This is a genomic window from Bacillus cereus group sp. BfR-BA-01453 (assembly GCF_022662915.1).
Classification (GTDB): Bacteria; Bacillota; Bacilli; order Bacillales; family Bacillaceae_G; genus Bacillus_A; species Bacillus_A paranthracis.
In genome coordinates, this window is the sequence record NZ_JAKUEN010000014.1 from 57,672 (window position 1) to 107,967 (window position 50,296).

A 50,296-nucleotide genomic window follows, 5' to 3' on the forward strand; every position below is an offset into this window, starting at 1 on the left:
CTAGATAATCCAACGTTGCAAGAAATTGCGACAAAATATAATAAATCAACTGCGCAAATTATTTTACGCTGGGATTTACAAAACGAAGTTGTAACAATTCCTAAATCAATTAAAGAACATCGTATTATTGAAAATGTAAACATCTTCGACTTTGAATTAAGTGCTGATGATATGAAAGCAATTCAAGCTTTAAATGAAGATCGTCGCGTTGGTCCAGATCCAGATAACTTTAACTTCTAATAGAAAAACCACTGCCATATGCAGTGGTTTTTCATTAAAGAAAACTGAAAATTTAAACTATATTTCATTCAGTTGACACTTCATCATCCAAGGTGTAAGATTTTGAATTATCAAAGAAACACAAAAATTAATAAAGTTTATTCGTTTACTCATTGTATCAAGAGAGGTGGAGGGACTGGCCCTTTGAAACCTCGGCAGCAGGTTCATTTTTGAATACTGTGCCACTTCCTGCAAGCTTTATAGCTTGAAAGATAGAATGAGGGACTTCGTTTATATACGGGTGCATAACTTGTACGTAAAAATCCCTCTTTCTCAATATGAAAAGAGGGATTTTTTATTTTTCATTTCCCTCATCATCATCCAAACTTAATTATTTAGGAGGAAAATCAAATGAAAAAAAAGTTTGTACCCGGTATTGCATCAGTTGTAGGAGTAAGTATTTTATTAACTGGTTGCGGTAGTTATAAAAACGAAGCAAGCGGAGCAAATGCAAAAGACGAGGCGCCTAGTAAACAGGTTTTAAACTTATCTTCACCTACTGAAATACGAACAATGGATACAGCTCGTGCTACAGATACTGATTCTGGTCAAGTAATGAGAAACGTATTTGAAGGTTTGTATAATCTTGGTGAAGGTAACAAACCTGTCCCTGGTGTTGCAAAATCTCATGAAGTAAGTGGTGATAAAACGAAATACACATTCCACCTGCGAGATTCAAAATGGTCAAACGGTACTCCTGTTACAGCGAAAGATTTTGTCTTCGCTTGGCAAAGAGCTGTTGATCCAGCAACAGCCTCTGAATATGCATTTCTATTCTTTGATATTAAAAATGCAACAAAAATTAACAACAAAGAACTTCCAGCCGACCAACTTGGTGTAAAAGCAATTGATGACCATACGTTTGAGGTAGAATTAGAACGTCCTGTTCCGTACTTTATTAGCTTAACAGCGTTCCCAACTTTTCTACCAATTAACGAGGAATTCTTTAAACAACAAGGTGATAAGTACGCTTTAGAAGACAATGCAATCTTGTACAACGGAGCTTTTACACTAAGCGATTGGAAGCACGAGCAAAGCTTTAAATTCAAGAAAAATCCTACCTATTGGGATAAAGATACTGTCAAACTGGAAGAAATCAATTTTAACGTCGTAAAAGAAAAATCTACAGAAGTAAATTTATTCGAATCAAAACAATTAGACCGTATAAAACTAACATCTGACTTCGTTGATAAATATAAAAAAGATGCCAACTTTAAAGAACGTCCGAACGTAGGGGTACAGTTTCTACGTATGAATCAACAAAATAAAGTACTTCAAAACGTTTCTGCACGCCAAGCAATCGATCAAACAATCGATCGAAAATCCTTTGTAAATACACTATTAAATGATGGCTCTACACCAACCTTTGGTCTCGTTCCAAAAAACTTTGCAAAAGGGCCTGATGGAAAGGACTTCCGTACTATAAACGGGGATTTAACCAAAGTTGATACAAAATCTGCACAAGAGTTATGGAAAAAGGCAAAACAAGAGCTTGGTTCTGAAAAGATTACATTAGAATTATTAACAAGTGATGCTGACCTTGATAAGAAAACGGGTGAGTTCTTAAAAGGACAACTAGAAAAGAATTTAGATGGATTAACAGTAAATGTGAAACCACAACCACGTAAACAACAAGTTTCACTTTTATTAAAAGGTGACTATGAAATCGGTATTGATGGCTGGAGCCCTGACTTTGCTGATCCAATTACATTCCTTGAATTGTTTACAACGAATAATCCATACAACTTAGATCATTACTCTAATAAGGAGTTCGATGAAACAATTGAAAAGGTTAAAACGACTTTAGCTGGTGATGAAAAAGCTCGATGGGAAGCATTACTAGCATCTGAGAAAATATTATTTAAAGACTCTGTTATCGCTCCCCTTTACCAAAAAGGTGAATCTTATTTAGAACGTTCTTATGTGAAAGGAATTGTGCAAGTAGACTTTGCAGGCCAATTAAACTTCAAATGGGCACAAATTGAAAAATAAAAGACAACCTGAATTGAAGTTTTTCTATCTAAACCAATTATTTTATTGAAAAAGTGTATTAAAAGCGGATTCTCAATAAGAGGAAATCCGCTTTTTTAATATATTATTTTAAAAAATTAATGCTCAACTTTTTATTATTGACATATAGTTCTCTCCAGTGTTAATATTCTAAATAATCAAAGAAACGAAATATTTCACCATCATAATATAACGTCTACTACGTCGAAGCATATAATGATAAATTATAGTTCAACATGTATATACATATAGAACACCTGATTACCTACATGTACATATTTATAATAGGTTTTCTCTTCTTCTATAGATACACTTCAAAACATGGACATTATGACGTTACGAACAACACATTTAGGGAGGAACGAACAATGAAGAAAAAAGTTGTACCTGTTGTTGCATCTGTTTTAGGGGCAAGTCTATTACTAACTGCTTGCGGGGGAAATAAAGATAACGCAAGCGGAGCGAAAGCAAATGATAAAGCACCTGATAAACAGGCAATTAACTTATCATTTGCTTCAGAAATTCCAACAATGGATGTTGCAAAAGCAACGGATGGGGAATCCATGAACGTAATGCGTAATGTTTTTGAAGGGTTATATGCAATGGGAGAAGATAATAAACCGATTCCTGGTGTCGCTGAGTCGGTTGACGTTAGTCCCGATAAAACGAAATATACATTCCATCTGCGTGATTCAAAATGGTCAAACGGTACTCCTGTTACAGCAAAAGACTTTGTCTTCGCTTGGCAACGTGCTGTAAACCCTGATACAGCAGCTGAATATGCATTCTTATTCTTCGATATAAAGAATGCGAAACAAATAAACCAAAAACAATTGCCGATTGATCAACTAGGGGTCAAAGCTATTGATGACAAAACATTAGAAGTACAACTAGATCGTCCTGTTCCCTACTTCTTAAGTTTAACGACATTCTCAACATTCTTACCAATTAATGAAGAGTACTTAAAGTCTCAAGGCGATAAATACGGTTTAGAAACAAATCATTTAATTTACAACGGCGCCTTCACATTAGATAACTGGAAACACGAGCAAAGCTTCCAACTGAAGAAGAATCCTAACTATTGGGATGCTAAAACGGTGAAATTAGAAGAAATCAACTTCAATGTCGTTAAAGACAAGTCTACAGAAGTTAATTTATATGATTCAGGACAAATTGATCGCGTTGCTTTAACTGCGGAGTTTGTTGATAAATATAAGGGCGATCCAAACTTCAAAGAACGCGCTGAAGTTGGCATTCAATTTTTACGACTCAATCAAAAAAATGAAACATTAAAAAATCAACATGCACGCCTTGCTATTAACGGAGCAATGAATAAGAAAGCATATGTAGAAACAATTTTAAATAACGGCGCTGTTGCAGCTGAAGGAATGGTTCCTGCGAAATTCGCAAAAAGTCCTGATGGCAACGACTTCCGTAAAGAAAATGGAAATCTAGTGAAAGATGATGTGAAAACAGCGAAAGAAAACTGGAAAAAAGCGAAGCAAGAACTTGGTACTGACAAAGTAACAATTGAACTCCTAACAAGTGATAATGCTTTAGCTAAAAAGACTGGTGAATATTTAAAAGGTGAACTAGAAAAGAACTTAGATGGATTAACAGTGAATTTAAAACCACAACCACGTAAACAACAGTTAAAACTACTGTTAAGTGGTGACTATGAAATCGGTATTGATGGCTGGGGCCCTGACTTCGCTGATCCAATTACATTCTTAGATTTATTTACAACAGATAGTGCTTACAACTTCGATAAATACTCTAACAAAGAGTACGATGAGCTAATTCATAAAGTAAAAACAGATTTAGCTGGTGATGAAAAAGCTCGCTGGGAAGCAATGAAGCAAGCTGAAAAAATTCTATTACAAGACGGTGCTGTTGCTCCTTTATACCAACAAGGTCGCTCTTACTTACAACGCTCTTTCATTAAAGGACTTGTAACAACTGACTTCGGTGGTGAATTTAACTACAAGTGGACAGAAGTTGCAAAATAATAAGTGCTAATAAAAAGGTATCCCACCGAGGATACCTTTTTATTTTATGCTTCTTTAACTACAGAGCTTCTTCTTCCCTTTACCATTCCTTTTATAGCTAAAGTCATCATTGCTACTGATTGTGTAACCAATACAATAATTAATAACGAAATAATATTTCTCTCTAAATTAACTCCTCCAAATATTATTGTATAATAGCCATTCGCTGCATATGTTGCAGGAAATAATCCGCCGATTGTTTGATATGTTTTAGAAAGCATCTCATGTGGTACGATTACTCCCGAACTTACAAGTTGTAACGATAGTGAGATAATATTAAAAATCATACCTGCGTTTCCAAACACAGTTAGAAACATTTGTGTTAATGAAAGAAATGCGAAGAAAACTATCGCTTGAAATATCCATACACTCCATACCGTTTCGTGCATTTCGATTTGGAACCCTTTCATTAAACCAATTGTAATACATGCAAGTAAAATTGATACTGTACCGTTTATGATTTGTCTTGATAAGAAATTACTCCAACCGCCCTTTACTTCTTTTGCAACTTTTGATAGTTCCATACTCATAATCATTGCTCCTACAAATGAAGCTAATACGATCATTAGCGGTACCATATTCACTGAAAATCCTTTTGCATCATTTACTTTATGAACTGTAAAACCAATTGAATCTTCAGTTAACCCTCTTATCACTTCTACATTCTCAGTTCCTACAGCTTGTAGCTTTCCAACAATCGCTTGTTTCTTATAATTTGCTACCTCTTTATTTACATTATCTCGAATTTGTTTTGCAGCTCCTTCCATCATTTGCTTTGCCATCATGGCATTCGCTTGATTAATGTGGAAGTTTAAATTTGATTTTCCTGTTTCATTTATATCTTTTGAAAAAGAAGCAGGAATTTCAATAATCATATCGTACACATGGTCATTCATTTCTTTGTTTGCTTTTTCTACAGACCGTTCTGCTTTCACTTGAAATGGTAAATTTCTCTGTAAGCCTTCTGCTATTTTACTACCTATATTGACATCTTCATTCACAATAGCGATACGCATTTGATCTGCTCTTCCATTCACTCCATCATACGCTGTTAACCACACGCAAAAGAAAATAAGTTGGAATGATAATGCCACTACCATTCCTACATACGTACCAGGTCGTTTTAAAAATTGTTTTAATGATTCCATCTTCTCACTCTCCTATCCAGCAAGCAAGTACATGCTTGCATTTTATTTTAAATAAATACTAGGGTCTTAATGCCCTAGCATATAAAACAATATTATTTTCAATAAATTTCTCATCATCAACTTCTGTCAGGCGATCTGCAAAACGTAATTTAGATAAGAAATATCCAAAATTGATCCAGATAAAGTTCATTACTTGCGCTTCAATATTCGTATCAATAATGTTTCCTTTTTCCTGCATTTTTGCAAAATAGATACTTAATTCTTCTTTTAGTCCTTGTGGTATTTTAGCAATTTCCCCGTCTAATTCAGGAAATTCTCCAGCCTCACGTATACCAATAGCAATAATATCTTTTACCCCATCTAAAAAATTATGATAATGCCTTGCTAAATTTTTTAAATCCGTTTCTAATTCCCACACAATTTCTGTTTGTAAAAACTGTTTTAAATGCGGTACATATGAAAATTCAGCAACCGCCGCTTCAATAACACCCTTCTTACTTTTAAAATTGCGGAATATCGTTACTTCATTAACACCAGCACGCATTGCAATTTCTTTCGTTGTCGCTGCTGTATATCCTTTTTCTTTCACTAGTTCAATCGCTGCTTGAATAATTTTTTCTGCTGTCTTTGAGCGCGCCATAAAATCCTCTCTTCCTCATGCAAGTGATCACTTACATTTAGATTATATAACTTTTCTAACAATTGTCAACAATCCTCTTCCCCTTCTTTTTGCATTGAACTAAAACTCATCATAAATATAAACAAAAACATTAAATATGTTCTCCATGTCAAAGAAGGTGTATGCCCTGACCAAAGATAGCTAACTAAATAATTAATTCCCATAATACAAGACGCTATTACTAAACTAATACTTATTAGTTTTACATATTTGAGCATATCTTTTCTCCTTGCTTTTTATTTTTCTAATTCTTCAAATTGTAGATTCACTGGTTCTTCTAAAAGTGTTTCATAAAAGTTCTCTGCCAAATCTGTTGTAGGAATTTTTTCATCTACTTCATCAAATCGAATACTATCTAGCCACACACAACCTTCTCCTGATAATAAAACACCAAATGCAATACCAAGCGCTCCTTCTTTTATATCTAATACAACCGAGTACGATTGCCAATTATTCGTATTTTTAATGGGACGATTTTGCATATTATCCATAGCAAGCGGTTCTGTCTCTTTTCCGTCTACTCGCATCCACAATCCTGCCCAATCTCTTACATTTTCACTCTTAACAAATGCTGTAAAACGTAATCTCTTCCCTACATATTTATCTGCTCGGAACATTTGCATTAATGTTGAAAATCCTCCGTGCGTAACATTCTCTTTTGCTTTTATGTATGCAGATACTTTCCCTTGATGGACAACTTCATAATCTAAACCCATCTCATATTCAGCAGGATGACTTCCACTTAAGATCCATCCTTTCGGTATACCTTTTTGCATTGAAACACCCTCTCTTTCTATATAAAATGACTGGAAGTACTTTCGATATTTCTTTGGTGGCAATTGAAACATTCTTTTAAAAGCCCTCGTAAATGCCTCCTGTGAGGAAAAACCATATTGCATTGCAATATCAATAACAGCTATTTCAGTTGATACTAAAGCCTGTGCAGCATGAGTTAATCTTCTCTTTCGAATGTAATCCGTTACACTCATCCCAACATATCTTTGAAAGATACGATGAAAATGGTACATCGATACTGCACTGTGAGATGCCACTCTTTCTGTTGTAAGCTCCTCATGTAAGTGATTCTCTATATATTCAATTGATTTTTTTATTATCTCTTTATACTCTTCATGCATTTTAGTACCTCCCTCACAACTTCAATTTACCATATACATACAAATCTTTTTTGATTTAAATTGCGGATTAGCCCTTGTGACTACAGAATAATAATTTATTTTCAACACATACATAATTACATGTTTTTGGGAAAAACTTGTATAGAACGAATTTACATAAGGAGGAATTTATAATGAGAATTCTACTATCAGTTTTATTAGCTCTTATGCTAGTACCTGCATTAACAGGATGTAAAGCTCCTGCAAAAGAAGATACAACTTCGAATAAGAAAACAACTGAAGAAGCAAAAAATGAAGCTCCTGCAGATTTAAAACTTAATTTTAATGAATTTAGTTTAGATGCAGACTATCAAGATACGAAGAAAGACTACGAAGCTGATTATAAAAATGTAGCAGCTGATAAGAAAATGGAAGCAAAAATTGAAGATCATAAAGCAGATGTAAAATTAACAGGAGACGAGGCTATTACAAAATTAAGCCCACTTCTACAAGAATTAAAATTTGATAAAGATACTGCTGACCAAGAAGTAATCGATCAAGTAGTGAACGTGTTCAAACTTGATAAAGACTATCAAAAATTCGAGTTAGAAGTTGTCTTCTCTGATGGAACGAAAAAAGAATATAAAAGAGAAATAAAATAAAGAAGTAGGCAGTTGCCTACTTCTTTATTTTTGCATATCTTAAATCTGGTTTAGAGCCAACATAATATTGAAGTCCAGATACCGTTTGTTTTTGTAAATAGGAATCCGACGGGAATATAATTGGAATTAATGGTGAATCTGTAAACATAATATCTTCCGCTTTATGCAATAAGTCAAAACGCTTATCTTCATTTTGTTCAACTTCTGCTTCCTTCACTAAAGCATCAAATTCTTTATTATGCCATTTTGCATAATTGTTTGGACCATCACCTGCATATAAATCTAATTTAGTAATTGGATCTAATAGAGAACCGCCCCATCCCATATAAGCTAATTGGAAATCACTTTGCTTATATGTGTCGATGTAACTCTTCCACTCTTTATTTTCTAATTTAATATCTACGCCAAGATTTTTCTTAAACATTTCTTGCATTGCTTCTGCTACTTTTTTATGTTGTGTATCTGTAGTGAACTTTAATGTTACTTCAGGTAATGTAGACCAGCCTTGTTCTTTCATGCCTTCTTCTAATAATTTTTTCGCTTCTGCTGGATCAAATTTAACGTAACCACCTTTTTCTTTACGGAAATCACGCCCACTTTGTGTTTTTGCTCCTTCTGGAACGAATGCATTTGCTTCTTGTGCATTGTTTTTATACAGTTTTTCAACAATAAACTTACGATCAACTGCTAACGAGAATGCTTTACGTACTTTCGCATTTGTGAACGGCTCTTTTTCTACGTTAAACGAATAAATATAAGATGAAAATCCTGAAACACGCTTGTATTCTTTATTTCCTTTTTCTTTCTCAATCATCTCTTGTGGTAAACCACTTAGTACGTCTAATTCTTTTGATTTGTATAATTGGTACGCTGTTTTAGAATCTGGAATAATACGAAACTCAATTTCTTTTAATGTTACCTTTTTATCATAGTATTCTTTATTTTTTTGTACTGTAATAGCCTGATTATGCTTCCATTCTTTTAATGTGAATGGTCCGTTCGTAATTAACTCTTTTGGATCTGTTTTTAATTTATTATTATCATCAATTGATTTTTTAGATAATGGAATGAATAATGAGCTTGCTAACTTTTGTTTAATAGAAGACACTGGGTGCTCAAGTGTTACCTTTAATGTTTGAGGATCAATGACTTGAATGCCAACTTGTCCTTCTTCACCTTTTCCAGTATTGTATGCCTCTGCCCCTTTAATAAAATACATTTCTGTCGCATTCATAGAACCCGTTTTCGGATTTAATAATCGCTTCCATGCAAATTCAAAATCATTTGCTGTAATAGCAGAACCATCTGACCATTTAATATCTTTCTTTAAATGAATTGTATACTCAGTTCCATCAGCATTTACTTCTTCTTTCTCTGCTAATTCATTTTGATATTTCCCATCACTATCTTGCGTATATAAGCTTGAGAATAAATGTCCAATTACATAACCTGAAGTACTATCTGTCGCGATAGCGGAATCAAGTGTATATGGATCGCTACCAATATTCGTTACTAATCGATCTCCTTCTCCCTTACCAGCACTCGCCTTTTGCGTCTCTTTCTTACCGCAAGCGACAGAAGTAATTGCTAAAACAGTCATAATGACAAACAGTAAAAACTTCTTCATCCTACATTCTCCTTTAACCTGAAATTTTTGGTGTTGATGCCAATAGTGTTTTTGTATAAGAATGTTGTGGATTACGGAATACTTCGTCCGTATTTCCAAATTCAACAAGTTCTCCTTTGTATAAGACAGCTACTTTTTCACATAAATAGTGAACCATCGGTAAATCATGCGCGATGAATAAATATGTATAACCTTGTTCTTTTTGGATTTTTTGCAGCAGATGTACAATTTGAATTTGCAATGAAACATCTAAGGCTGAAATTGGTTCATCAAGAATTAATACTTCTGGCTCACACAATAACGCTCTTGCAATAGCAATTCGTTGACGTTGTCCTCCGCTAAATTCGTGCGGATAGCGATCGATATATCGTCTATCTAATCCCACACGTTCTAGCGCATCACCTGCTACTTTATCCTTTAATCCTTTATCACCTAAACCGAATGAAATATAACCTTCCGTTACGCTATCGCGTACTTTCCAGCGCGGATTTAATGCTGCTGTGGAATCTTGAAAAATAAACTGTACTTTCTGTAAGAAATCACGTTTATGAGCTGCCTTCAACTTGTGAACGACTTGACCGTTATAATCAATTTCACCAGACGTTGGACTCTCAATCCCAGCTATGAGCTTACCAAGTGTTGTTTTTCCTGAACCACTTTCTCCAATAATGCCAAGCGTTGTTCCTTTCGGGATCGCAAGTGATATGTCTTTTAACGCTGCGATTTCTTTATTTTTACTTCCATACGTTTTCGTTACTTGGTTTACAGTAATTAAATCTGTCGTCATGAGGCATTCACCTTCTCTTTTGATTTCGCCTTATTATGCTCCAGAACATGTTGCCAGCAATGTGAACTATGCTCCTTGGAATATGTTGTTCTCTCTGGGAAACGATGAATACATTCTTTTATCGCTACTGGACAACGATTGACAAATGGGCACCCAAAGCTATTTAATGTTTCAATTGATGGTGTTGTTCCCTCAATTGCCCGAAGTACCTTTTCAGAATCATCTATATTGGGAATTGCTTGTAATAAGCTTTTTGTGTATGGATGTTTAGGGGAGCCTATCACTTCCTCTATCGTTCCTTTTTCAACAACACGTCCTCCATACATGACAACTACTCGATCCGCTACTTCACGTACAAGTGCTAAATCGTGCGTAATTAGTAAAATACTCGTATTTTGCTTTTCCTTTCTTTCCTTTAATAACTCCATAATTTGCTTTTGAATTGTTACATCTAACGCTGTCGTAGGTTCATCCGCAATAACGAGTTTTGGGTGGCAGGCAAATGCGATCGCTAAACAAATACGTTGCCTCATGCCTCCGCTTAATTGATGTGGGTACTGTTCAAAGCGTTTCTCTGCTTCATGTATCCCTAAATCATTTAATAAGTTAATCGCAATTTCTTTTGCTTCTTTTTTCGATTTCTTTTCGTGTTGCAAAATCACCTCTGTAATTTGCCTTCCCACCTTCATCGTCGGATTTAAAGATGAAAGTGGGTCTTGAAAGATAAAAGCAATATCTTTCCCACGAATTTGATTCCATTCTGATTCTTGTAGATTCGTTAATTTCTCTGATTCAAAAGATATATTTCCATCATCAATATGAATTGATTCTTGATTTAAGCCGATAATAGATTGTGCTGTAACACTTTTCCCTGAGCCACTTTCTCCTACAAGTGCAACAATTTCACCTTCGTTAATAGAAAAGGAAACATGCTTCACAATTGCTTGTTTACTATTCTCTTTTTCAACGGCTAACGTTACGTTTTCTAAAGATAAGAGCTGTCCCATGTTTTTTCTCCTTTCGATTCTGTTTTACGATTTTTGGATCAATTGCATCTTGTAAACCATCACCAATCGCATTAAATGCGAACATAATGAGCGCAATCATGATTGCTGGGAAGAATAGCTGCCACCATTCCCCGCTTAGTAATGTCCCAAGTGCATCATTCGTCATCGTCCCCCAGCTTGCTGCCGGTGATTGCACTCCTAGTCCGATAAAGCTTAAAAATGATTCTGAGAAAATAGCTGCTGGAATTGTAAATGATAAATTTACGATAATAATGCCTGTTAAGTTCGGAATTAAATGCCCATATATAATTTTCATATGTGATGTACCTAATCGCTCCGCTGCAATAACAAACTCTCTTTGTTTTAAAGATAAAACTTGCGCCCTAACGAGACGTGCCATACCAATCCATCCTGTTAATGCAAGGGCGATGATAATGGTAAAAAGACCTGGTTTCATAACAATTAATAGTAAAATGACAATTAATAAATATGGGATGCCGTATAACACTTCGATTCCTCGTATAATCCACTCATCAATTAATGTCCCAAGGCGATTGCGCCCTCTCACATATCCACTAAATCCTCCGATTAGCACACCAAGTCCTATATCAAGAGCAGCTGCCACTAATCCAACTGTTAATGAAATTTTCCCGCCAGCCCAAGTACGCGCCCAAATATCTCTTCCCAAATCATCTGTTCCGAACCAATGCTCACTACTAGGTGGTAAATTTGTCGCCTCTTTTACTTGTTCACTCGCAGTAAATGGCGTTAAACTTTCACCAACAAGTGAAAAAACAATAATGAGTAATAACGTCACTGATCCTAAAACTGCGATTGGATTCGATACAAACTTACGAAACACTTCTTTCTTTCGGCTAATCTTTTGCTGATCTTTATTTATTGTTAATTCTTTTTTCTCTTCATTTGTTAATAACTGGTCATTAATTTCATAAGCCCCCATCTAAACATCTCCCTCCTTACGTAATAGAACGAATACGTGGATCAACAATACGATGAATAATATCTGTAATAAAGATACATACAATTAAAAGTGCACTATAAAAAATGGTTGTTCCCATAATCACTGGATAATCTCGATTAAAAATACTATCTACAAAATATTTTCCGAGACCAGGAATTGAAAAAATCTTTTCAATAACGAAAGTCCCTGTTAAAAGTCCAGCCATTAACGGCCCAACAAATGTAAGCACTGGAACAATTGCATTTCGAAGAGCATGTCTTATAATAATTTTCTTAATCGGTATACCTTTCGCTCTCGCTAACTTAATATAATCACTCTGCAAAACTTCAATCATATTAGAGCGAACAAATCTTGTAATCACTGCGATTGGTCCTAACGCTAATGCAAAGGATGGCAATACTGTATGTTCAAATGTACCCCAAGAGGCTACTGGTAAGAGCTCGAATTGAATAGCGAATATTTGTATAAATAGTGGTGCTAAAATAAAACTTGGAATAGAAATACCGAGGATGGCAAGTAAACTTACACCGTAATCAATTACCTTCCCATGATAGAGAGCAGCAAATGTACCTGCAGCAATTCCGACTAGCAATGAAATAATAAGTGCTTGTAAACCAATAATTGCTGATGGACCAAAGCCAGTTGTTATGATTTCTGATACACCTTGCCCGGTTGATTGAACAGATTCACCAAAATCAAAATGAACTACGCCGTCTAAATAAGCAACATATTGATTCCATAACGGTTCATCAAGGTGATACTTCGCTCTCATATTTTGCACAACTTCCTCCGGAAAGATCTTTGCATCTGATGAAAATGGATCTCCCGGAATAATATGCATAATTAGAAATGTCACTGTCGTAATAACCCATAGTGTGAACACCATAACCGATAATTTTTTAATTACATACACTCCAATAACCCCCTAAACACATATATTTACTTAGTTTTATGAACGTACTTTTTCCATTACTCCCTTTCTCTTTTTAGAATACAAAAAGCCTTGATCTTAAAAAATAAGATCAAGGCTTAATAAACAAAGGCCTATCACTTATCTTTCAAGACTTGCTTGCTGGAATTAGCACGGTGTTCCTATTACAGAACCCGCTGCTGAGGTGTCATAGGGCCAGTCCCTCTACCTCTCTGGATAAGTAAATTGCTATATTATTATTTGGTTCAAATTGTATATTTCGAATTATAATTCTGAAAAAATGAAAAGTCAATCAAATTGGATATATTTAGAAAAATCAGTTTTTAATAGTGTATTTATCTAAATTACAGTTTTTCGCCTATAATAAAAAAAACAATATGAAAGGAGTTATATGATGGATCCCTTACTTCTAGCAACTATAGGATTACCATTAACAATCGTTATACTTGTTATCATTGGATTTTATAAGCTTTTCATTAAAAAGAAAAGCATTACCTCTTTTTACACCCCCTTTGATAATATTACCGGGCAAACTATTTCCGAATTTCACGAAGAACAGAAGATATTAGTATCCGAGGATGAAGATGGAGATGGCAAGAAGAAAAAATAACCTTGCATAGGCAAGGTTATTTTTTCGTTTCTGCTTGAAAACGTTTATAGTATGTCGATGCTGTTGCAAAATTAATTTCTATATCACGAATCAACGATGAATCTTCTTCTTTAGCTAACTTCTGTAATTTTTTCATTGCTTGTTCCGATTCATTCAAGAAACCGACATATACCTCATGTTCTTGCTCTTTCGACTTCGGAACACGAATTTCTTTTCGTATATGATCAATATCTTCTAACATGCTCGTTGTTACCTTTTGCACATCTTCTTTATATGTAGCAGTCGTTATTTCCTTACCGCCCTTTTCTTTTGCCACTTCAAATAACTGCAGTGCATTATTAATTTCTTTATTCATTTTCAAATCGTATTTTTCATGTACTGCACGGTATTCTTTCATTTCTTCTGTTTGTTCTGTAGATTGCTCTACCTTTTCTTTCGGTTCTTTCGTATCCTTATTTCCATTACATCCTGCTAGAAGGATCATACTTCCCATTACAGCAATACCCAAAACCTTCTTCATCTCTTCTTCTCCTTTTATCTACAGCTACTACTCATTATAGTTTCTTTTATCTCCACTTGTTATTATACCGAGAACATCCTACTTTTTACACTTAAGACGACATCATAATATATATACCAACATGTTTGTCACAGTATCGTCACTTTATACAAATAACTTTTGCACTGCTTTACTACAGCACCTTACAAAACTATATGAGGTATTTCAAAGAAATGAAAAAAGAACTGATTCAAATATTCCCTTTGAATCAGTTCTTTTTTGTTAAGCCTCTAAATTTTGTCTTGCTTGCAGTTCAAACTGCTTTTCACTTCTTCTAGCCATAAATAAATAGCATAGTACCGCACCAATTTCACAAAGAGCTATTACAACACCCATCGGTAATGCCGTGTTACTTCCACCTATACCTACTAGCGGTGCAACAAGCGCTCCTGAAATGAACTGTAATAAGCCTAATAAAGCTGATGCTGTTCCTGCAGCTTGTTTTTGATTTCTCATCGCTAATGAGAACCCAGTTGTTGAGACAACCCCAACACTTGATACGACAAGGAATAACGAGCATAAAACACCAATTAACCCTATCCCTAGTAAGATTGTCAGTAATAAAGATAAACCACCAACAGCTGCAATAATGATACCAGAGACAAATAATGTCTTCTCATTCACTTTCCCTGCTAAACGACCCGTTACCTGACTAGCAATAATAATACCGATACCGTTAATCGCAAAGAATAAACTAAATTGCTGTGGTGATGCCCCGTATATATTTTGCAATACAAATGGCGATCCCGAAATGTAAGCAAACATTGCCGCTGTTACTAATCCTTGTGACAATGCATATCCCATAAACAAACGATCCTTTAATAGTTTTCCGTACGTCGCTAACGTCCCTGACAAACCGCCTGTTTCTCTTTCTTCAGGAGGTAATGTTTCACGTAATACGAAAGTAGCTGATATTAACATAAATACACTTATTGCCCCGAGAACGATAAAGACACCGCGCCACGTTGTGAACTGTAATAATTGTCCCCCTATAATCGGTGCCAAAATAGGTGCTGCTCCGTTTACTAACATAAGCAATGAGAAGAATTTCGTCATTTCAGAACCTGAATACATGTCACGTACCATTGCACGTGATATAACAATCCCGGCTGATCCTGAAGCTCCTTGTAGGAAGCGTAATAACACTAAAGTCCAAATAGATGGCGCAACAGCACAAAGTAAAGAAGAAGCAACATAAATAATGAGAGCAATAATAAGAGGTTTGCGTCTTCCATAAATATCACTAATTGAGCCAACAAATAATTGTCCTACTGAAAGCCCAAGCAAACAAGCTGTTAATGTAAGCTGTGCTAGAGATGCACCCGTTTGCAAGTCATCCGTTAACTTCGGTAACGAAGGCAAATACATATCAATAGATAACGGCCCAATTGCCGTAAGTGTTCCTAATACAAGAATCATCCATAACCTGTTCATCTTTACAGGCTTATATATTTCCTGATTAACTTCATTCACTTTTTTCGTTCACCCTTTCCTATACATACTAAATCGTAACAATTATAGTTACAACATAAACATACGTCAAGTATAGCGCATTTTCCTGTTTAATTCTGTAAAAAAAGCGATAGAATTTCTATCGCTTTACTTGTTCAAATTACTATTTTTAAATTTGGATACGGAAGACATCGCCTCTCCTGTATCTAAATATGTGATTTGAATTGGATCTCCCACTTCTGTAAACATAGCATATGGGAATTTCTTCACAGGTATCATAAATACTTTTTGTTCATTCTCTAACAGTACGTACACGATTGTATTTTCACCTGATTTTTCTTTATATACACGTTGTACAACGCCTTCTTTTTGCGCCTCTTTTCCATTTGAAGTCGGTCTAAATGAATCTCCACTTCCACTCAGCGCATTTTTATAATTCTCAAGCGCTTCTTTTTGCGTCGAACCTGTTGCAAATATTTTCGCATTAGAAGCATAGATAACAGTATGGGCACGTACTAACCCTCCATCATCAATAACAGGTACAATCCAAGAAGGTTTACCGTACACGTTATAAATAACCGGCATTGTTCCATGCCACTTTTCTCTCTTAAAGGAATTATCCACGACTTCCGAAGCAGCCGAACCATCCATAATTCCCTTTACTTCTTTTCCATTATAGTAATACAACTTACCTGTACGCGCATCAATGAGTGAGTAACCTAACGCAGAATCTACTCCTTCTTTCGGAGAAGTGAAATCAGTAAAGTAATATAGTGTTCCATCCTTACCGAAAATCGGTGTAACTCCTTCTTTCGTTCCCCACTCAGTCGGGATCTTCATATCAGTTTGCGAGAATTTTGTATTCCAAAATCCGTGAATATATTTACCGAAGTACGTATTTAACGTAGATGCAGTCTCGTGATTTAATACGCCATCAACAAATTTAGGTGCCTTTCCTTTATCGTATCTTTTCACTTCGCCTGTTTGTGCATCTACTACTACAACGCCCTCTACCTCAAATCCAGATCTTCCTGAAATAAATTCACCGTACGTCATTGTATAATACGGTTTCCCTTTATCATCCACTTCAAATTTAGGTTTTCCTTTAAAGATTAAATTTGGTTCTGCTTGCCTTACCACACGCTCTAAATTATTTCCGAAAAACATGCTTGGCACGTATTTCATTTTATAACCAAGGTGCAGCTTTGCTTCTGCATCAGGATTCGTACCTGACATCGTGACGTACCCTGGAATTGTCTCAGCTTTACGTGCTTTAAAAAATCCTGAAACTTCAATCGGTGCTACATATAAAGCCTCGCCATTTACCATTTGTGGCGTTAATTCTCCTAGCTCAAAATAAGCTACTTTCGGAATATCCCCAAATACTTTTTTCATCTTATTCTCCGCTGTCTTTGGCGGCACTGTAAATGGCTGATCATTTTCAGTAAATGGCTCTGAAATATCTTTCTCTACCTTTACAACAGAATCATATTTCTTTTGCGAGATTACTATATCGTGCAAATAACCAAAGTAGCCGTAACTTGCAAGTAAAACAAGCATTAGAAGTCCTTTTAACGTACCTTCTAATTTACCTATTTGATCTTGGGAAAATAAAACAAGCCCAATTAAAATCGCTACTGCAACAGAATAATGAGTAAGAATTGAATCTGCTCGATCATCAATTAGCCAAAAATATTCATAGATTGCAATACCTATCCAAAATAAAACTGGAATAACTAAAATAGATGATTTCTTACCCTTTACAACCTTCTCATCCCCTTTCTTATCCACTGCTCGAAGTTTACTACCGCTTCTTCTTGTCCATGGAATCAAAAACAAAGTGAGAATAGCTAAAATTAAAAATTTCATCAAAGGCAATGTCCCCTTTTCTTTTGTCTTCCTCTTTAGTATAACAAATAAAGGTTATTCAGGTAAAAATGGGAATTGTTATATTTTTTTACTACTTAATACAACTCCGCTCACTACATATAAGATAGATGCAATATAAAAAATCGTGCCGATCGTAAAGAAATCTACTAAATATCCTGTTGCAATAATTGCTACTGCTCCTCCAATCGATGTCCACACATGATATTTTCCAATCTCATAACCAGCATTTTCTTGTACAACTTTTCGTGCTAACGAAGTCTTCTCCGTATTACGCTGCACAGCCCCTAAAATACCCATTAAAATTTGAAGAATGTATACATGCCATACTTCTGTTGCAATAGGAAAACAAAGCATTAATATTGCCATAGACCAGGCGTATATAATTAGTAACTTTCTATCACCTACTCTATCAGAGATTCTTCCAACTAACGGATATACTAGAGCTGAAGTTAAAGCAAATAAGCCATATGCCCAGCCAAACTGTGAGAAGCTATTTCCAACATTCCGAAGCAATAGAATGTAAAAAGGAAATACCATACTTCCTGCCATCATAATGATGCTTTGTGAAGCTACAAATCTTCTATATGTCATTTCGTATACTCCCTATAAAATAAATTCACAAATCTCTCTTTTGGATCCACTTCTTTTTTCTTCTGAAGAAACTCTTCTATACGAGGATATGCTCTCTTTAACTGCTCTTTCGTTGGATAAGAATAATACGGTAAATAATAACTACCGTTATGCTTTAACGTAACATCAATCATCTTCTGAATAACATCCTCTGTTTTCTTTATCTCATTTTCAGAACGCCCTTGATTAATTAAAAGAACCAGTGCAAACATATCATCTTTCGCATAGGATAAAACTGCATTTTCATTCTTTTCCACGTAACGAATCGTAATATTGAGCAAATTAAACTCTTCTTCATTTAATACGTTACGTAAATCATCTATGTATTCCGTGAAAGAATCTATAGGCACAAAATATTCTTGTAACACTTCTGTCCTATTCGGATTTTCATATTCCATAAAGGCACTATCTGACCTCATAACATTATTTCGCGTCTCATACTTTCCATCTGTACGTTCGAAATAACTTCTTTGTATATCCCAAAACGTATTTTTTCCCCAATCACTATAGCGTGATAATCCAAGTAAAAATTTAGGCGCTGCTATAATAGTTTCTTCTTTTAATTCACTATACTCCTCCCTCATATTTTGGTTTTGTGCCAATGTATAATCTGTCACATACATTTCTCTTAAAAATGAATTTGGAGCAACAGAAATACGAGCTAAGTGCATACGAACATTTTCATCTTTTTTCACTTTCTCTTTGAAATAAGACGTGTATTCTTTATAATCTAGCATTTTCGTGTGCGTTTCATATAATTCATCATTTGTTAACTTTAAGGTCACATCTAAAATGACACCAAATAACCCGTAACCGCCAATGACATAAGGAAATAAATCTGCATTCTCTTCTCTACTTACATTACGCACCGTACCATCCGCCATTAGCAATCTAAACGACTCTACTGTATCAATCAATGCTTCATGACGAATATCACGACCATGTACATTTACACTTAATGAACCGCCAACCGTAAAAATATTTTGAGATTGCATAACTTGAACTGCAAGACCATATGGATTTATTTTCTTCTGAATATCATTCCACGTGACACCACTTTGAACTGTAATGCGCTTCTTCTCTGGATCAAATTCTAATATTTTATTATACCCTTTCATATCAAGCATCGTACCATGTGGATAATACGTCTGCCCGCCCTGACTATGTTGCATACCAGCAATAGAAATCTTCTCTCCAGAAACATTCGCATCTTGCACTAATTTTATTAACGATTGCTCATCAGTAGCACTTTCAACACGTTTTATTTTTGTCGGAAGCAATTTACCTACATCACTCATAATAGGATGATCGAGTTGTTTTTTATATGTATGTACAGACGTTGCAAGCAACACTGTATATGCTACAATGACCACCGCTATCTTTCCTTTTTTCAAATGACACTCTCCTCTTCTACATCTTTTCCTCTTTATATTGTACCTATTTTCCTATGAAGAAAGAATACAAAAAAGAGGGACCTTATTTTAGGTCCCTCCTTATCAAAACTGTTACTTTGCTGCTGGCAATTGTATTGGGTCAAACTTTTCATACGACGTATATTTTGCGTTCGTAATAATGTGTGCTTTATCCTTGCCATTACTACTCATAATCATGTCTATCTTTGCTGATTCATATTTAAAATCTTTTGTAATGATATATTCTGCATCCACTTCTTCTATCTTCGCATTTTGTGCTTGTAACATTTTCTTCTGCGTTTCATCCATGCTAGTTAACATACTTTCTGTTTCTTGCCCTTTTAATGTAAATTTCAGTTTATATTTATCTCCGCTTTTCTCCAGCTTCATTTTATCTAAAACTACTTCCGGTACTTCTAATTTATCTATAATATCTTGAGTCGCTTTCATTCCACCAGCGTTTAATTGCTCCTCTGGTACGGTTATAACTTCTCCTGTATTAGGGTTTTTTACCTCACCAGCAACTTTACCATCCACAGTATACACTACAACATCTGTACCGGAAATATTCATTTCAGAGCGAGAATTCTTTGTCTTTGGCTCTAATTGCATCTTAGCCTTTAATATATCCATCTCCGTTCCCTCAGCTTTTACCCCTACACCATATGTCATCGTTACATGTTCTTCATTTTTAAAAGCTTCATTCGTTTTCTTGAAAACATCTTTCGCCGTTAATTCCTTTTCTTTTTGAACGGATTCTTTTTTCGGCTCATCCGTCTTTGCTGTTTTCTCATTACTACACCCTACCCCTAGACTGATTGCAAGTACTAAACTTGAAACAAAAATAATTTTTTTCATACTGTTGCCCCCTTTCCCAAAATAATATCACCTCTTTTCCTATGAAATCTATATAATTTTTAATCTATACTCGCTATATAGCGACATGTTTAATAAAGATTTTAAATATGATGTAAATAACGACAACTCATTTCAGGAGGACATTATGAAGGCGATCATTTGCACACAGTATGGACCACCTAACGTTCTTCAGCTTCAAAATATAGAGAAACCTATACCTAAAAAGAACGAAGTATTAGTTAAAATTCACGCAACAAGTGTATCGACTGGAGATTGTAAAATACGCGGATTTAATAGCCCTCTATTATTTTGGATTCCTATGCGACTTATATTAGGACTTAGAAAACCGAGAAACCCTATACTTGGCGTAGAATTAGCAGGAGAGATAGAGGATATTGGGACAGATGTAACTCAATTTAAAAAAGGGGATCAAATTTTTGCATTAACAGAACTCAATCTTGGTGGTTATGCCGAATACACATGCGTGCATGAAAGTGGATTAATAACATTAAAACCTACCAATGTAACGTATGAAGAAGCGGCAGTTATTCCTTTTGGTGGAACTTCAGCGTTGCATTTTCTGAGAAAAGGCCGGATAAAAAAGGGGCAACAAGTTCTCATATATGGTGCCTCTGGATCAGTAGGAACAGCTGCCATACAACTCGCTAAATATTTTGGTACGACCGTTACGGCTGTTTGTAGTAATTCAAATTTTGAACTCGTTCAATCTTTAGGGGCTGATAAAGTAATTGATTATACGAAAGAAGATTTTACTAAGGGGTGCGAGCGCTACGATATTATATTTGATGCAGTTGGGAAGTATAAAAAATCCCTTTGTACAAATACATTAACACCCAATGGAAAATATGTATCTGTGAATGGAATGATGGCAAAGGTAAGTAAAGAGGATATGATTCTACTAAAAAAACTAACTGAAACAGAACATTTAAAACCTGTTATTGATAGAACTTACCGATTAGAAGAAATTGCTGAAGCTCATATGTATGTGGAAAAAGGGCATAAAAAAGGAAACGTTTCGATTACCTTAAAATAAAATATATAAGGATTAAAAAAGAAGGTATCTCACCAGAGTGAGATACCTTCTTTTTACCTTTTGAATCCACCTTCTGAATGAATAACTTGCCCCGTAATCCACTCTGCTTCTTCACTTACTAAAAACTTAATGAGTCTTGCTGCATCCTTTGGTTCACCAATTCTTCCAAAAGGAAACATCGGTTTTAATCCTTGCTTTATCTCTTCAGTCATCCAGCCTGTATCGGTTGGACCTGGGTTAATTGCATTCACTGTTATTCCTAAATGAGCTACTTCTGCTGACAACGTACTAGTTAGAGCATCAATAGCTCCCTTCGTTGTTGCATACGCTAGTTCTCCCGCCATAGGCCCTTGGAATTGTCCCGACGTCATATTCACAATTCTACCACCAGATTTCTTATCAAATCCTCTGGCAAATTGACTACTTAACAATGTAGTCGCACGAACGTTTACCATGTAATGCTTATCCAGTTCTTCAGCAGTCAAATTAGAGAAATCATTATTCGTAGAATATGCTGCATTATTAATTAATATATGGGGGTAGCCTAGTTGTTCAGTAACTTTATTTATAAGCTCTTTCGGTGCATCATTCTGAGTTAAATCTAACTCCATACTCGATACTTTCACACCATTTTTTAGTAACTCTTCTTGTAATTGTATTTGTTCACTTTGATCAACGCCCCAAGGCATCTCTTTATCGTAAGCTGTCCAATATGTAAAAAATATATCGTATCCTGCTTCAGCTAATTCTTTACAAGTTGCTGCACCTATACCATCTAGACGACTTACACCTGTAACAACTGCTACTTTATGTTTTAATTGATTCATCATATACTCCTCCAATTTTAAAGGACGCATATTTTATATAAGAGATATGAATTTCCCCACATACGTATCTATCCTTACAAAGGGGATGCACAAGCCAAATATGCAATCCTTGCATGATTTACAGATAGCTAAATAACCCCTCACTTATGAGAGAAAAATTCATCTATCTAATTTCTAATCATTACAAGTTCATCCACATATTGAGTCCTTGTCTCCTTTCCATATACCTCTATTTCTATCTTAACAATATGATGTAATATTTTAAATGATAAAAAATAAAAACCAATATTCCATTCCAAACTTCTATCAAATTTATTATATTATAATATTTAAATAATGGAAATAATTAGAAAAAACACTGGTAAATATTGACTAGCCTTCTTATAATAAAACGTGGGGCTAATGTGAGAGTTTAGTTTTATACAAATAGGGGGAAGAAACATGTCAAAAAAATTACTTTCTTTATTTTCTGCAATAATCGTAGCAGCTTTTGTAATAACCGGCTGTGGTCAAAGCGATACGACAAATAAAGAACAAAAAGAGAATGCAACAAAAGAAAGCAAAACAGAAAAAACGGATACGACGAAAGAAAATAAACCTGAAGATAAAAAATCCGAAAACAAGAAAACTGAAGATAAAAAGACGGAAAATACCGCTACTAGCTCCAGCGATTATTCTAAACTTATTTCCTACATGGAAAAAGAAACAGGTGGTAAAACAAAAGTTCTTTTTGAAAATAAGGAACCACAAGTCCATAAAGCTGAAGATGTTTCAGTATCGATGAACAGCTATACATTAGTTGAATTAAATGGATTCCATACGGACTTTAACATTCCATTTAACCGTCAAACAGAGGGCGGAGTTATTCTTGTGAACTATAGCGTAAAAAATAGTTCAGCTAAAGATATTTATTATATGCCAGCATTGGACATGTCATTTACCGGTGCTCAGAAAGTATATAGTAACTATAAAGACTTAATTCCAAAAGAAGATCAGCTACCAACTAAGCTTGCTCCAACGAATGATTACTTAGTAAAAGCAGGAGAAACTATTTCTGGTTATATCGCGTATCCATTCGGAAAAGATGATCTAGAAAAAATTTCAAGTCTCTCAACAGTCTCAGTCACAGTCCCAACTGCACAAGCTAATAAAGGAAAATTCGATGCTCCAATCGGAAGCCCTGGAAGCTTTTCATTAAGTTTAAATAAACAAGGTGCTGAGAAGGTTGCAACAGATAAAACTTTCTACCAAGATAAAGCTACGGCTAATAACATGGGCGATAAAAAAATGTTAAAAGAGAAATCAAGTATTAATAGCAGCCAAGAATTAGGTGCTGTTCATGTTACATTAGACGGATACCAATTTACTCAATTCACACCAAATTCCGTCGAAGCTCCACGCTTTGCAAATTTCAAAAATGGTATTGTTCTATTAACAGTGAAATTCAAGCTTGATAACAAAGATACTCAAGACGTTTCACTATCTCCTATAAGCTCTACATTGAGAGTGAATGATGGTACACAATATACGATTAATGAAGGTATGCTACTAAATTACGACTATAACGCTGCAGTCAAAACGGGAACATCTGGAGAGTTACTGCAAGTATTTATTTTAGATCAAGAGCAGTATGAGAAGATTTGGAAAGACAAAAGCTTTGAGATTGAGTTAGGACCTATGAGAAATAAAGAAGCTAAAGATATTTCACAAGGTAAAAAAGCTAAATTTACATTACCTAAATAAATTACTAAATATATAATAGAAAAGGCATATAACATATGATTGTTATATGCCTTTTCTATTTGTATCAAGAACAAAACTTTCATTTAAGTGTATACATTTATGATTACCTATTCGTTGTATAAGTATAGGGAGGAAAAATGATGGGAAAAGAAAATATATTGACCTCCTATCTTATCAATTTAGGGGAGGAAGTGTTCAAACTATTACTAGCGAAAGGGGCTATAAAAGAAGACGCAGAAGACATCATCCAAAATACTTTCTATAAAGTATATACGTTGCTAGATGACCTAACAGAGAATAACATACGTCCATGGTTTTTTAGGGTTGCATTAAACGAATACATTGACTTGAAGAGAAAAAAAGAGCAGCAAAACATCTATTTAACTGAAGAGATTTATTCAAAACTACAATATACAGACCGAGAATTAGATGCTGTTTTAAATAAAGATGAGATTTTCTATCTATTAAGAGATATAAAACTAGAATATAAAGAAGCCTTCTTTTTAAAATATTATTATGATTTTTCATATGAAGAAATCGCCCTAATACTAGATATTCAAGTGAACAGTGTTAAACAAAAATTACATCGTGCACGTAAAACAATTCATTCTACAGTAGGAGGAAAAACTTAATGGATACTTCTTTAAAAGATGCATTAAAAAAAGCTAAAAGGAAACAGTTACTTAAAATTATTATTACTTCTATTATGGTTGTAATCATGCTGATTCCTATAATGTACAAGGTTGGCAATTACTTCGCAGCGAAAAGTTCTACGAAGCTGCACGAACATCTCTTTTTACATAACGCAATTGCAGAACCGAATGTGCAAATTGATTCTCAAGTAACGAGTAATTCATCCATGTTTGGCGGCAATATTATATCAAATCGTTCTAAAAACATTAATGGTTACGTAGTCCCGTGGAATACATTAACAAGCTCCTATGGTTGGATCCGCATCAATATCGATTCCAATGAATTAACACCTGGTTTTTATTGGTCCAATAAAGAGTTCTATGAGTACGATAAACAAACAAAGAAAAAATTTGCAACATTTTATAATCCCGCTATTAAGGAATATTTTGATGGTGTCCAAAATGAATTAGGGGAAGTTTCACAAATGAACAACTATGTTGCCGAAGTTGCTATCTCTTTCAATCAGCCTTACACACTACAAGAAATTAAAGAAAAAATTCCAGATAACTTAAACATTGTATGGTTATATATGACCTCACCAATTGGAGATGAAAGCAAAGGACCTGCTGGTATGCCCGTTTATGGATTTAATCCAGACAAGTCCCCTGAAGAAGCGTACAAAGGGTTCGTTGATTCACTTAACCAATACGATGACGCTGGAGATGACGAAACTATCCAGAAGTTTTTAAAATCAAACAAGGGCAAGCCATTTGATCAAGTGAAAATCTTAGGGGTTATGCTAACTGGGAAAACGGAAAACTTTAAGGTATTAGAAAACCAAGACTTTATTCGCGGTGCTTCTGTAGGCGTTACTGCACCAATTGTTCCTTATATAAAACCAGAGAAATAATAAGGAACCCCAGATGAACTTAAAGAACATACATGAACCTGTTTACTACGGGAGCTATCCGCTACAATAGATAGCTCCCATCTCTCATTTATTGCTTAATTTTCAAAAATAAACTTCACAATATTTTATGTGCAATTTTATAAATAAAAAATCATAAATTTGTTCACATTATATCCATTGTGAATTTTTTCACAATGGATATATAATAAACTTGTAAATACAATATTGGAGGGATTTCAATGGTTATCAATTTTTTAAGAACTGATAAACGTGCTACTTTCATATTATTATTTTTACGACTTTACATAGGGTATACATGGCTCGCTGCTGGAATAGGCAAAGTCTTTGGACAATCTTTTGACGCAAGTGGTTTTCTAAAGGGCGCTATTGCTCAAGCATCAGGTGACCATCCTGCAGTGCAAAGTTGGTGGGCAGATTTTCTTCAACATTTTGTCCTTCCAAACGCAGACCTATTTAGCTTTTTAGTTCAATGGGGAGAAATTTTAGTAGGTCTAGGTTTGATTTTAGGCGGATTAACAAAAACAGCTGCATTTTTCGGAATCATAATGAATCTTTCATTTTTATTAAGCGGAACTGTTAGTGTAAATCCAAACCTGCTTATTTTGACTATGTTCATTTTAGTTGCAGGACAGAACGCTGGACATATTGGATTAGATGGCTATGTTTTCCCAAAAATTTTCCGTAAAAACAACCACGGAACATATAAATTAAGTAAAACTGCGTAGTAACGGTTTACTCTTAAAATATAAATAAGAAAAAGAGCCTGCGTATAGGCTCTTTTTTGTTTACTCCAAATTTAAACTCTTAACGAGCCACGAAAACCTCTGGCAGCATAATAAGAATCTGCCCCATTGTGATACACGAAAACATGCCCGAAGCGATAATCGCAAAATAGCGCACCACCGAGTTCTCTAATATCTGAAGGTGTTTGTACCCAGCTTGATGATTTCATATCAAAATCTCCAAGTTTTTGCAATTCCCGATATTGTTCTTCTGTTAATAGTTCAATACCCATAGCATTTGCAACATCAATAACATTATTTTCTGGCTTATGTTTTTTTCTTGATTCTAACGCTTTCAGATCATAACAGAGACTTCTGCGGCCTTTAGGACTCTCCTTTGAACAATCATAGAAAGTATATTCGTCCTTCTCTTCATCATAACCAACAACATCCGGCTCACCGCCTGTTACTTCCATTTCATTAAGTGACCACAATTTTTCATTATTAGTAGCCAGCTTCGCTTCAACTTTAGCCCATTCAAGGCCTTCATGGCGGTTCATGTTTTTCTCAAAACGGGCTTGTAATACTTTTAATAGTTCTTCACGTCGTTCTACAGATAACTCATTTTTATTCTCTGTCATATTCGTCCTCCGAATTAAGCTTCCTTATAACCACTTAAATCTTCTCAATAATGGTTTACTTGCAGTTTACAACAATCTGGCCCGATTGCACAACGAATAATCCCTGTGCGGATATCCATTATATAGTACTAAAACCCTCCATACTTTCTCCAAGAATATAATGTGAAAACCACATCAAATTCTGCTTCATAATAGCTACATTCATTCCTGGCTGATCAGGACTATATGCCATTCCTTTAAATATCATTAATTCTGTATCAACTTCCATATCCCTTAATCCTTGATGTAGCTCATATGCATTTGTAACTGGAATTCTTGCATCCTTTTCGCCATGTTGGATTAAGGTAGGCGTACAAGCTGATTTAATATACGTCATTGGTGATGTTTTCGTATATATATCTGGATCATTCCATGGAGTATTTCCTAAATGCATCCTAATGAAGTAAGGGATATCTGTATTTACGTAATGAGTACTCCAGTTCGTAATTCCGCCCCCAACTGAAATTGCCTTAAATCTGCTACTAAATGTAGAACAGAAAGCTGATATATATCCTCCGTTACTCCATCCCATAACTCCTACTCTATCTTTATCTACAATCCCTTTTTCAACTAGTTCATCCACTCCAGATATAACATCATCGTAATCAGCAAGTCCTTGTTTTCTGTAGTTCGCTTTTAAAAATTCATTACCATAACCAGAACTTCCTCTATAGTTTGGCTCTAAAACGATAAAGCCTTTTTCAACAAACTGTTCAATCGGATATTTCTCATTGAAGCAGTCTGAAAATATCGGAAAGGATGCCCAAGCCGGACCTCCGTGAATTACTACTAATAAAGGATATTTTTTATTTGTATCAAACTCTACTGGTGTTGATAAAACACCCTCTATTTTAAGACCATCACTACTTTGCCATGAGATGATTTCCCTGTTGCTTTTAAGCTTGTCTTCGAAAAAGCTATTTTCATTCGTTATTTTTTTATCATCCAAATAGATTTCAAAGGTTTCATTTGTTATAGCCTTATTATAGGTTATATGATTGCCATCCCTTGTTATAGAGGCATCCATTATAAAGCCATCTATGTTGTCACTTAATGCTTCCACAGTGCCATCTTCAGCTAGTAATCCAATACGATAATTCGTTTTATCCTGCCATCTAATTAAAATACCTTTAGCTGTCCACTGTAATGGCATAACCGTACTATCAAAATTTGTTAAAGGTTGAATTACCTCTCTCGTATTCATATCATATATCTCTAATGTACTATCTTGTATATGGTTTCTATAGTAATCCTTCTCTCTTATGCTTGCTGAGTAACATATTTTGCTGCCCTCAGGAGAAAAGCAAACGCTCCCGCCCAACAACTTATCTACATTCATCTTTTGCAGTTCCTCAGCTTCAACATCTAATATATATAGATCACCATTCATATAATCGTTTAGGCTTGGTGTAGCCATACATACAACTTTTTTCCCATCATTTGAAATATCAAAGTCATGGATATAAAACTCCTTACCATCAGTTAATTGATAAACACCGTTAATCTCTCGTTCCTCTTTATCATTTTGTATCACTTTTTCTATTTCAATGTAGCATAAACAATTATTTTGATGTTCCTTACCTACATGTTGAAAATCTCCATATAGCTCCTTACGTTTCTTTATTTCCTCACATTCTTTTGACTGTGTAATATAATAAAAACCTTTACCAGTATGATCCCATTTGAATGTACTGATCCCTTCTTCCTCATCAGTAATTTGCACCCCACCATAACCATCTAATGACTTAACGAAGATTTGATTTTTCCCATTACCACCAGGACTAAGGTATGCAATATCCCTAGAATTTGGAGACCATAACGGGCATGTATTATCTATCTCCCCATTTGTTAATGGATAATTTTTCCCTTTACCTTTTTCATATATCCATACATGATTTCTATATGTATTGTCTTTCCAGTTAGCTGTCCTCTTAACAAATGCTACGTTTTTGCCATCATCACTTATGTTTGTACTTGATACGGCCGGTAATGAAATAATCTCTTCTATACTTAAATATGTTTTTTCACTCACTTTCATCAATATGCCCCCTTGTAATGTCCATAAATCTCTCGTCTCTTTTTGTCATAATAAAGTAAATTGTTCACGTATACTTAAAATAGTAACGGAAAATTCAGATAAATAAAAGTGCATCTGATAAAGTAAAACTTTAATCTATAGGGTTCTATCCACTCAAATTAAAGATTATGTGTTTTTCATCTAAATGGGAAAAATAAACGCATTTTGATTCATACATTCGTTTAAAGTGAACTTCCATCAGTGGGAGTCTTATAGCCTACGAATTGTGGAATGAAAAATGGACTAAGAATTTAATCTTAGTCCATTTATTATTTTATATCCATTTTGTATGGAATGTACCTTCTTTATCTACTCGTTTATACGTATGCGCTCCAAAATAATCGCGCTGCGCTTGCAACAAGTTTGCAGGTAGTTTGGCAGTACGATAGCTGTCATAATAAGAAATTGCTGCTGAAAATGCAGGTATCGGAATGCCCTGTTGTACCGCCATTGAGATAATTTGGCGTAATCCACCTTGATATGACTCTACAATTTCTTTAAAGTATGGATCAAGTAAAAGGTTCGGTAGGTCAATGTTAGTCTCATAAGCCTCTTTAATGTTCTGTAAAAAGGCAGCACGGATAATACATCCGCCTCTCCAAAGCATAGAAATGCTGCCAAAATCAAGGTTCCAATCATATTCCTCAGAAGCTGCCTTCAATTGCGTGAATCCTTGTGCATAAGAACAAATTTTACTCATATATAAAGCTTGACGCACCGCTTCAATTAATTCGGCTTTTTCAACTCCAATTGCTGTTTTATCTTTAGGGCCAGATAAAACTTTACTTGCGTTCACACGCTCTTCTTTTAAAGCAGAAATGCAACGTGCAAATACAGATTCCGTGATAATAGGCAGAGAGATACCTAAATCAAGTGCGCTTTGACTTGTCCATTTCCCTGTACCCTTTTGTCCTGCAGTATCAAGAATAACATCCACTAATGGCTTACCAGTTTCTTCATCTTTCTTCTTGAAAATATCGGCTGTAATCTCAATTAGATAGCTGTTCAGTTCACCTTTATTCCATTCAGCAAATATTTCATGGAACTCTTCTGCAGTCAAATCTAGTGTTTGTTTCAAGAAGAAATATGCTTCACAAATTAATTGCATATCTCCATACTCAATACCATTGTGAACCATCTTTACATAGTGTCCTGCCCCATTCGGTCCGATATAAGAACAGCAAGGCTCGTTATTCACTTTTGCAGAGATGTTTTCAAGCATATCCTTTACTTTTTCGTATGCATCCTTCTGTCCGCCGGGCATAATAGATGGTCCCTTCAATGCACCCTCTTCGCCGCCTGACACACCTGCCCCGATGAAATTGATTCCTTCTTCGGCAAGACGTTTGTTTCGGCGAATTGTATCGACAAAGTATGTATTACCACCGTCAATTAAAATATCACCTTTATCGAGGTGAGGGACTAGAGAATCAATCGCTTTATCTGTAATTTCTCCCGCATTAACCATTAATAAAATCTTTCTAGGTGATTCGAGTGAGTTAACAAACTCTTCAACTATATGAGTACCAACTAAGTTTTTACCACGGTTTTCCTCAATGGTTTCATCAACTTTTTCCTTTGAAATATCATATAGGGCAACAGAATACCCTTTACTCTCAAAGTTAAGTGCGAGGCTTTTTCCCATAACGCCCACACCAACAACTCCAATTTGTAACTTTTCCATATTCTATCGTTCCTTTCCATGTATGTTACTCTGTATTATAGTATATATACCTAAAATAACATTTTAATCAAATAATCCAACTTTTTCATTTCAATAGGCTCTGCCAGTATTCGTGCAAAAGGTTAAAGGGACACGGCACATCACTATCAAGTTAAAAAATAAAGAGAAATTTTCATCCTTATTAATCAATCATGAAAAATCACATTAAACAGCTTCCGTATCCCTTTTACTGTTTAGAAAGATCTATACAAATAAACTTAATAATAAAGTAAACCCTAATCCGGCTACAGAAACGATAGTCTCAAGTAAAGTCCATGTTGCAAATGTTTCTTTCATGCTTAAACCAAAGTACTCTTTGAACATCCAGAAACCAGCATCGTTCACGTGTGAAGCAATTAAACTACCAGCCCCTGTTGCAAGGACAACTAAAGCAAGGTTAACATCAGATTGACCTAACATCGGAATCACTAAACCGACAGTTGTTAATGCAGCAACCGTAGCAGACCCCAATGAAATACGTAAGATGGCAGCGATAATCCATGCGAGCAAGATCGGTGATAATGAAGTTCCTTTGAATAATTCGGCTACATAGTTACCAACGCCGCCATCAATTAATACTTGTTTGAAAGCGCCGCCTCCACCAATAATTAAGAGCATCATCCCAATATTCGAGATCGCTGTTGTACAAGATTCCATCACGTTTTTGATTGGAATATTTCTTGCCAATCCCATTGTATAGATCGCAACTAGTAAGGATATCAACATGGCAGTATCCGCATTCCCAATAAACTCGATCGTTGCTAGTAAACTATTATCTTTGAATCCCATTGTTTTTTGCAACAAAGTAATAATTGTAGCGACTGCCATTAAAAGAACAGGCAGTAAAGCGGTAAAAACACTGATTCCAAAACCAGGGGTTTCTTCAAGTTTAAATACTTTCTGCTCACCTAATGATTGTATATTACCGGTTTTTGTGAACGCCTCAGGTACTAGTTTTTTTGCAAGTTTAGTAAATACAGGTCCAGCTAACACAACTGTTGGAACCGCTATCATAAAACCGTAAAGTAATACTTCACCGATGTTTGCATGCAATTCACCAGCGATAGCAGTTGGTCCTGGGTGTGGTGGTAAAAATCCGTGTGTTACAGATAAAGCAGCTGCCATCGAAATACCGAGATATAAGATAGAAACTTTTAATTCTCTTGAAATTGCAAATACAATCGGAATTAATAATACTAATCCTACTTCAAAAAATAATGCAATCCCGATAATAAATGAGGCAGTCACAACAGCCCATTGAATGTTCTTTTCACCAAATTTTTTCACAAGGGTCATGGCAATGCGTTGTGCCCCCCCAGAATCTGAAAGCAACTTACCTAACATCGCACCAAGTCCAAAAACGAGTGCTAAGTGCCCAAGTGTTCCACCTAATCCCGCTTCAATGGTTTTAAAAATCTTTTCTGGTGGCATTCTAAGTGCTAACGCAACCCCGACGGATACAATGATTAATGAAATAAAGGTATTTAATTTAAAGCGCATAATCAGTAAAAGTAATGCTAAAATCCCAATTGCTACAATGACTAATGGCATCGTAGTTCCCCCCTAATCTTAGCTGTATTTGTATTGATCCCGCTATTCGTGGGCAGTAAGGCCCCCACCACCTCGAGATTTAGATAGAAGCGAGGCATGGGAGATTACTGATGAAAGTTTTACTTTATTAAATTTCTTTGATAATTTGCAATTCGTGTATAATCGTCTTCTAGCGCCCTTGATAGGTTAATAAATATAGGCAGTAATTGTCTGTATTCTTTTGTTGCTTCTTCTTTCGGTGTATGTTTGTAGGTACTGCCAACCATTTCGGAAACGATTTCAAAAGAATCAATTTTTCCTGTGGCATAGAGACCTAATATACATGCACCTAGACAAGAGCTTTCGTAGCTCTTTGGAACAACGACTTCAGATGCGAAAATATCGGACATCATCTGTCGCCAAACGTCAGACCTTGCGAAGCCGCCTGTTGCTTGAATACGAGTTACAGGACCATCCATACATTCTGTTAATGCTAAAAATACAGTGTATAAATTATATATAACACCTTCTAAAGCTGCACGAATCATATGTTCCTTCTTATGTGACATCGTTAAACCGAAGAAGGAGCCACGTACATCTGGATTCCATAATGGTGCACGTTCCCCTGCGAGGTACGGATGGAATAATAATCCGTCTGCACCAGGTCTCACGCGTTCTGCTATTTTAGTTAATACATCGTATGGATCAATTCCTAGTCTTTTCGCAGTTTCTACTTCTGATGAAGCAAGTTCATCACGAATCCAGCGAAGGACCATCCCTCCATTGTTTACCGGTCCACCAATTACCCAATGTTTTTCGGTTAAGGCATAACAAAATATTCTTCCTTTTTTATCTGTTTGTGGTTTATCAATGATGGTCCGAATAGCACCACTTGTTCCAATTGTGACAGCAATCTCCCCTTTCCGAATTGCGTTCACACCTAGATTAGAAAGCACCCCATCACTGGCACCAATGACAAACGACGTTTGGGAATCGATACCAATCTTTTGGGCTAAATCTGGATTGCAGTTGCTGAATATTTTGGTGGTTGGTACGAGTTTAGATAATTGAGCTGATGTTATACCAGCAATTTTTAAAGCTTCCTCATCCCAATCTAGCGTTTTTAAGTTCATCATACCCATGCACGAGGCGATGGAATGATCAACAACATATTGATCAAAGAATTTTTTGAAGATATATTCTTTGATTCCAATATATTTTTTCGTTCTAATAGCAATTTCCGGATGGTCATTCACAATCCATGTAATTTTACTTAATGGTGACATTGGGTGAATAGGTGTTCCTGTTCGTCTATAAACTGCATGGCCATTCAGTTCATCTTTGATTTTATGTGCCCATGCTTCACTGCGATTATCTGCCCAAGTGATACAAGGTGTCAGCGGCTGATCATTTTCATCCATGGCAATGACACTATGCATAGCACTGCTAAATGAAATAAACGATGGGTTTTTATCTGAATGCTGTTTCGTTATATTTGATATTGCTTGTAAAACTGCTTGAAAAATCTCTTCTGGATCTTGTTCCGCTGTGGATATATCCGGTGTGCGAAGTGGATAACCAATATTCTCAGTTTGAATGACTTCGCCTTTTTCAGTAAATAAAACTGCTTTCGTACTTGTTGTACCGATATCTATACCTAACATATAGCTACTCATGTCCTTGCTCAACTCCTTTAGATAACATTTGTTGTGACATCCAGAGGTCTTCGACTTTCCCTTGAACATCATCAAAGTTTTGATGTAAGGCCTTAATCATGAGGGCTCGATCTTTTGATTCGATTGCTTTTATATAAAGCTCATGATTTTTAATAATCCGTTCAAAGTCTTCGTACTTTTCCTTGAAACGAGTACGCATTGATAAAAGGATTAAGCTTTCCATAACAGGCTTTAAATTATTCCAAATCATCAGGATGTAGGAATGCTCAATGGTTCGAATAATCGTTTCATGGAATAAGAGATCTTGATAAGAAAATTCATCAGAATCATGATACTTAATGGCGATTTTCATCATTTCCATTATTTTATTTAGTTCTCTTACTAAATCATTTGTGTCCATCTTTCCAAGTCGCTCAAAGATAAACGTTTCTATAAGTAAACGAACATCATATATTTCTTCAATTTCTTTCTCGGTTAAACCAATGACAACTGCGCCCATTCTTTCTAAGCGAATAATATTTTCAGAAGCTAGTAATTTTAATGCTTCACGAACGGGTGACCGACTTACAGAAAAATCGGCAGCTATTTTATTTTCTGACAGGATGGTACCGCTTTCAATTGCACCTGCAATAATGCGCATTCTCAATTCGCTCGCAACACGATCACCTGTAGAAGCTTTTGAAAGCCATTTTTCAGGATAAAGAAATTCCATTGATTTCGTCATAAATCCACCTCGTGTTAATCAAGTATACTTGTATACAAGTATTATAACTCGGATTTTTAATTATGCAAGCGCTTTTATTGTTCGCGTTGGTTCTATTAGAGGAAATCCCATAATTATTAAGCTAACAAATCAAGTCACCCCAAAACTATTATTGTTGATAAAGAAGATTTAGGAAATGGAAAACGAAACAAGTGGTATGAAAGACAAATAATTATAGAATCTATGTAAAAAGAAGCAGCTACCTTTAAATGGAGAGGTAGCTGCTTTTTTAGTTGTTCATATTCTGCTGATGCTTTGAAATTAATTTAGACATATAGACAAAACCCTAAATTACGTATTGTCTTGTAACTCCATGAATATCTATTCGCGCTATTGTGTTTATACACTGCTCATTGATAGCTTCCCGATTAATTCTCAATAACATCATGTAACCTCTCAGCAAACTCTTTATGATGCACTGTGTTATAACCCACATGATGTCCTGGAAACTCTGTGAATTCTGTTCTGAGGTGTTCTGCTAAGTTGAATGCGCAATGATAAGGAAAAGTTTCTCTTGAAATACTTCCACCAGCTGGACGTACCTGTATCGATGCAGGTTTTAATAGGGACTTTAATGCATCGATATTTAAAGTATAGCTGAGAATTCCCGGGATTTCATACTCAGTGAAATACATCGAATTGCCAAGTAGTCGCTCTGTTAGCATATCCTTCGATGGTTCGGAATTACTATCATCAATATTTGACAATAACTTCATGACCTCACTTTGATGATTCCCTTTAAGGTCTTCCATGAAATTTATAGCCTGCTTCAACTCATTTTCAGATAAAAGTTGTAATAAAACCGGTTCGTGTGGAATTAGTAACTGTACCTGCTCAGGATGACGTATGCACAAATCAAGTCCGATAACAGCACCAGAACTACTTCCGAATACATAAGCCGGTTCTTTGGTCAGATTAGCTAGCAACCGATGAGCATCTTCGCTATGCGTGTGCACATGGTAATCCTCATTTTTATTGACGAGATTGCTACGGGAATGACCACGACGATCGTAAGTAACAACGGTATACCACTTAGCAAGATGGTCGGCGATATTATGGAACTTGTCGGCATCACCACCCCCACCATGAATCAAAAGAAGAATTGGACCCGAGCCACGCACCTCATAATAGATGCTTGCTCCAATTACTTGCAATGTTCCGTTTTTTACTATACTCATTTGTACATTCTTCCTTTCTTTTGTCATCTCCCTTAACATTACATAATTGGTGAACGATATAAAATGCAGGAAATAACTAAGAAACAAATTTACCATAAGAAAAAGCAATGTGTGGCTTTAAAATAAAGTTTGATTAAAAATATTGTGTTAAACCGTATTCTATGATGAATAAAAAGAAACCATTTTGAAAAGGTCTAATCAAAATGGTTTCTTATCCAAAAGAGGAACGCAATTATATAATCAAGGTTCAACAAACCCTCTTTAAAAGGCTCTATGTGTTTTCCCTCCACTTTCTATATGCTTCCGTAAATAATAATATCTATGAAGTTCCATAATGAAATGAAACAAAATAAGCGAAAGCATTGAGTATACACACATTAATACAATTGCCACCATCTGTTGTGTTGCAAAACCAAGACTGATGTTAGCAATAAGTTGCCCTAATCCTACAAAAGCAACTGCTCCTATGCCCCCCATTCCTTTCGATGATTTTGACTTTTTTCTTGGTTCCTGAAGTTTTTTAATATGATTTTTATAATAATGATACAAAGCAAAACTATATAAACCAAATGAAAAAATAAAATAAATTGGCGTTTGTAATTCTAACATTTCATATGCAAATTTTTGAGCTATAACCAATAATCCTACTGAACATACGATACCAAATACTCCTCGAAATAGAGTGTATTGTAATTGCCGTTTCCGAGGATTGATAATAATCCATATCGCCCATAAGTTCAAAAAGATAATCGGAGGAGCCACTATATATACATACAATAATCGAAAAGGATTCGCAAAAGCAGGCGCAAGAACAAATATGTCTGCTATCCCAATAACAAGAGTAATAATGGTCGATCTTATATCCTGTGCAGCATAAACAGCCATATAGTATTCAAAAGCTTTCTTATTAAAATCTATATTTTTTTGCATGTTAATTAAACCACCCCGCTACTGTTGACCAAGCTTTTTTCGCACCCGTTTTCACCATCATACCTTCAAGTAAAGTACAATTATTTTGAAATTTATTCATCTTTACAAATTAATGCAATTCATCAGTAAATGCTATTTAAATCTACTCTAATTTTATTACAAAACAACTCTTTTTTATAATATTCAGAATAAAAATTGACAGATCTCTCAAAATAAACTTTCGGATATTTCCTCACTTCAATAACCTCTTAAACAATTTCTCTCTTAATAAAATCTGAATATTCATTTAAATAAAAATATTTTTGTTCTAAATCCGATAAAAATTCATGTTACCTACTCATTTTTATTCCTTTTAAACGAGTTGAACGACCTAGAGAGGATACATCTTGAATTTTCAGCCATGTTTTATAATTTATACCGATACCTGAACCACGACCTTCTTTTATCCACTTTTCAATTTCAGGTGTTCTTTTTCTTTTAGACATAAAAACACCCCTTTAGATAATCATATCTAAAGGGGTGAAGCATCACAACTTTTTTTAAAACATCGCGACTTTATTTCAAATCCACAACTATATTTACTAACCTACTAATCTCCTACTCAACCGTAACAGACTTAGCTAAGTTACGTGGCTTATCAACGTCACACTCACGGTGAAGTGCTGCGTAGTATGAGATAAGTTGTAATGGAATAACTGCTACTAACGGTGCTAGTGCTTCATGTACAGCTGGTAATACGAAGCTGTCACCTTCCATTTCTAAGCCTTTCATTGAGATGATACATGGGTTAGCTCCTCGTGCTACTACTTCTTTCACGTTACCACGAATTCCAAGGTTTACGTGCTCTTGTGTAGCAAGTGCGATAACTGGTGTACCATTTTCGATTAAGGCGATTGTACCGTGTTTTAATTCTCCTCCAGCAAATCCTTCTGCTTGGATGTAAGAGATTTCTTTTAGTTTTAACGCGCCTTCTAATCCTACGTAGAAGTCTACGCTACGTCCGATGAAGAAACAGTTACGAGTTGTTGCTAAAAATTGTTTTGCTAAAGCGTCCATTTCTTCTTTTTGATCACAAAGTTGTACCATTGCATTTGCTACAAGTCCTAGTTCGTGTGTTAAGTCAAAACCAAGAACTTCACCTTTTGCTTTAGCAATATCTGCAGCTAAAATTGAAAGTACTGCAAGCTGTGCTGTGTAAGCTTTCGTTGATGCAACGGCGATTTCTGGTCCCGCGTATAACGGAAGTGTATAATCTGCTTCACGAGAAAGTGTAGAACCAGGTACGTTTGTAATTGTTAATGCTTTATGACCCATTTCATTTGTTTGTACAAGTACTGCACGGCTATCAGCTGTTTCACCACTTTGTGAAATGTAAATGAAGAATGGTCTTTCTGTTAATAATGGCATGTTATAAGAGAATTCACTTGCTACATGCACTTCAACTGGCATTTTTGCAAACTTCTCGATAAATTGTTTTCCAACAAGACCTGCATGATAACTTGTTCCACATGCAATGATGTAAATACGATCGCTATCTAAAATCGCATTGCGGATGTCTTGATCTAATTCAATCTCGCCATTTTCATCTTGGTACTTTTGAATTATATTACGGATAACAAGTGGTTGCTCATCGATTTCTTTAAGCATGAAATGAGGGTATGTTCCTTTTTCAATATCACTTGCGTCTAATTCCGCTGTAAACGGTGCACGTTCAATCGTTTCACCTTGTAAGTTTTTAATTGTAATACTTTCTTTCGTTACAATTACAATTTCTTTATCCATTAATTCAATAAATTGATCTGTAACTTGTAACATCGCCATAGCGTCGCTCGCCACAACATTAAAGTTGTCACCAACACCTACTAATAGCGGGCTTTTGTTTTTAGCAACATAAATCATGTTTGGATTTTCAGCATCAAGTAATCCGATTGCATAAGAGCCATGTAAAAGAGATAGCGTATTACGGAACGCTTCTTCTACACTTAGTCCTGTGCTCACTTGTTGTTCCATAAGCTGTACGATAACCTCTGTATCCGTTTCACTTACGAACGTTACATCTTGTAAATATTCCTTCTTCACTAACTCATAGTTTTCAATTACACCGTTATGAACTAGTGTAAAACGCTTTGATGTACTTTGATGCGGATGCGCGTTTACTTTGCTCGGAACACCATGTGTAGCCCAGCGTGTGTGACCGATCCCCACGCTTGTTGCTACGTTCTCATCTACGATTTCGCGAAGTTTTGCAATACGGCCTTTTTCTTTGTATACAACAACACCGTTCTCTGCTTGTACTGCAATACCTGCTGAATCATATCCACGATATTCTAGCTTTTCTAAACCTTTTAATAAAATTTCCTTTGCATCTTGCTCTCCAATAAATCCTACGATTCCACACATGTTTAGTCGCCGTTACAAATGCTTACACTGCTCTGCGAACATGTAACGACATAGTCCGATACCATTTTTATTTATACTAAAAAACGGATTACATATTGCTAGCCCTGTAAGCTTGTAACGGCTTTCACCTTCCTCTCGATTGGGTTTAAGTCCGTATATACTTATACAGCTAGTTTGTATCCGTTCCTTTTCTCTCATCACACTTTCACCTTTGTCCACTAAGTCACCTTAATGATTTAAGTAAAAGCTTGCGGTTGTGATGAACAACCGGGAGCCATCCGCCGAAATCTCGATAAACCCCACCTCGTCAACTACACTACTTGTAGTTCTGGCGCTTCTATAATTTACAATATTTCCTTTGAGAAAAAGAACAAGACCATCTTATAACAAACATGGATAAACCGTCAATGAAAATTTTTTCACCATCTATAAAACATATGAAAAAGGAGCACTTATTGTGCTCCTTTTCAATAAATTTATTAAATTATTCAGCGCCAACTTCCGCTTTCACAACTTCTACAATGCGATGTACATATGCATCACAAACTTCTTGTGTTGGTGCTTCTGCCATTACACGAATAAGTGGTTCTGTTCCAGATGGACGAACAAGAATGCGGCCATCACCATTCATTTCTTCCTCTACAACACGAATAATTTCTTTAATTTTTTCGTTTTCTAGTGCTAGTTTTTTATCTGTCACACGAACGTTTACTAGTAATTGCGGGAATTTTGTCATTTCTCCTGCAAGCTCAGATAATGGTTTTTTCGTCATTTTCATAATGTTTACAAGTTGAAGTGCACTTAACATTCCATCACCAGTTGTAATGTAATCAAGTAAGATAATATGGCCTGATTGTTCTCCACCTAAGTTGTAACCTCCGCGCTTCATTTCTTCCATTACGTAGCGGTCACCAACTGCTGTTTTATCACTTGTAATACCGTTAGCTTCAAGTGCTTTGTAGAAACCTAAGTTACTCATAACTGTTGAAACAACTGTATTATGCTTTAGTTGACCAGTTTCTTTCATGTACTTTGCACAAATAAACATAATTTGATCGCCATCAACAATGTTTCCTTTTTCATCTACAGCGATTAAACGGTCACCATCACCATCGAAAGCAAGACCAATATCAGCACCTTTTTCTTTTACTAATTCAGCTAATACTTCTGGATGCGTAGAACCTACTCCATCGTTAATGTTCATACCGTTTGGTGAAGTTCCCATTGTTGAAATATCAGCTTCTAAATCAGCAAATAAGTACGGAGCTAAAGAAGACGTAGCACCATGCGCACAATCTAAAGCGATATGTAAACCTGAGAAATCTTCCTCTACAGTTTGTTTAATGTATTGTAAATACTTTTGTCCACCTTCAAAATAATCACTCACTTGCCCAAGGTTCGTACCTGTTGGACGTGGTAATTCATCCACTTCTTTGTCTAATAAAGCTTCAATTTCTGCTTCTTGCTCATCTGTTAATTTAAAACCGTCTGAACCGAAGAATTTAATTCCGTTATCTTGTACTGGATTATGAGATGCAGAAATCATAACACCAGCTTGTGCATCTAACGCTTTCGTTAAATAAGCAACACCTGGTGTAGAAATAACACCAAGACGCATTACTTCTGCTCCAGTTGATAATAGACCTGCTACTAAAGCTCCTTCTAACATATGTCCTGATATACGTGTATCACGGCCGATAATTACTTTTGGACGGTCTGTATCTTTTGTTAATACATAACCACCAAAACGTCCAATTTTGAACGCTAATTCAGGTGTTAACTCCTGATTCGCAACCCCGCGTACTCCATCTGTACCAAAATATTTACCCATTATGATTCGCTCCTTTTTCTGGCTCTTTTTGATTATCTACTGTTGGCTCTTGGCTAGTTTCTTTATCTTTATTTTGTTCCGATTCCTTCTCCTTTTCCTTTTCCTTTTCTGGATCAGGCTTAGGTTCAGGTTCAGGATTTTTTGGTTTTTCAGTTTGATTATCTTTATTATTATTTGAATTTGGTTGCTCACCGTTACCCTGTACTTCTTTATCGGGATTTTCTTTCTTCACAATTGTAACTTTAGCACTTTTTTGTTTTGGCTCTATTGAAATATTACCAGGGCCACTCACTTGAATAGCAACATCCTTCGTCCCAGGAGACACATTTTGTAGATTAATCACTGCTGTTATTTGAGCAGCTGTTATTTTATCTACTATACTTGTTTCTCCTGAAATATCAACGCTTATCTTCCCATCTTGCGGCGAAAGTAACTGGGCCGTAACGTCTTTAGAAAGTCCATTTTTTTGAATTGATATACCATCAATCGTTCTTGTTTTCGTTTGTTTTGTTTTTTGTACACCTACTGAAACCTTTACTTGATTTGGCTTCGCACTTGTTACACCCTTTGGTAATAAAACAGAGGTATCGAATGTTGTAGACTCTGTCAATTGACTAAGATCTACTTCGACCCCCTCTATCGATTGTATATTATCCAATATATCTTTTGGACCTGCTATCGTTACTTCTCTCGGCTCAACACTAATATTTGTAACGGCCAATCCTTCCGGTAAACTCCCCTTTTTCGCATATGTTATAGGAACAGTTTTTTCAGTATTATTGGCCGTAGCTTGCGTCGCCACATTCAACGTTACACTAATTTTAGATGGACTTGTTCTTACATTTAAACGTTTGCCTTCTTTATTGTATAATGTAACTTCGGCTGTTTTTGTAACAGTTTTATTAACACCTTTTAAATCAACATACGCCTTAGCAGATGAAATACTTTCAATTTCTTCTTTCGTCCCAACTACCTCAACCGTATCAGGTTTAATGTTTGATTTTTCGAGAGTAGCACCAGCTGGCATTTGATCCTCATTTGATAATTTCAAGTCTACATGAACATATTTTCTCGCTTTTTCATGAAGAGTAATTTTAATTGTTGATGGCTGAACTGTTCCTTTCACATCATCTGGAAGTCCATTCGTTTTCAAAGAAACTTCATACGTTCCTTTTTCGCTGCCTCTCAAATCAACTGGTATATCAAATTGTTTTTTCGCTTTTGCCGTAGCAACTGCTGCTTTTGGACCCTCTAACTTCACCTTAACGCCCTCTGCCGGAATACCACTTACAATATATTTCTCTTCATCATACTTAACGTTAATAGCATAATTAGTTAATGTTTCTTTCGCATCATTTGCAAAAGGTAGTATCCCCGATGTCGTATTTTTTTCAGTTAAAGTCGCTGACATAAAAAGCATACACGCCAATAGTAATGAGATCCCCTTTAAAAACCAATGATTCTCCATTAACTTATCCATGACGCTTTCTCCTCCAATTCCATAAAGACGAAGAAGTCGTTTTTTCGTTCGCACTAAATTCAGCTAACAACATATCTTTCAGTTGTTCTGTCTTCAAATCACGATGCAACTTACCATTTTTCGTTAAAGAAATTTGGCCTGTTTCTTCCGACACAACTACTGTAATACTATCAGTAACTTCACTAACTCCCATTGCAGCGCGATGCCTAGTTCCTAACTCTTTAGAAATAAATGGACTTTCCGATAACGGAAGATAGCAAGCTGCTGCTTTAATGGTACTTCCTTGCATAATTACTGCTCCATCGTGAAGAGGTGTGTTTGGAATGAAAATATTAATGAGTAATTCCGATGATACGTTTGCATTTAGCGGAATACCCGTTTCTACATAATCACCCATACCGGTCTCTTTTGACAAGGTAATTAATGCACCAATTCTACGTTTTCCCATATATTCCGTTGCTTTCGCTATCGCTGTTGCAACCATTTCAGGCTCATCATCCTCGTGAGTTCCAGTACGCGAAAATAAACTCCCGCGTCCTAGCTGCTCAAGCGCTCTTCGCAATTCTGGCTGGAAAATAATAATAACGGCTAAAAATCCCCACGTTAATACTTGTTCAGTTAGCCAATATAGCGTTCGCAATTCAAGGAAAATACTGATCATCCGAACGACAATAATAACTGTAATCCCTTTTAAAAGTTGAACAGCTTTCGTCCCTCGGATTATGAGAATTAGCTTATATATAATAAACCATACAACGGCAATATCTAATGCCGTACTAAGATATTTCAAAATGGTCGTATCTTCAAAAGGCATGCTAACCCTTCCTCCTACTTACGAGCAATTCTATCCATATATTGAAATATTGTTTTATGCTCTATCTGTATGTATTTCCAACAACTAGTTAATTATACCATACATGAAACAAACGACAATTACAAACAACCCCCTTTAGTCTAAATTGGTAAGATGTCAAACATTCTTATCGTACAGTATAATATAAATCATTATTATACGCCTATTTTCAAATAAAAAAAGCAACTTCTCAGTTGCTTTTCTTACATTTATTTTAGTTTTTCACCGAATAAAGAACCCATTAAAGCAACCGCTGTTGTTGCCGTTCTATTTCGCTCATCTAAAATCGTATTTACCTCAACAAACTCGGCAGATGTAACAATATCAGCTTCCGCTAACATCTCCATTGCTAAATGACTTTCACGATAAGATAAGCCACCAATTACAGGTGTTCCAACTCCTGGTGCATCATGAGGATCAAGACCATCTAAATCTAATGATAAATGCACACCATCAGTATGAGATAAATACGCGATTGTTTCTTCCATAACAGCCGTCATACCCATACGATCAATCTCGTGCATTGAAAATACTTTAATACCTTCATTTCGAATAAAGTCTTTTTCTCCTTCATCTAATGCACGTGCACCGATAATTACAACATTCTCTTTTTTCACCTTTGGATATGCCCCGTATAAATCTACAAGCGTGGGATGTCCATACCCTAAACTTGCTGCAAGTGACATACCGTGAATATTTCCAGATGGTGAAGTTTCTTCTGTATTTAAATCACCATGTGCATCATACCAAATAACACCTAGGTTTTTATAATGTTTCGCAACACCAGCTAATGTACCGATAGCGATACTATGATCGCCACCTAATACAAGTGGAAAACGCCCTTCTTCTATAATATGATCCACCTTACTTGCTAATTCGTTACATACAGTTGCAACTTGTGTAAGGTTTCTTAAGCTTGTATTTACCTCTACTTCTTTTTCTCTCTCTATACATATATCTCCCATATCTTTAACGTCATATCCAATTTCTTCAATTCTTTCAATTACACCTGCATAACGGATTGCGCTCGGTCCCATATCAACGCCACGACGCATCTGCCCTAAATCCATTGGAACTCCAATAACTGAAATTTCTTTTTTCATAGATAGTATCCCCCTTCTGTGCCTTCACTAAATATTTTAAATCTTTTATATAGTCTGACTCAACTCGACATTTTTCTGTATGGATATACAAATTATTCACTTATATCCACCTAAAAATCCAAATGTTAAGACTATTCTATGTATAAAGTTAACTTAATGAAACAACTACCATCATTATTATTAGATAATAATAAAAAACACTCCCGCATTTAGAAGTGTTTTTCTGATGCTATTTTCCACACTGCTGCAATATTCTTTGCTGTCATTTCGATATTCTCTTCTGCTACTTTATATGCCTCCTCTAATGTCATCGGACTTGTTGTAATACTAAATACTGCGTCAATTCCTTTTTCATGAACAGCCGAGTAATTCGGAGATACTGATCCCCCAATCGCAATGACAGGAATATGAAGACGCTTTGCACGCTCCGCAACACCTACTGGTGCCTTTCCATATGCTGTTTGTTCATCTATTCTCCCTTCGCCAGTTATAATTAAATCTGCACCTTCTATATGCTTATCAAAATTTGTATAATCTAATACAATTTCAATTCCTCTCCGCAAGCCTCCCTTTAGCACTGCAATAACAGCTGCTCCCATACCTCCTGCAGCTCCTGCACCAGGTATTTTAGATACGTCGCAAAATAGGTATTGTTTAAGGATATGCGCATAATGCTTTAAATTCTCATCCAGCTCTTTCATCATCTCTTCATCCGCACCCTTTTGTCGTCCAAATACGAAAGATGCTCCTTTTATTCCAACTAACGGATTATCTACATCACATGCTGCTTCTATCTTTATATGCTTTAAGCGTGAATCCATTTGTGAAAAATCAATAGAGACAATCGAATGTAACGTTCCACCAGACGGCTCTATTACTTCTCCTTTTCTATTTATAAACCTGACTCCTAAAGCTGACAACATACCCGCTCCTCCATCATTTGTAGCACTTCCCCCAAGTCCTAAAATGATATGCTCAGCTCCTTCGTCTAGCGCATGTAGTATAAGTTCTCCTGTTCCTTTCGTCGTCGTAATAAGTGGGTTTCGCTTTTTAGCCGGAACGTGTTGTAAACCTGATGCTGCTGCCATTTCAATAAACGCTGTCTTTTTATCTTTAGACATACCGTAAAAGGCTTGTACGCTCTCTCTAAGCGGTCCTGTCACATGAAATGATATAATCCTCCCGCTTGTAGCATCAACAAGGGAATCGACCGTTCCTTCCCCTCCATCTCCAATTGGTATTTTTACGTACTCTGCTTTAGGAAAAATTGCTCCAAAACCTCTTTCAATAGCTTCACATACTTCTATAGCTGTTAAGCTTTCTTTATATGAATCAGATGCAATAACAACTTTCATAATTATCCCCCACCCTTTATTTTCACGTTTTCTCCATTTTAAATGACAAGTATGAAAGTTGTCTTTTTAAACACAAAAAAAGCTTACATCATATGATGTAAGCTTTCTCTATTAGATGGAGCCTAGCGGGATCGAACCGCTGACCTCCTGCGTGCAAGGCAGGCGCTCTCCCAGCTGAGCTAAGGCCCCTTAGTAATTAAGCGGAAGACGGGATTCGAACCCGCGACCCCAACCTTGGCAAGGTTGTATTCTACCACTGAACTACTTCCGCGAAAATGGTGAGCCATGAAGGACTCGAACCTTCGACCCTCTGATTAAAAGTCAGATGCTCTACCAACTGAGCTAATGGCTCGTAAATGGCTGGGCTAGCTGGATTCGAACCAGCGCATGACGGAGTCAAAGTCCGTTGCCTTACCGCTTGGCTATAGCCCATTAATATTTACTAGTATGGTTATCTTTTCAAAAAAATAAACCCTCTCAGGTTATTTTAAAGAAAATGGTGGAGGGGGGCAGATTCGAACTGCCGAACCCGAAGGAGCGGATTTACAGTCCGCCGCGTTTAGCCACTTCGCTACCCCTCCGACATTTAAAATATATATGGTGGAGGATGACGGGATCGAACCGCCGACCCCCTGCTTGTAAGGCAGGTGCTCTCCCAGCTGAGCTAATCCTCCAAAAGTGGTGACCCGTACGGGATTCGAACCCGTGTTACCGCCGTGAAAGGGCGGTGTCTTAACCACTTGACCAACGGGCCAAAAAAGTTTTAAACCTATTCCCAAGCTTCCAACCGGGCTTGAACCGGTGACCTCTTCCTTACCATGGAAGTGCTCTACCAGCTGAGCTATGGAAGCATAATGGCTCCGCAGGTAGGACTCGAACCTACGACCGATCGGTTAACAGCCGATAGCTCTACCACTGAGCTACTGCGGAATAATATTAGCCTGGCAACGTCCTACTCTCACAGGGACAAGGTCCCAACTACCATCGGCGCTAGAGAGCTTAACTTCCGTGTTCGGTATGGGAACGGGTGTGACCTCTCTGCCATCATTACCAGACTTTTATCATTATAAACATTTCTTTCGAAATGTCAAGAAGAAAATTATATATTCCTTCAAAACTAGATAACATTTGCTACATATTATATGGTTAAGTCCTCGATCTATTAGTATTCGTCAGCTCCACATGTCACCATGCTTCCACCTCGAACCTATCAACCTGATCATCTTTCAGGGATCTTACTAGCTTACGCTATGGGAAATCTCATCTTGAGGGGGGCTTCATGCTTAGATGCTTTCAGCACTTATCCCTTCCGCACATAGCTACCCAGCTATGCCCTTGGCAGAACAACTGGTACACCAGCGGTGCGTCCATCCCGGTCCTCTCGTACTAAGGACAGCTCCTCTCAAATTTCCTACGCCCACGACGGATAGGGACCGAACTGTCTCACGACGTTCTGAACCCAGCTCGCGTACCGCTTTAATGGGCGAACAGCCCAACCCTTGGGACCGACTACAGCCCCAGGATGCGATGAGCCGACATCGAGGTGCCAAACCTCCCCGTCGATGTGGACTCTTGGGGGAGATAAGCCTGTTATCCCCGGGGTAGCTTTTATCCGTTGAGCGATGGCCCTTCCATGCGGAACCACCGGATCACTAAGCCCGACTTTCGTCCCTGCTCGACTTGTAGGTCTCGCAGTCAAGCTCCCTTATGCCTTTGCACTCTACGAATGATTTCCAACCATTCTGAGGGAACCTTTGGGCGCCTCCGTTACACTTTAGGAGGCGACCGCCCCAGTCAAACTGCCCACCTGACACTGTCTCCCGGGTCGATAAGACCCGTAGGTTAGAATTTCAATACAGTCAGGGCGGTATCCCACCAGCGCCTCCACCGAAGCTAGCGCTCCGGTTTCAAAGGCTCCCGCCTATCCTGTACAAACTGTACCAAAATTCAATATCAGGCTACAGTAAAGCTCCACGGGGTCTTTCCGTCCTGTCGCGGGTAACCTGCATCTTCACAGGTACTATAATTTCACCGAGTCTCTGGTTGAGACAGTGCCCAAATCGTTACACCTTTCGTGCGGGTCGGAACTTACCCGACAAGGAATTTCGCTACCTTAGGACCGTTATAGTTACGGCCGCCGTTTACTGGGGCTTCAGTTCAGAGCTTCGCTTACGCTAACCCCTCTCCTTAACCTTCCAGCACCGGGCAGGTGTCACCCCCTATACTTCGCCTTACGGCTTCGCAGAGAGCTGTGTTTTTGCTAAACAGTCGCTTGGGCCTATTCACTGCGGCTTTCCGTTAAGAAAGCACCCCTTCTCCCGAAGTTACGGGGTCATTTTGCCGAGTTCCTTAACCAGAGTTCTCTCGCACACCTTAGGATTCTCTCCTCGCCTACCTGTGTCGGTTTGCGGTACAGGCACCTTTTATCTCGCTAGAAGCTTTTCTTGGCAGCGGGGAATCAAAGACTTCGCTCCATAAGGAGCTTCCCCATCACAGCTCAGCCTTTACGATAAGCGGATTTGCCTACTTATCAGCCTAACTGCTTGGACGTGCACAACCAATCGCACGCTTCTTCTATCCTTCTGCGTCCCTCCATTGCTCAAACGATAAAGAGGTGGTACAGGAATATCAACCTGTTGTCCATCGCCTACGCCTGTCGGCCTCGGCTTAGGTCCTGACTAACCCTGAGCGGACGAGCCTTCCTCAGGAAACCTTAGGCATTCGGTGGACGGGATTCTCACCCGTCTTTCGCTACTCATACCGGCATTCTCACTTCTAAGCACTCCACCAGTCCTTCCGGTCTGACTTCACTGTCCTTAGAACGCTCCCCTACCACTGATACCATTCGGTATCAATCCGCAGCTTCGGTGGTGTATTTAGCCCCGGTACATTTTCGGCGCAGAGTCACTCGACTAGTGAGCTATTACGCACTCTTTAAATGGTGGCTGCTTCTAAGCCAACATCCTAGTTGTCTAAGCAACTCCACATCCTTTTCCACTTAATACACACTTTGGGACCTTAGCTGGCGGTCTGGGCTGTTTCCCTTTTGACTACGGATCTTATCACTCGCAGTCTGACTCCTAAGGATAAGTCATTGGCATTCGGAGTTTGACTGAATTCGGTAATCCGATGAGGACCCCTAGTCCAATCAGTGCTCTACCTCCAAGACTCTTACACTTAAGGCTAGCCCTAAAGCTATTTCGGGGAGAACCAGCTATCTCCAGGTTCGATTGGAATTTCTCCGCTACCCACACCTCATCCCCGCACTTTTCAACGTGCGTGGGTTCGGGCCTCCATTCAGTGTTACCTGAACTTCACCCTGGACATGGGTAGATCACCTGGTTTCGGGTCTACGACCACGTACTAAACGCCCTATTCAGACTCGCTTTCGCTGCGGCTCCGCCTCTTCAGCTTAACCTCGCACGGGATCGTAACTCGCCGGTTCATTCTACAAAAGGCACGCCATCACCCGTTAACGGGCTCTGACTATTTGTAGGCACACGGTTTCAGGATCTCTTTCACTCCCCTTCCGGGGTGCTTTTCACCTTTCCCTCACGGTACTGGTTCACTATCGATCACTAGGGAGTATTTAGCCTTGGGAGATGGTCCTCCCAGATTCCGACGGAATTTCACGTGTTCCGCCGTACTCAGGATACATTCAAGAGAGAACGAAGTTTCGACTACGGGGTTGTTACCCTCTACGACGGACCTTTCCAGGTCGCTTCGTCTACCTCGTTCCTTTGTAACTCCGTATAGAATGTCCTACAACCCCAAGAGGCAAGCCTCTTGGTTTGGGCTATGTTCCGTTTCGCTCGCCGCTACTCAGGAAATCGCATTTGCTTTCTCTTCCTCCAGGTACTTAGATGTTTCAGTTCCCTGGGTCTGTCTTCCTTACCCTATGTATTCAGATAAGGATACCATACCATTACGTATGGTGGGTTTCCCCATTCGGAAATCTTCGGATCAAAGCTTACTTACAGCTCCCCGAAGCATATCGGCGTTAGTCCCGTCCTTCATCGACTCCTAGTGTCAAGGCATCCACCGTGCGCCCTTTCTAACTTAACCAAACTAAAAATTAAAAAATATGAGCTACACTGTTATCTAGTTTTCAAAGAACATAC

At 36.8% G+C, this 50,296-nt stretch carries 41 protein-coding genes, 9 tRNA genes, 2 rRNA genes, 1 pseudogene and 2 riboswitches (1 of these 55 running past the window's edge); of the genes and pseudogenes, 10 read left to right on the forward strand and 43 right to left on the reverse strand.

The genetic code is table 11. The annotated features are described in order from the left end of the window. The 3 genes from MR070_RS21990 to MR070_RS22000 all read left to right on the forward strand — a co-directional run. On the forward strand, positions 1–240 hold the final stretch of the coding sequence (locus tag MR070_RS21990; protein ID WP_242262008.1) for an aldo/keto reductase. It extends 594 nt beyond the left edge of the window; only the last 240 of its 834 coding nucleotides appear in the window; its start codon lies off the left edge, out of view; the stop codon is at positions 238–240. 151 nt (positions 241–391) lie between these two features. After that, a riboswitch (SAM riboswitch) is annotated at positions 392–498 on the forward strand. Between the two features lie 132 nt (positions 499–630). After that, positions 631–2,271 (forward strand): peptide ABC transporter substrate-binding protein, encoded by a 1,641-nt coding sequence (locus MR070_RS21995; protein WP_044790576.1) that lies wholly within the window; start codon positions 631–633, stop codon positions 2,269–2,271. A gap of 386 nt (positions 2,272–2,657) precedes the next feature. Further along, positions 2,658–4,298, forward strand: coding sequence for a peptide ABC transporter substrate-binding protein (locus MR070_RS22000; RefSeq protein WP_000731078.1), 1,641 nt, complete (start codon positions 2,658–2,660; stop codon positions 4,296–4,298). Positions 4,299–4,342: 44 nt separating this feature from the next. Here MR070_RS22000 and MR070_RS22005 read toward each other — a convergent pair whose 3' ends face one another. From MR070_RS22005 to MR070_RS22020, 4 genes are all read right to left on the reverse strand, one after another. Continuing rightward, a complete protein-coding gene (locus MR070_RS22005; protein WP_242262009.1) occupies positions 4,343–5,485 on the reverse strand; it encodes a YhgE/Pip domain-containing protein in 1,143 nt (380 codons plus the stop codon). Positions 5,486–5,543: 58 nt separating this feature from the next. Then, entirely contained in the window at positions 5,544–6,125 is a 582-nt protein-coding gene (locus MR070_RS22010; protein ID WP_000124366.1) for a TetR/AcrR family transcriptional regulator, read from the reverse strand. Between the two features lie 65 nt (positions 6,126–6,190). Beyond that, on the reverse strand, positions 6,191–6,382 hold the full coding sequence (locus MR070_RS22015) for a hypothetical protein (protein WP_000922536.1): 192 nt from the start codon (positions 6,380–6,382) through the stop codon (positions 6,191–6,193). Positions 6,383–6,400: 18 nt separating this feature from the next. Continuing rightward, positions 6,401–7,300 (reverse strand): helix-turn-helix transcriptional regulator, encoded by a 900-nt coding sequence (locus MR070_RS22020; protein ID WP_000544196.1) that lies wholly within the window; start codon positions 7,298–7,300, stop codon positions 6,401–6,403. 173 nt (positions 7,301–7,473) lie between these two features. Between MR070_RS22020 and MR070_RS22025 the strand changes: the two genes are divergently transcribed. After that, positions 7,474–7,941: a YusW family protein gene (locus MR070_RS22025; protein WP_001221555.1), complete on the forward strand. Its 468-nt coding sequence runs from the start codon at positions 7,474–7,476 to the stop codon at positions 7,939–7,941. A 16-nt stretch (positions 7,942–7,957) separates the two neighbouring features. Here the strand turns inward: MR070_RS22025 and MR070_RS22030 are convergent, their stop codons facing one another. The 5 genes from MR070_RS22030 to MR070_RS22050 are packed head-to-tail and all read right to left on the reverse strand — an operon-like array spanning position 7,958 to position 13,257. Further along, positions 7,958–9,568: a peptide ABC transporter substrate-binding protein gene (locus tag MR070_RS22030; RefSeq protein WP_242262010.1), complete on the reverse strand. Its 1,611-nt coding sequence runs from the start codon at positions 9,566–9,568 to the stop codon at positions 7,958–7,960. Positions 9,569–9,581: 13 nt separating this feature from the next. Next, complete coding sequence (locus MR070_RS22035) at positions 9,582–10,355, reverse strand: ABC transporter ATP-binding protein (RefSeq protein ID WP_242262011.1); 774 nt, start codon at positions 10,353–10,355, stop codon at positions 9,582–9,584. Further along, positions 10,352–11,362 carry an ABC transporter ATP-binding protein gene (locus tag MR070_RS22040; protein ID WP_242262012.1) on the reverse strand — a complete coding sequence of 337 codons (1,011 nt, stop codon included), beginning with the start codon at positions 11,360–11,362 and terminating at the stop codon, positions 10,352–10,354. The genes MR070_RS22035 and MR070_RS22040 overlap by 4 nt, the downstream gene beginning before the upstream one ends. After that, the gene (locus MR070_RS22045) at positions 11,319–12,323 is read right to left on the reverse strand and encodes an ABC transporter permease (RefSeq protein ID WP_000501524.1); all 1,005 of its coding nucleotides are present in this window, start codon (positions 12,321–12,323) and stop codon (positions 11,319–11,321) included. Before MR070_RS22045 ends, MR070_RS22040 begins: the two co-directional genes overlap by 44 nt. A 16-nt stretch (positions 12,324–12,339) precedes the next feature. Further along, a complete protein-coding gene (locus tag MR070_RS22050; RefSeq protein WP_000289331.1) occupies positions 12,340–13,257 on the reverse strand; it encodes an ABC transporter permease in 918 nt (305 codons plus the stop codon). Between the two features lie 135 nt (positions 13,258–13,392). Continuing rightward, a riboswitch (SAM riboswitch) is annotated at positions 13,393–13,498 on the reverse strand. 171 nt (positions 13,499–13,669) lie between these two features. Between MR070_RS22050 and MR070_RS22055 the strand changes: the two genes are divergently transcribed. Continuing rightward, on the forward strand, positions 13,670–13,885 hold the full coding sequence (locus MR070_RS22055) for a DUF3951 domain-containing protein (RefSeq protein ID WP_000371388.1): 216 nt from the start codon (positions 13,670–13,672) through the stop codon (positions 13,883–13,885). Between the two features lie 16 nt (positions 13,886–13,901). On the opposite strand, the gene MR070_RS22060 is transcribed toward MR070_RS22055, so the two are convergent. The 6 genes from MR070_RS22060 to MR070_RS22085 form a co-directional block, all read right to left on the reverse strand. After that, positions 13,902–14,405, reverse strand: a complete 504-nt coding sequence (locus tag MR070_RS22060) for a hypothetical protein (protein WP_000756528.1) — start codon at positions 14,403–14,405, stop codon at positions 13,902–13,904. Positions 14,406–14,666: 261 nt separating this feature from the next. Further along, positions 14,667–15,878 carry a multidrug effflux MFS transporter gene (locus MR070_RS22065; RefSeq protein ID WP_116777297.1) on the reverse strand — a complete coding sequence of 404 codons (1,212 nt, stop codon included), beginning with the start codon at positions 15,876–15,878 and terminating at the stop codon, positions 14,667–14,669. Positions 15,879–16,043: 165 nt separating this feature from the next. Next, the gene (locus tag MR070_RS22070; protein WP_242262019.1) at positions 16,044–17,765 is read right to left on the reverse strand and encodes a DUF3981 domain-containing protein; all 1,722 of its coding nucleotides are present in this window, start codon (positions 17,763–17,765) and stop codon (positions 16,044–16,046) included. Positions 17,766–17,843: 78 nt separating this feature from the next. Next, on the reverse strand, positions 17,844–18,377 hold the full coding sequence (locus MR070_RS22075; RefSeq protein ID WP_000222369.1) for an MFS transporter: 534 nt from the start codon (positions 18,375–18,377) through the stop codon (positions 17,844–17,846). Further along, positions 18,374–19,810, reverse strand: a complete 1,437-nt coding sequence (locus tag MR070_RS22080) for an FAD-binding oxidoreductase (RefSeq protein ID WP_242262013.1) — start codon at positions 19,808–19,810, stop codon at positions 18,374–18,376. The genes MR070_RS22075 and MR070_RS22080 overlap by 4 nt, the downstream gene beginning before the upstream one ends. A 111-nt stretch (positions 19,811–19,921) precedes the next feature. Next, a complete protein-coding gene (locus tag MR070_RS22085; protein WP_000720093.1) occupies positions 19,922–20,686 on the reverse strand; it encodes a DUF6612 family protein in 765 nt (254 codons plus the stop codon). Between the two features lie 145 nt (positions 20,687–20,831). Between MR070_RS22085 and MR070_RS22090 the strand changes: the two genes are divergently transcribed. Next, positions 20,832–21,740 (forward strand): NAD(P)-dependent alcohol dehydrogenase, encoded by a 909-nt coding sequence (locus MR070_RS22090; protein WP_197225440.1) that lies wholly within the window; start codon positions 20,832–20,834, stop codon positions 21,738–21,740. A 53-nt stretch (positions 21,741–21,793) separates the two neighbouring features. On the opposite strand, the gene MR070_RS22095 is transcribed toward MR070_RS22090, so the two are convergent. Then, positions 21,794–22,570: an SDR family oxidoreductase gene (locus MR070_RS22095; protein WP_041184059.1), complete on the reverse strand. Its 777-nt coding sequence runs from the start codon at positions 22,568–22,570 to the stop codon at positions 21,794–21,796. 438 nt (positions 22,571–23,008) lie between these two features. Here MR070_RS22095 and MR070_RS22100 point away from each other — a divergent pair, with 438 nt between their 5' ends. The 4 genes from MR070_RS22100 to MR070_RS22115 all read left to right on the forward strand — a co-directional run bounded on the left by MR070_RS22100 (position 23,009) and on the right by MR070_RS22115 (position 26,599). After that, complete coding sequence (locus tag MR070_RS22100; RefSeq protein WP_070805074.1) at positions 23,009–24,310, forward strand: DUF5068 domain-containing protein; 1,302 nt, start codon at positions 23,009–23,011, stop codon at positions 24,308–24,310. Between the two features lie 140 nt (positions 24,311–24,450). Continuing rightward, the gene (locus MR070_RS22105) at positions 24,451–24,942 is read left to right on the forward strand and encodes an RNA polymerase sigma factor (RefSeq protein ID WP_242262014.1); all 492 of its coding nucleotides are present in this window, start codon (positions 24,451–24,453) and stop codon (positions 24,940–24,942) included. After that, positions 24,942–25,853 carry a sigma factor regulator N-terminal domain-containing protein gene (locus MR070_RS22110; RefSeq protein WP_000381491.1) on the forward strand — a complete coding sequence of 304 codons (912 nt, stop codon included), beginning with the start codon at positions 24,942–24,944 and terminating at the stop codon, positions 25,851–25,853. The genes MR070_RS22105 and MR070_RS22110 overlap by 1 nt, the downstream gene beginning before the upstream one ends. 239 nt (positions 25,854–26,092) lie before the next feature. Further along, positions 26,093–26,599, forward strand: a complete 507-nt coding sequence (locus tag MR070_RS22115) for a DoxX family membrane protein (protein WP_242262015.1) — start codon at positions 26,093–26,095, stop codon at positions 26,597–26,599. 71 nt (positions 26,600–26,670) lie between these two features. Here MR070_RS22115 and MR070_RS22120 read toward each other — a convergent pair whose 3' ends face one another. The 27 genes and pseudogenes from MR070_RS22120 to MR070_RS22250 all read right to left on the reverse strand — a co-directional run bounded on the left by MR070_RS22120 (position 26,671) and on the right by MR070_RS22250 (position 50,240). Continuing rightward, positions 26,671–27,237 (reverse strand): DUF4256 domain-containing protein, encoded by a 567-nt coding sequence (locus MR070_RS22120; RefSeq protein ID WP_242262016.1) that lies wholly within the window; start codon positions 27,235–27,237, stop codon positions 26,671–26,673. Positions 27,238–27,355: 118 nt separating this feature from the next. Then, the gene (locus MR070_RS22125) at positions 27,356–29,314 is read right to left on the reverse strand and encodes a S9 family peptidase (protein ID WP_242262017.1); all 1,959 of its coding nucleotides are present in this window, start codon (positions 29,312–29,314) and stop codon (positions 27,356–27,358) included. Positions 29,315–29,627: 313 nt separating this feature from the next. Next, positions 29,628–31,037: an NADP-dependent phosphogluconate dehydrogenase gene (gene gndA, locus MR070_RS22130; RefSeq protein ID WP_000413554.1), complete on the reverse strand. Its 1,410-nt coding sequence runs from the start codon at positions 31,035–31,037 to the stop codon at positions 29,628–29,630. Positions 31,038–31,280: 243 nt separating this feature from the next. Beyond that, positions 31,281–32,627, reverse strand: a complete 1,347-nt coding sequence (gene gntP / locus MR070_RS22135; RefSeq protein ID WP_044790563.1) for a gluconate permease GntP — start codon at positions 32,625–32,627, stop codon at positions 31,281–31,283. 119 nt (positions 32,628–32,746) lie between these two features. Next, positions 32,747–34,282: a gluconokinase gene (gntK, locus tag MR070_RS22140; RefSeq protein WP_000100548.1), complete on the reverse strand. Its 1,536-nt coding sequence runs from the start codon at positions 34,280–34,282 to the stop codon at positions 32,747–32,749. Further along, on the reverse strand, positions 34,275–35,006 hold the full coding sequence (gene gntR / locus MR070_RS22145) for a gluconate operon transcriptional repressor GntR (protein ID WP_000167471.1): 732 nt from the start codon (positions 35,004–35,006) through the stop codon (positions 34,275–34,277). The genes gntK and gntR overlap by 8 nt, the downstream gene beginning before the upstream one ends. A 407-nt stretch (positions 35,007–35,413) precedes the next feature. After that, on the reverse strand, positions 35,414–36,223 hold the full coding sequence (locus tag MR070_RS22150; protein WP_242262018.1) for an alpha/beta fold hydrolase: 810 nt from the start codon (positions 36,221–36,223) through the stop codon (positions 35,414–35,416). A gap of 261 nt (positions 36,224–36,484) precedes the next feature. Beyond that, positions 36,485–37,153, reverse strand: a complete 669-nt coding sequence (locus MR070_RS22155; RefSeq protein ID WP_001171286.1) for a hypothetical protein — start codon at positions 37,151–37,153, stop codon at positions 36,485–36,487. 266 nt (positions 37,154–37,419) lie between these two features. After that, positions 37,420–37,638, reverse strand: a pseudogene (locus MR070_RS22160) (transposase); the annotation flags it as partial. 112 nt (positions 37,639–37,750) lie between these two features. Beyond that, positions 37,751–39,553, reverse strand: coding sequence for a glutamine--fructose-6-phosphate transaminase (isomerizing) (gene glmS / locus MR070_RS22165; protein ID WP_000334168.1), 1,803 nt, complete (start codon positions 39,551–39,553; stop codon positions 37,751–37,753). 12 nt (positions 39,554–39,565) lie between these two features. After that, on the reverse strand, positions 39,566–39,751 hold the full coding sequence (locus MR070_RS22170) for a hypothetical protein (RefSeq protein WP_001208183.1): 186 nt from the start codon (positions 39,749–39,751) through the stop codon (positions 39,566–39,568). 286 nt (positions 39,752–40,037) lie between these two features. Beyond that, complete coding sequence (gene glmM, locus MR070_RS22175; protein ID WP_000521482.1) at positions 40,038–41,384, reverse strand: phosphoglucosamine mutase; 1,347 nt, start codon at positions 41,382–41,384, stop codon at positions 40,038–40,040. Next, positions 41,377–42,864: a CdaR family protein gene (locus MR070_RS22180; RefSeq protein ID WP_000359578.1), complete on the reverse strand. Its 1,488-nt coding sequence runs from the start codon at positions 42,862–42,864 to the stop codon at positions 41,377–41,379. Before MR070_RS22180 ends, glmM begins: the two co-directional genes overlap by 8 nt. Next, positions 42,857–43,678: a diadenylate cyclase CdaA gene (gene cdaA, locus MR070_RS22185; RefSeq protein ID WP_001115700.1), complete on the reverse strand. Its 822-nt coding sequence runs from the start codon at positions 43,676–43,678 to the stop codon at positions 42,857–42,859. Before cdaA ends, MR070_RS22180 begins: the two co-directional genes overlap by 8 nt. Before the next feature lie 248 nt (positions 43,679–43,926). Next, complete coding sequence (gene rocF, locus MR070_RS22190; protein ID WP_044790560.1) at positions 43,927–44,820, reverse strand: arginase; 894 nt, start codon at positions 44,818–44,820, stop codon at positions 43,927–43,929. 209 nt (positions 44,821–45,029) lie between these two features. After that, positions 45,030–46,175 (reverse strand): glycerate kinase, encoded by a 1,146-nt coding sequence (locus MR070_RS22195; protein WP_044790559.1) that lies wholly within the window; start codon positions 46,173–46,175, stop codon positions 45,030–45,032. A gap of 116 nt (positions 46,176–46,291) precedes the next feature. Continuing rightward, a tRNA-Ala gene (locus tag MR070_RS22200) sits at positions 46,292–46,364 on the reverse strand. 10 nt (positions 46,365–46,374) lie between these two features. Further along, positions 46,375–46,446 (reverse strand) — tRNA-Gly (locus MR070_RS22205). A 5-nt stretch (positions 46,447–46,451) separates the two neighbouring features. After that, positions 46,452–46,527 (reverse strand) — tRNA-Lys (locus MR070_RS22210). A 5-nt stretch (positions 46,528–46,532) separates the two neighbouring features. Then, positions 46,533–46,607, reverse strand: a tRNA-Gln gene (locus tag MR070_RS22215). A gap of 65 nt (positions 46,608–46,672) precedes the next feature. Next, positions 46,673–46,756 (reverse strand) — tRNA-Tyr (locus MR070_RS22220). A 17-nt stretch (positions 46,757–46,773) separates the two neighbouring features. Further along, positions 46,774–46,849, reverse strand: a tRNA-Val gene (locus MR070_RS22225). Positions 46,850–46,854: 5 nt separating this feature from the next. Further along, positions 46,855–46,929 (reverse strand) — tRNA-Glu (locus MR070_RS22230). 24 nt (positions 46,930–46,953) lie between these two features. After that, positions 46,954–47,026, reverse strand: a tRNA-Thr gene (locus MR070_RS22235). Between the two features lie 4 nt (positions 47,027–47,030). After that, a tRNA-Asn gene (locus tag MR070_RS22240) sits at positions 47,031–47,105 on the reverse strand. Between the two features lie 9 nt (positions 47,106–47,114). Further along, positions 47,115–47,230 (reverse strand): 5S ribosomal RNA (gene rrf, locus MR070_RS22245). Between the two features lie 87 nt (positions 47,231–47,317). Continuing rightward, positions 47,318–50,240: ribosomal RNA gene (locus MR070_RS22250) — 23S ribosomal RNA — on the reverse strand. Positions 50,241–50,296: the final 56 nt, after the last annotated feature.

Bases quoted from the DNA above. Each gene is read 5' to 3' on its own strand.
- MR070_RS22045 (WP_000501524.1), bottom strand. From the start codon at position 12,323: ATGGGGGCTTATGAAATTAATGACCAGTTATTAACAAATGAAGAGAAA.
- MR070_RS22105 (WP_242262014.1), top strand. From the start codon at position 24,451: ATGGGAAAAGAAAATATATTGACCTCCTATCTTATCAATTTAGGGGAG.
- MR070_RS22065 (WP_116777297.1), bottom strand. From the start codon at position 15,878: ATGAACAGGTTATGGATGATTCTTGTATTAGGAACACTTACGGCAATT.
- MR070_RS22025 (WP_001221555.1), top strand. From the start codon at position 7,474: ATGAGAATTCTACTATCAGTTTTATTAGCTCTTATGCTAGTACCTGCA.
- MR070_RS22100 (WP_070805074.1), top strand. From the start codon at position 23,009: ATGTCAAAAAAATTACTTTCTTTATTTTCTGCAATAATCGTAGCAGCT.
- MR070_RS22085 (WP_000720093.1), bottom strand. From the start codon at position 20,686: ATGAAAAAAATTATTTTTGTTTCAAGTTTAGTACTTGCAATCAGTCTA.
- MR070_RS22155 (WP_001171286.1), bottom strand. From the start codon at position 37,153: ATGCAAAAAAATATAGATTTTAATAAGAAAGCTTTTGAATACTATATG.
- MR070_RS22120 (WP_242262016.1), bottom strand. From the start codon at position 27,237: ATGACAGAGAATAAAAATGAGTTATCTGTAGAACGACGTGAAGAACTA.
- MR070_RS22195 (WP_044790559.1), bottom strand. From the start codon at position 46,175: ATGAAAGTTGTTATTGCATCTGATTCATATAAAGAAAGCTTAACAGCT.
- MR070_RS22060 (WP_000756528.1), bottom strand. From the start codon at position 14,405: ATGAAGAAGGTTTTGGGTATTGCTGTAATGGGAAGTATGATCCTTCTA.
- cdaA (WP_001115700.1), bottom strand. From the start codon at position 43,678: ATGCCTTTTGAAGATACGACCATTTTGAAATATCTTAGTACGGCATTA.
- MR070_RS22055 (WP_000371388.1), top strand. From the start codon at position 13,670: ATGGATCCCTTACTTCTAGCAACTATAGGATTACCATTAACAATCGTT.
- gntR (WP_000167471.1), bottom strand. From the start codon at position 35,006: ATGACGAAATCAATGGAATTTCTTTATCCTGAAAAATGGCTTTCAAAA.
- MR070_RS22035 (WP_242262011.1), bottom strand. From the start codon at position 10,355: ATGACGACAGATTTAATTACTGTAAACCAAGTAACGAAAACGTATGGA.
- MR070_RS22115 (WP_242262015.1), top strand. From the start codon at position 26,093: ATGGTTATCAATTTTTTAAGAACTGATAAACGTGCTACTTTCATATTA.
- MR070_RS22000 (WP_000731078.1), top strand. From the start codon at position 2,658: ATGAAGAAAAAAGTTGTACCTGTTGTTGCATCTGTTTTAGGGGCAAGT.
- MR070_RS22180 (WP_000359578.1), bottom strand. From the start codon at position 42,864: ATGGATAAGTTAATGGAGAATCATTGGTTTTTAAAGGGGATCTCATTA.
- MR070_RS22125 (WP_242262017.1), bottom strand. From the start codon at position 29,314: ATGAAAGTGAGTGAAAAAACATATTTAAGTATAGAAGAGATTATTTCA.
- MR070_RS22110 (WP_000381491.1), top strand. From the start codon at position 24,942: ATGGATACTTCTTTAAAAGATGCATTAAAAAAAGCTAAAAGGAAACAG.
- MR070_RS22170 (WP_001208183.1), bottom strand. From the start codon at position 39,751: ATGAGAGAAAAGGAACGGATACAAACTAGCTGTATAAGTATATACGGA.
- rocF (WP_044790560.1), bottom strand. From the start codon at position 44,820: ATGAAAAAAGAAATTTCAGTTATTGGAGTTCCAATGGATTTAGGGCAG.
- MR070_RS22010 (WP_000124366.1), bottom strand. From the start codon at position 6,125: ATGGCGCGCTCAAAGACAGCAGAAAAAATTATTCAAGCAGCGATTGAA.
- glmM (WP_000521482.1), bottom strand. From the start codon at position 41,384: ATGGGTAAATATTTTGGTACAGATGGAGTACGCGGGGTTGCGAATCAG.
- MR070_RS21995 (WP_044790576.1), top strand. From the start codon at position 631: ATGAAAAAAAAGTTTGTACCCGGTATTGCATCAGTTGTAGGAGTAAGT.
- MR070_RS22005 (WP_242262009.1), bottom strand. From the start codon at position 5,485: ATGGAATCATTAAAACAATTTTTAAAACGACCTGGTACGTATGTAGGA.
- MR070_RS22040 (WP_242262012.1), bottom strand. From the start codon at position 11,362: ATGGGACAGCTCTTATCTTTAGAAAACGTAACGTTAGCCGTTGAAAAA.
- MR070_RS22020 (WP_000544196.1), bottom strand. From the start codon at position 7,300: ATGCATGAAGAGTATAAAGAGATAATAAAAAAATCAATTGAATATATA.
- MR070_RS22090 (WP_197225440.1), top strand. From the start codon at position 20,832: ATGAAGGCGATCATTTGCACACAGTATGGACCACCTAACGTTCTTCAG.
- gntK (WP_000100548.1), bottom strand. From the start codon at position 34,282: ATGAGTAGCTATATGTTAGGTATAGATATCGGTACAACAAGTACGAAA.
- MR070_RS22015 (WP_000922536.1), bottom strand. From the start codon at position 6,382: ATGCTCAAATATGTAAAACTAATAAGTATTAGTTTAGTAATAGCGTCT.
- MR070_RS22095 (WP_041184059.1), bottom strand. From the start codon at position 22,570: ATGATGAATCAATTAAAACATAAAGTAGCAGTTGTTACAGGTGTAAGT.
- MR070_RS22075 (WP_000222369.1), bottom strand. From the start codon at position 18,377: ATGACATATAGAAGATTTGTAGCTTCACAAAGCATCATTATGATGGCA.
- gntP (WP_044790563.1), bottom strand. From the start codon at position 32,627: ATGCCATTAGTCATTGTAGCAATTGGGATTTTAGCATTACTTTTACTG.
- MR070_RS22030 (WP_242262010.1), bottom strand. From the start codon at position 9,568: ATGAAGAAGTTTTTACTGTTTGTCATTATGACTGTTTTAGCAATTACT.
- gndA (WP_000413554.1), bottom strand. From the start codon at position 31,037: ATGGAAAAGTTACAAATTGGAGTTGTTGGTGTGGGCGTTATGGGAAAA.
- MR070_RS22150 (WP_242262018.1), bottom strand. From the start codon at position 36,223: ATGAGTATAGTAAAAAACGGAACATTGCAAGTAATTGGAGCAAGCATC.
- MR070_RS22070 (WP_242262019.1), bottom strand. From the start codon at position 17,765: ATGAAATTTTTAATTTTAGCTATTCTCACTTTGTTTTTGATTCCATGG.
- glmS (WP_000334168.1), bottom strand. From the start codon at position 39,553: ATGTGTGGAATCGTAGGATTTATTGGAGAGCAAGATGCAAAGGAAATT.